Raw genomic sequence first — 57,671 nt, 5'->3', positions numbered from 1 at the left:
GGATTTGCCGCACAAAAAGGTGGCGCGCTGGCCGGCGCTGGTGGCGATATAGTCGGTCATGGCGTGGGAGAGCAACAGGAAAAATGGATCATCGCATGGAACGCGGCGGCGCCGTTCATTTTTTCAAGCTCATCGCTTCAACCCTTCCTGCAGCATGCCCAGCATGTCATTGGCCGACATGCGCGCGGCCGCATCGCTGCCTTCCAACAGACTGTCGGCCAGGTCGCGCTTGTGCTGGTGCAATTCGACGATGCCTTCCTCGATCGTATGTTTCGCCACCAGGCGGTAGATGGTGACGGGGCGCAATTGCCCCATGCGGTGAGCGCGGTCCGAGGCCTGGTCTTCCACGGCCGGATTCCACCACGGATCCATGTGGATCACGTAATCGGCCGCCGTCAAATTGATGCCCATGCCGCCCGCCTTCAGACTGATGAGGAAAACATCGCCGTCGCCCGCCTGGAAGGCGTCGACGCGGCGCTTGCGCTCCTGCATCGGCGTACTGCCGTCGAGATACTGGTAGCGCACGCCATGCTGTTCCAGATGCTGGCGGATCAGGGTCAAATGGTCGACGAACTGGCTGAAGACGAGCACCTTGTGGCGGTTTTCCAGCAAGCCCGACAGCAGTTGGGCGAACGCCGCCAGCTTGCTGCTGGCCAGGCCCAGTTCGGGCGCCACCAGCTGCGGATTGCAGCAGGCGCGGCGCAGCTTCATGATCTCGGCCAGGATCTGGATGGCTTTCTTGGACGCCGGCCCTTCCACCATGGCCAGCTTTTCCAGCGCTTCGCGGCGCAACGATTCGTACAGCGCCGTTTCCTGCGGCGACAATTCCACTTCCAGCACGATTTCCGTGCGCGACGGCAATTCCGACAGCACTTGCGTTTTTGTCCGGCGCAGGATGAACGGCGCGATCAGGCGGCGCAAGCGCAGGCGCGCGCCGGCCGCCGCCCGCTTGTCCTGATCCTTCTCGATGGGCCCCGCGAAGCGCAGGTTGAACTGGTCGAGGGTGCCCAGCAAGCCGGGGTTGATGAAGCGGAACAGGTTCCACAATTCGCCCAGGTGGTTTTCCAGCGGCGTGCCGCTGGCCACCATGCGGAAGTCGCCTTGCAGGGCCATCACTGCTTGCGAGCGCTTGGTCGCGCCATTCTTGATCGCCTGCGCTTCGTCGAGCACGATCGTATGCCAGTGCACGCCGGCAAACATGGCCGCTTCCTGCTGCAGCAAGCCATAGCTGGCCACCACCACGTCGAACGGCTGCAATGTATCGAGCATGTCGGCGCGGTCGCCGCTGCCGAACAGTTTGATGTTCAAGGTGGGCGCGAAGCGCTGCGCTTCGCTGATCCAGTTCATGCAGACGGACGTGGGGGCGACGACGAGGGTGGGGCCGTTCGGCGCGCGCGCCAGGATCAGGGCCAGCGCCTGTAACGTCTTGCCGAGGCCCATGTCGTCGGCCAGGCAGGCGCCCACGCCCCAGTGCGCCAGGCGCGCCAGCCATTCGTAACCGGCCAGCTGGTAGTCGCGCAAGTCCGCCTGCAGTGTGCTGGGCAGTTGCGGTTGATAGTCGTCAAGGGCGCGCAGGCGCAGCAAGTGTTCGCGCCACAATTTGTCGGCGTTCACGCCGCCCGCATCGTTGGCCAGCTCTTCCAGCGCGAAGGCGGCCAGCGGGTGGATGTGCACGCCGTCGGCATGCGCCTCGCCATACGCGGCCAGTTCCGACAGTCGCCGGTGCAGCTCGTCGCTGAGGGCCAGGAACTGGTTGTCGCCCAAGGCCACGAAGCGGCTTTTATTGTTCTGCATCAAGTCGAGCAGGGCGCGCAAATCCATCACCTTGTCTTCATCGATCTGCACTTCGCCGCTGGCGGCAAACCAGTCTTTTTCACTCTTGATATTCAGGCGCATCTGGCCGCTGTCGATGCGTTTCGACACGCGCATGGTTTCGCCCTCGGGCCAGGCCAATACCATGCCATTCGGGTCGAGCGCTTGCAGCTCGACCAGCAATTGCAGGCCCAAGGCAGGCTGGCCCAGCAGCCATTCGCCATGCTCTTCTTCCGCCTCTTCCAGCACCAGGCATTTCCCGATCAGCTGGCGCTGCGCTTCGCGTTCCGCGTTCAGGTCGCGCCGCGCTTGCACGGCCCGGCCTGCCACATCGGCAAACACGCTTTCGGCGCCGCTGCCGGGCGCATAGTAGGCGCCGTTGTCGAGCAGTGGGCGGACTAAAATCTGCATTTTCAGGCCCTGCTGGTAGGGCAGCAAATGCACATGCAGGCGGTGGTCGGCCGTGATCGCTTCCGCGTCGCCGGCGCCGCCGCCGATGTCCGATTGTACGGTGACCATGGACGAGATGGCGCCGATGGCCTGCATCACCTGTTTTTCCGCATGCAGGGGCACGGACAGGCCCAGGCCCACGATGGCGCCGATGCGCCGGTGCTCGTCGAGGATGTGCACGACGCGCAAGCGCGTCGGCGTCTCGCGCTGTACCACGACATTGCTGCCGCTGTCGGGCAGCGGCGGCTGCATGCCCAGCCACAGTTGCCCCTCGTGCGACTTGATCAGCAGTTCGGGCGCGCCGGCGATCAGTTCCACGCGCGTGTCGGGGTTGTCGAGCCAGAAGACGAGCGGGTGGCCGACGAGCAGGACGGCGGCCTTGTCGAGCTCGACTTCATAGCGCGGCGCCGATGAATAGTATTGTTTGAACGGCGCGATGCTGCCGGCCGCGCGCGCGTCTTGCGGCGTGAGGAAATCGATGTCGCCCGCTTCCTCGGCCAGGCGTTTCAGGCCCATGGCGCGGCCCTTGCTCCAGCCGCCGCGCGCGTCGCGTTTCTGCTCGCGCACTTCCACTGCCGTGAGACCAAAGCGCGGATCGAACGCCACCAGCCATACGAGCCGCGACACGCCGCCCAGCGCTTCGGCGGGCGCGTTCTGCTGCAGGTTGATGAGCGCGCTCAGCTGGCGCTGCCACGCTTCCTGGCGTTCGAACCACGGCGCCATGTCCGTCAATCCATGTTGCGCCCGCTTGGCCGTGGCATAGCGCTCCTGCTGCGGCTCGCCCATCAAGCCCAGCAAGCCGGCCGCCTGCGCGGCGATCAAATCGTAGCCGGCGGCGTCCGCTTGCTGCACCAGGGCTCGCAGCTGGTCCTTGCGTTCGGCCAGTTGTGGTAGCGCCAGCCAGTAGTACAGCAAGGCCTGGAACAGCTGCGGCTGCAGTCCCGTTTCCCAACTGCGCGTGGAAATGCTTTCCGCCTGCTGCACGCCGGCGCGCACCAGGCGCAAGGTGTTCAGTTGCTGGTAGACGATGCTGTCGTGGTTCGGCTGCGCGTGCAGCGCGATATCGAGATAGTTTTCCGCGTTTTTCAGCAGCTTGGCATCGTTGCCGCGCAGCAGGGCCAACACATACAGGTGGCCGCCGATGCCCGTGAAGCACAGCTTGCGCTTGCCCGCCTCCTTGCGCAGCCCTTTCAAGGCCGTTTCAAAGCCGGCCACGGCGTGCGCATGTTCGCCGCGCAACAGGGCGATGCTGCTGTCGACAAACAGCGCCTGCGGCCCCTGCTGGCCTGCCAGGTAGCGGGCGGCCGCGTCGAGTTCGCCGCACAGCAGGGCATCTTCGGCCAGGGCCAGCGGCAGGGCGGCGCCGATATGGTCGCCGGCGGCCGCCTGGCGCGCATGGTGGGCGCGCGCATACGTGCGGATGGCGTGCGCCGTGGCCGGCTCGCGCGGAGCGTTGCCCAGCAGCACGGCGAGTATGTCATCCTGCAATTGCGGCATGACGAAAGACAGCATTTCCGGCTCGAACGGGCGGCCGAAAATCTCGATCAGCGGATGCAGCTGCTGCGCTTCGTAGCACGCCATGCAGGCGGCCAGGATGGCGGCCACGTGGCGCACCTCGTCGTTGCGCAGCAGGGCGATGCGCAAACGCGCCACGCCTTGCCGGTAGCTGCGCAATTCCACATAGCCATCCCAGTTGCGGCGCACGGGGTTGATCAGCTCGATGGCCTGGCACAGGTCGCGAAACACCAGGTGCTCGATGGCGGCGCGCATGGCGGGCCAGCGCAATTTCGCTTCGCAGGCAAAGCCCCGTCCCACCACTTCGGACGCCAGCGCGTGCCGCGTCAAATGCTGCAGCATGTTCGTGACGGTGAGCAGGGCGAACGGCGTGCCATCCGGCTCGACGACATTGGCGCGCTGCAAGTGTTCATACACGGCATGCTTGCCCACCGGTTCGCCCGCGATGGCCAGCAGGGCCAGGATCATCTGCTCGTGCTGCTCCAGGGCGGCAAATTCGTCAAGCAAGAGCTGGTCTGTCATGCGGACAAATTGGCGATGTGGACGGGCGGTTCGCCGGCCGCCACTGGCAGGCCGAACACGCGCTGGTAGAAATACAGTTCCGCGTCCAGCGTGCGCACGATGTTTTCCGCCTTGCGGAAGCCGTGCCCCTCGCCTTCGAGCGGCACATAGGCGACGGGCACGCCGCGCGCCTGCAGGGCGTCGACCATCAGCTGCGACTGCTGCGGCGGCACGACCTTGTCGTCGAGGCCCTGGAAGAAGATCATCGGGCGCGACAGTTTATCCGTGTGGTGGATGGGCGAGCGCTCGCGGTACAGGGCCTCGGCTTGCGGCTGCGAAGCGATCAGGTAATCGGTGTAGCGCGATTCGAACTTGTGCGAATCGTCGTCCAGGCCCTTCAGGTCGGATACGCCATAGTAGCTGGCGCCGGCCTTGAAGACGTCGTGGAACGTCAGTGCGCACAGGGTCGTCAGGCCGCCCGCGCTGCCGCCGCGGATGATCAGGCGTTCCGGATCGGCCAGGCCGTTGGCGGCCAGGTAGCGCGCGCCGGCGATGCAGTCTTCCACGTCGACGATGCCCCATTGCCCGCGCAGCGCGTCGCGGTATTCGCGGCCGAAGCCGCTGCTGCCGCCATAGTTGACGTCGAGCACGCCGATGCCGCGGCTGGTCCAGTATTGCGTCGCCAGTTTCAAGGTATTGCTGGCCATGCTGGTGGGGCCGCCATGGCTGATGACGATGACGGGCGGTAACGTTCCCGCCGGCGCCTGCACGTCGCCATTGGTGGGCGCATAAAAGAAGGCGTAAGCCGTGCGGCCATTGCTGCTTGGAAAACTCAAGCTGCGCGGCACGGACAAATACTCGAGCGCGGGCAATTGTGCGATCGACTGCGCCAGTACTTCCAGCTCATGGTTGGACAAATCGATGCGCGCCAGTTCCAGCGCGATGGTCGGGCTGCCGCCCAAGAGCGCGACGAAGCCGGGGCCCACGCGCAGTTCGCGGATTTCCTGGTAGGGATGCGGTATCGGCTCGAGCTTGGCCGCCGCCACGTTCAATTGCGCCAGGTAGCTGACGCCGGCCTGGATATATGTGCAGACGATCTCGTCGTCGGAAAGAAAACCGTACATGCTGCCGCCGAAGGTCCAGTGCGGCGTGGCAAATTCCGCTTCCATCGGGCACAGCGCTTCGATGTCGGCGCCATGCAGGCGGTACAGATTCCACCAGCCGCTGCTGTCGGAAACGAAGTGCAGCAAGCCGTTCGGCGACCATTCCGGCTGGCAAATCGACTCGCGCGCGCCGCCGGCGATCAGGCGCGGCGAACCGAGGCTGCCGTCCGCCTGCACGTCGGCCAGCCACAGTTCCGTGCCTTGCCACGGCAGGCGCGGGTGGTCCCAGCTGATCCAGGCCAGCTGGCTGCCGTCCGGCGACAAACGCGGCGCCGCATAGAAATCGTGGCCCCGTGCCAGCACCGTTTCACGCCCGTCGAAGCCGACGGCCGCCAGGCTGTTTTCCGGATGCGCATGGCCTTCCGCCGGGTGCTGTTCGCGCACGGCGATCAGGCGGGAACGGGCCGCATCGACAACGAAGTCCGCGTGGCGCGTGTTGCCGCCCGTGGTGAACGCTTCGGGCGCGCCGTCGCCGCTCACGCGGTACAGGCAATTGTCGGCAAAATGCGAGAAATACACGGTATCGCCGGCCACGGCATACGCGCCGCCGCCGTATTCATGCACGCGGGTGCGCACATTGGACGGCGCCGGCGTCAGTTCATCGACACGCGCACCGCGCTGGCGCAGCAAGGTATTGCGGCCCGCCTCGCTGGCGCGCCCGGCCAGCCAGAACACGTCGGCCCCATCCGCACCGCCCAGGGCCAGCTGCGTCAGCGGCGAAGCGCCGGCGGCGACGATGGCCGCGCTGATCGGCGATGGCCAAATGCCATAAGGGGTGCTGGATGCGGTCGAGGTCATGCGGGCTCCGTGTAGTGAGGGGATCAAGGGCCGCCAGGCAGGGTCAGGGCGCGCGGCGGCGTGCATCATCATAATGGAAGGGCAGGCACAACGAAAGTCATCGCTGTGCGTGGCAAATGCTGCAAAGCGGCACCGGAATCAATGAAATGGCAGCGATTGGATGCGATAATACCGCTTCTCCAAGCTCGATTGCCTGCCATGCCACAATTTGCTCCGCTCCAGAATGATACTTTCCTGCGCGCCCTGCTGCGCCAGCCAACTGAGCACACCCCTGTCTGGCTGATGCGCCAGGCGGGCCGCTACCTGCCCGAATACCGCGCCACGCGCGAGCGGGCCGGCTCCTTCCTGGGTCTGGCAAAGAATCCCGATTACGCGACCGAAGTGACCTTGCAGCCCCTCGAGCGCTTCCCGCTCGACGCGGCGATCCTGTTTTCCGACATCCTGACGGTGCCTGACGCCATGGGCCTGGGCCTGTACTTTGCCGATGGCGAAGGCCCGAAGTTCGAGCGTCCGCTGCGCACGGAACAGGACGTGAAGGCGCTGCAAGTGCCGGACCTGGAGTCGCTCGACTACGTTTTCAATGCCGTCACGCAAATCCGCACGGAACTCAATGGCCGCGTGCCGCTGATCGGTTTTTCCGGCAGCCCGTGGACCCTGGCGTGCTACATGGTGGAAGGCGGCGGCTCGAAAGAATTCCACACCATCAAGAAGATGCTGTACAACCGCCCGGACCTGATGCATCACATCCTGGCCATCAACGCCACTTCCGTGGCGCAATACCTGAATGCGCAAATCGATGCCGGCGCGCAAGCCGTGATGATTTTCGACTCGTGGGGCGGTGCGCTAGCCGACGGCGCCTACCAGGAATTCTCGCTGGCCTACATGCAGCAAGTGGTGGCACAGCTGAAACGCGACAAGGATGGCGTCAAGATTCCCGCCATCGTGTTTACCAAGGGCGGCGGCCAGTGGATCGAGCAGATCGCCGACATCGGCGCCGATGCCGTGGGCCTGGACTGGACCGTCAACCTGACGCGCGCGCGCCAGCTGGTCGGCCATAAAGTGGGCTTGCAGGGCAATCTCGACCCGGCCATCCTGTTCGCCAGCCCCGAGCAGATCCGCGCCGAAGTGGCGAAAGTGCTCAACGCGTTTGGCGCGCCATCGGCAGGCACGGGTCACGTATTCAACCTGGGCCATGGTATTTCCCAGTTCACGCCGCCGGAATCCGTGGAAGCCATGGTGGAAGCCGTGCACAGCATGAGCCGCGCCATGCGCAGCGGCCAGTAAGTATTCGCTTCCCCCTGGTTCAGGGGCAAGAAAAGGCAGGCTTTCCAGCGGAAGCCTGCCTTTTTCTTTGCTGCGCCTTAGCAAGAAATACCGACTTATGCACAATTTTTTTTGCTGCGGAAATAAGAGGCACCGTAAAAGCCATGCCCGGGGATGCTCTGCAAGTGCTTGATTATTAAGACATAAAAAATCCATTGTTCGGCGGACTTTGTTGCTATTGATAAGGTTATTCTTTCGTTCGCTTGCCTTATTCCTTCATTGTCCACAAAGTTATCAACAGATTCTGTGGATAAAATTGAAAAGTATTTTGTTAACCGATACTTAGCGCCGATGTTCAGGTTTCACCTGAAGTGCATGTTGCAGTGCATGATAATTGAACAATGTTTCGCCGCTCGTCAGCTAAAAACGAACGCTTGCCCGGCAATTGTCAACTTTGCTTCATTCCTCCCGTATTTTTGCGGATCGCATGCATCAAAACGGTGCTGATTTCTGTATAAATACATTACAAATGGTTCAGTTATGCACAGCGGCGGAAATGCCCTGTGGATTTATGGCTTCCCGGGCATCAATTTTTAAGCCATTGATTTTAAAAGGGTAATTTTTCTTGCGTGCCGCTCTTGACGGCGATCGAAATTTTCTGTCCACATTTTTCTGAAAGTTAATTTTGCTTTGTCCACAAAGTTATCCACAGAATTTTCTTCAGGCACGATGACACGCGGTCCTGCCTGCCGTTAGGTGTTTGATGGACGAAACAAGTATCATGGCCCGCTGGCTTGATGCCGGACATCCCGCGCGCCACCGACCCTGCGGCGCGCTTTTTTATTGAGATAGGCCCACCTTCCATGTCGCAGTGCATTTTGACGTCGTGCATCCTGAAAATCGCGCTCGACACGCCCTTGAACGCCCTGTTCGACTACCGCTGGAACGCGGCGGCCGATGCCGGTGCGGACGCTGCCGCACCGCTGCCGCAAGTGGGGCAGCTGGCGCTGGTGCCGTTCGGCCGGCGCGAAGTGATGGGGTTGATCGTCGGCGTGTCCGACAGCACCGACGTGCCCGCCGCGAAATTGAAGGACGTGCTGGCCGTGCGCAGCCAGCTGGCGCCGCTGTCGGAACAGTGGCTGGCGCTGGCCGCCTTTGCCGCCGACTACTACCAGCGCCCGCTGGGCGAAGTGGCGCTGCCCGGTTTGCCGAAGAATTTGCGCGTGCTCACCACCGTGGCGCTGGACCGCGCCATCAAGAAGCTGGGCAAGTTGGCCGACGCACACGACGGCACGCCGCTGAACATGCCGGCCCTGAATCCCGCCCAGCAGGAAGCGGCAGACGCCATCGGCGGCGCCCAGGGTTTTAAGCCGACCCTGCTGTACGGCGTGACGGGCAGCGGCAAGACGGAAGTGTATCTGCAAGCCTGCGCCCAGGTGCTGGCGCGCGAGGACGATGCGCAAATCCTGATTCTGGTGCCGGAAATTAACCTCACGCCCCAGCTGGAAGGCAATATCCGTGCGCGCTTTCCCGGCGTCATGCTGGCTACCTTGCACAGCAGCCTGTCCGAGGGCGAGCGCATGCTGCACTGGTTGGCCGCCCACCAAGGCCAGGCGCGCATCGTGCTTGGCACGCGGCTGGCCATCCTGGCGTCGTTGCCGAAGCTCAAGCTCATCGTCATCGACGAGGAACACGATCCTTCCTACAAGCAGCAGGAAGGCTTGCGCTATTCGGCGCGCGACCTGGCCGTGTGGCGCGCCTGGCAATTGCAGATTCCCATCGTGCTCGGTTCGGCCACGCCCTCGCTGGAAAGCTGGCACCACGCACAGACGGGGCGCTACCGCAAGCTGGAATTGCGCGAGCGGGCCGTCAGGAATGCGGTGTTGCCACGCGTCAAGATTCTGGACATGGAGCGCGACAAGCCGAAAGATGGCCTGACTTCGCATCTGGTAGCCGCACTAAAACTGCGCATGGAGCGCGGGGAGCAGTCGCTGCTGTTCCTGAACCGGCGAGGCTATTCGCCCGTCATCTGCTGCGAATCGTGCGGCTGGATCAGCAATTGCACGCGCTGCACCTCGTTCATGGTGCTGCACAAGCCCGAACATCGCTTGCGCTGCCACCATTGCAGCCTGGAGTTGCGCATCCCCCGCCATTGCCCCACGTGCGGCAACGTCGACTTGCAGCCGCTGGGCCGCGGTACGCAAAGGGTGGAAGAGGGCTTGCAGCAATTGTTTCCCGAGGCGCGGATTTTGCGCATCGACGCCGATTCCACGCGCAAGAAAGGCAGCGCGCAGGAAGCGTTCGACACCGTGCACCGGGGCGAAGTCGATATTCTGATCGGCACGCAGATGGTGGCCAAGGGCCACGATTTCAAAAAGCTGACCCTGGTCGGCATTTTGAATCCGGACACGGCCCTGTTTTCGCAGGATTACCGGGCCAGCGAACGGCTGTTCGCGCAATTGATGCAGGTGGCGGGCCGGGCCGGGCGGGCCGCGCAGACGGAAGGGGGCAGCGTCAGTGAAGTGCTGATCCAGACGCGCTATGCGCGCCATCCGCTGTACGACGCCGTCGTCAACCACGATTACGACCATTTCGCCACGACCTTGCTGGAAGAGCGGGCGCAGGCGGCGCTGCCGCCGTATCTGTTCCAGGCCCTGCTGCGCGCCGAGGCGCCCGAGCTGGCCACGGCCATCGAATTCCTGCAGGCGGCGAAAGAGTGCATGGAACACCCGCAGGTGACCATCAATGACCCGATTCCCATGAGCATGACGCGCGTCTACAACGTGGACCGCGCCCAGCTGCTGCTCGAGTCCGCCTCGCGGCCCGCGCTGCAGGCGTTCTTGAAGGAATGGTTAGCCGAGCTGCGCGCCATGAAAACGCGCGTGAAATGGTCGCTGGAAGTGGACCCGCTCGATATTTGATTACTGCAGGTAGTTGCGGGCCGACTTGACGATCTGTTCCGACAGCAGCTTGGTAAACGGCGTGTCCAGGGTCCAGGCATGCCAGCTCAGTGCCACGTCCAGGGTGCTGCCCGGCATCAGGTCCACGAGACGGCCCGCCGCCAGCGCTGGCGCGGCCAGGCGCTGCGGCATCAGGCCGTAGGCCAGGCCATCCTGGACGCAGCCGCGGCGCGCCGCTTCCACCGGCAAGGTGTGGTGGGGGAATGGTTCACGCATGCTCAATTGTTCAGCGAGGAAACGCGCCAGCAAGCTGTGCTGGCCTACGACGGCCGGTGCCAGTTGCACCGCCTCGGCAATAAAACCATCGCCGAACCAGTGCCCGGCAAACACGGGCGTGGCCACGCAGACATAGCGCAAGGTACCCAGCGGCGTGACGCTGGTGGCCGCCGCCGCGTCGATCGCTGTGCCGGACTCGGCTGCCACGCAGCCAAACACGGAGCCGTCGCGCACCATTTGCAAGGCGCTGTCGCTGTCGGCCAGGCGCACGTCGAGCTGGCAGCGCGGCGGCGCCAGCAGGGCGGACAAGGTGTCGGGGAACCACGTGGCCAGGCTGTCGGCATCGATGGCGATGGCGATTTCCGGCATGCTGACGCTGTTGCCCAAGTCGATGTCGAGCGACGCTTCCATCAGCTTGACGTTGCGGTGATGCACGATCAGGCGCTGGCCCAGGCCCGTCGGTACGGCTGGCTGGCCACGGATGATCAGCAATCGCCCGCTGGCGTCTTCCAGCGCCTTGATCCGCTGCGAGACGGCCGACTGGGTGATGCCCAGCGCCAGGGCGGCCTTGTCGAAACTGCCATGGCTGGCCACGGCGTCCAGCACGGCCAGCGCGCGATAATCGAGTGATCCCATTAGCTCAGCTTATAAATTTTAAAAATGATTAGTTATACTAATGCATATATTGCTGCAAAGTAAAACCTTATTTTCGGCAAACGGGTAGTATCGAACGCTGTGAGCAACCTCAGTGGATGGATAGCACCATGAAGACGATACAAGTGGATGTGGCCGTGATCGGCAGCGGCACGGCCGGCATGACGGCGCACAGGGCGGCGCGCATGCAGGACAAGCGCGTGCTGATGATAGAAAGCGGACCGTACGGCACGACCTGCGCCAGGGTGGGCTGCATGCCCAGCAAACTCCTGATCGCGGCGGCTGAGGCGGCCCATGCCGTGGCTGCCGCGCCCGCTTTCGGCGTGCATCCGGGTCCCGTGCGCATCGATGGCCGGCAAGTGATGGCCAGGGTGCGTAGCGAACGCGACCGCTTTGTCGGCTTCGTGCTCGACGGCGTCAATGCGATTCCCGAGGAAGAAAAACTGCGCGGCCATGCGCGCTTCATCGGCCCAGGCAAGCTGCAGGTGGATGATCATACGATCGTCGAGGCCGCCAGTGTGGTGATCGCCACCGGTTCCACGCCCATCGTGCCGCCCGAGTGGCAGGCGGCGGGCGAGCGTGTCATCACCAGCGACGCCGTGTTCGAGTGGACGGATTTGCCCAGCTCGGTGGCCGTGGTCGGCAGCGGCGTCATCGGCCTGGAACTGGGCCAGGCGTTGGCACGCTTGGGCGTGCGCGTGACCTTGTTCGCGCGTGGCAATAAAGTCGCGCAGCTGACGGACCCGCTGGTGTTGCGCGAGGCGGACGCCGTGCTGGCGCGCGAACTCGATATCCGTTTCATGACCAAGGTCGCGCATATGGCAAAAACGCCGGACGGCAGCGGCATACTGCTGACCAGTCGCGATGACGCCGGCGTGGAAAAAACCGAGCAGTTCGAGTATGTGCTGGCCGCCATCGGCCGCGCGCCGAACGTGGACAAGATCGGCCTGGAAACGGCGCAAATCGAGCTCGACCGTCACGGCATTCCCCTGCATGACCGGCACACCATGCAGTGCGGTAAGAGCGCCATCTTCATCGCTGGCGACGCCGACAACGAACTACCGTTGCTGCCCGAAGCGGCCGACGAGGGCCGCATCGCGGGCGACAACGCGGCGCACTTTCCCAATGTGAAGCCGGGCTTGCGCCGCACGCCGTTGACGATCGCCTTCACGGAACCGCAGATCGCCACCTTGGGTGCCACGTACCAGCAATTGTGCGTGAGCCACGCGGGCCGCTTTGCCGTCGGCGCCGTGTCGTTCGGCAACCAGGGCCGCAGTCGCGTGATGCTGCAAAACCAGGGCTTGCTGCGCGTGTATGCGGAATTCGGCAGCAAGCGCTTTCTCGGCGCCGAGCTGATCGGCCCAAGGGCGGAACACCTGGGTCATCTGTTGGCCTGGGCTTGCCAGGCCCAGCTGACGGTGCCGGTCATGCTCGAGATGCCGTTCTATCACCCCGTCATCGAGGAAGGCGTGCGCACGGCCTTGCGTGAACTGGCGCTGCACCTGGAAAAAGACCCGGAACACGCGCCCGGCTGCGCCGATTGCACTCCCGGACCTTGAGTGCAACTTTATGATTTACATAATTTTGTAGACAAGCTCACATGATTGCGCGATCATCGCTTCCACATTGAAATATTGATTAAAAGCAAAAAACATTTCAATTGGTATATGCCGCCCATGCCGCAATGGTAAAAAGGGGAGCGGCTGGCGATGACACGGAGACGATGTGAAAATTCGGCGCATTTATGCGGGAGAACTCGCACTGGGCGTGGCCCTGCCTTGGGACGTGCACAGCGAGACGGGCGGCTTGCTGGCCAGGCTGGGCCATGTCATCAGCAGCGAGAACCAGATCGCATTGTTGCTGGCGCGCGGCGTCATCGCCGATACCAGCGCCGACGTGCCGCGCACGGCCACGGAAGCACCGTCGGCCCTGCGCATGCTCAACCTCGTCACGGCTGGCCTGGCCCTCGTCTTGCCGGCCATTGCCGCCGGGCAGGAGGACAGCCATTTATCCCTCGCGGCGCTGGCGCAGCTAGTGGAAGAGGCTGTTGTTCTGGACGCCGACGTGGCGCTGGCCTGCATCCTGCACAACCAGGGCGCGGGCGACTTTGCCGTGCGCCACAGCGTCGACACGGCCGTCATCACGGCCTTGCTGGCGCGCGCCCTGAAACTCGATGACGGCGTGATCCGCAGCGTGGTGCTGGCCGCGCTGAGCATGAATGTGGGCATGCTGGAACGCCACGCCCATTTCCAGCACAAGGCGGGGCCGCTGGACGCGCAGGAACGCGCCTATTTGCGCGCCCATCCGCAAGCCGGTGTCGACTTGCTGCGCGCGGCTGGCGTGACGGATGCCGTCTGGCTGCAGGCCGTGCTGCAGCACCATGAAAATATCGATGGCAGCGGCTATCCGCTGGGCACGCAAGGCGAGGCGATCGGGATCGGCGCGCGCCTGATCATGCTGGCCGACCGCTATTGCGCGCGCGTATCGAAGCGCAGCTACCGCCAGCCTTTGCTGCCGAACGTGGCCCTGCGCGAAATGCTGATGGCCGACAAGGCCACCCTTGATGCGCCGCTGGCCTCGCTGCTGGTGCGCGAGCTGGGCATTTATCCGGTCGGCACCTTCGTCAAATTGCTCAATGGGGAAATCGGCGTCGTCACGCGCAAGGGCTTGAATGCGACCACGCCGCACGTGCAGTCGCTGGTCGGCCCGCGTGGCGCACGCCTGGACGTGCCGCTGCGGCGCGATACGCGCGTGGACTTGCATGCGATTCGCGAAGTGCTGAGCGCCGAGCAGGCGGGACTCCAGTTTCGCCCCGATCAGTTGTGGGGCCGCAGCGCGCGGGTTTGATTTAGTTCAGCAAGCCTGCATCGAGCCGTCCCTCGAGCGCCAGTTCGCGCATGATGCGCACCGTGTCGATATCGGACTCCTTGTAGGCCGAGCGGCGGAAGTCGTCGTACAGGGCGTTGGCCGCGTCGGTGGCCGCGTCGTGGCCGTCGTCGTACTGGAAGCGTACCCACATGCTCGCTTCATCGGGCATTTCGATGGTCATCACCAGCGAGGACGCGCTGATATCCTGTTGCGCCGGCACTTCGTAGCGCACCTGCAGTTGCGGTATCAGCACCACCTTGTCGTTGATGACCAGCTCGCCATAGCGCAGGCTGCGCGCGAAACCGGCATCGCTGCGCTCGCTGATCTGGCACTCGTCGAGGTGCGGCACGAACAGCTTGGGCGACTCGGCGCGCAAGACGAGGCCGCGCCAGACCTGTTCCAGTGTCAAGGTGTCGATCAGCGGGTTCAAGGGATCGTTGATTTCAATCAGGTGTTCAAATTTCATGGGACTGCCATTCGGTAAGTGGGCGCGCACGGGCGATATAGGCGGAATGGTACTCCAGGCGTGGCATCGCCGCACGCATTGAATCGGCCAAGATGGCGGCATATGGCGATATATCAATGACTATGCCTGTTTTTCAGGCAGGGTCCGCCATGCAAATAGCCCACGCGACGCTGTTACAATGGGCTGCTGTTCCCTGCGGAAATACCCTGATGTCCAAAGCACCACAGTTCGGTCTGAATGCGCCCCAAAGCGAAGCGGTTACCTACCTCGACGGCCCTTGCCTCGTGCTGGCGGGCGCCGGTTCGGGCAAGACGCGCGTGATCACGCAAAAGATCGCCCACCTGATCGAAGACCGGGGCTATGACCCGCGCACCATCGCCGCGTTGACCTTCACCAACAAGGCGGCGCTGGAAATGCAGGAACGTATCGCCAAGTTATTAAAACAGCCGCGCCAGGCCAAGCAGTTGACGGTGTCAACTTTCCACTCGCTGGGTGTGAAAATCCTGCGTCAGGAAGCCAATGGCGTGGGCTTGAAGGACCGCTTTTCCATCATGGATAGCGACGATTGTTTTTCTCTCGTGCAAGACCTCGCCATTACCACCGATAAACAGGTCATTCGCGGCATCCAGAATGCCATGTCCCTGTGGAAAAATGGCCTGATCGATCCGGACATGGCGCTGGCGCAAGCCAAGGATGAAGACGAAGCCAACGCGGCGCGCATCTACCGCAGCTATGTAGCGACCTTGTCCGCCTACCAGGCCGTCGATTTCGACGATCTGATCCGTTTACCGGTGGAACTGTTCCGCAACAACGGCCCCGTGCGCGACAAGTGGCAGCGCCGCCTGCGCTATCTGCTCGTCGATGAATACCAGGATACGAACACCTGCCAGTACGAACTGGTGAAACTGATGGTGACGGGCATCGGCAAGAAGCCGATGTTTACGGCCGTGGGCGACGACGACCAGGCGATTTATGCCTGGCGCGGCGCCACCGTGGAAAACCTGAAGACGCTGGAAACGGATTTCCCCGATCTGCGCGTGATCAAACTGGAGCAGAATTACCGTTCCACCATGCGCGTGCTCAACGCGGCCAATGCCGTCATCGGCAATAACCCGAAACTGTTTGAAAAGTCGCTGTGGTCCGAGCACGGCCTGGGTGAGCCGATCAAGGTGCTGGGCATGCAGACGGACGAGCAGGAGGCGGAGCAGGTCGCCATCATGATCTCGGCCGACCATTTTGAGCGGAAGAACAAATTTTCCGACTACGCGATTTTGTACCGCGGCAATCACCAGGCGCGCATCATCGAGCAGTGTTTGCGCAAGGAACGCATCCCGTACACGATTTCGGGCGGCCAGAGTTTCTTCGACAAGGCCGAGATCAAGGACATCATCAGCTATCTGCGTTTGCTGGCCAACGAGGACGACGATCCGGCTTTCATCCGCGCCGTGACGACGCCGCGCCGTGGCGTGGGGCAATCGACGCTGGAGGTGCTGGGCGCGTTTTCGGGGCAGTGGCAGTGCTCGCTGTTCCAGGCCGTTTTTAAAGGCGGCATCGAGGCCAAGCTGACAGACCGCCAGCTGGGGCCGCTGCGCGACTTCTGCAACTTCATCAACGACCTCGAATCGCGCGCCAGCCGTCCCGGCGCGGCCGGCAGCGGCGACAACGCGGCCGAAGTGCTGGACGACATGATGAAGGAAATCCACTACGAATCGTATCTGTACGATGCTTTCGAGGAACGCCAAGCGCAAAGCAAGTGGCAGAACGTGCTGGAATTCGTCAACTGGCTCAAGGAACGGGGCCGGGGCGGCAAGGACCGCGACGGCGAAGAAAAGAACGTGCTGGAATTGACGCAGATGGTGGCCCTGATGACCATGCTCGAGGGCAAGGACGAGGAGCAGGACGCCGTGCGCATGTCGACCCTGCACGCGTCGAAAGGTCTCGAGTTTCCGCACGTGTTTCTGGTGGGTGTGGAAGAGGGCATCTTGCCGCACAAGGGCGACCCTGACGCGCCGGCCGAAACCATCGCCGCGCGCATCCAGGAAGAGCGGCGGCTGATGTACGTGGGCATCACGCGGGCCCAGCGCACCTTGCACATCACGTGGTGCAAGAAGCGCAAGCGTGCCGGCGAGCAAGTCCATTGCGACCCGTCGCGCTTCATCAAGGAAATGGAACTCGACGTGGGCGACGCCGTGCCGACGGAGGCGGAAGTGATTTCGCCCAAGGAGAGATTGGCGCGCATGAAGGCCTTGCTGGCCGCGCCGAAGGGCTAAGCGGCGTTCACGCTTCCACGGCGCCGTCTGGCGTGGTTTTCGGCACGATGGCCAGCTGCATGCCCAGCGCATCGAGCATCTTTAAAATGGTTTCAAAGCGCGGCTTGCTGCCTTCGCGCAAGGCTTTATACGCGCCTTCACGCGTGATGTCGGCCCTGGCCGCCACCTTGCCCATACCGTAGGCGCGCACCACGTCGTTCATGGCGGACTGGAATAGTTCGGCGTTGCCGGTGGCGACGATTTCGCTCATGTAGGCAGCCACGGCTTCCTTGCTGGTCAGGTGTTGCGTGGGATCAAATTTGCTCAGGCCTAATGCGTCCAGGTCGTCGAGGTCAAAGCCGTCAGCGTCAGTATGGTCGTTCATTTTTTTCGTGCTCCTGTCGATGGGCTGGCCACCGCTTTTTGTTTCCGGATGGCCGCCTGTTGGGCCTTCAATGTTTGCAGTATCGCTTGCGCGTGCTTGATGTCGCGCCGCTGGCTCGACTTGTCGCCACCGAGCAGCAGCAAGATCAGGGTGCCCAGGTTGGTCTCGTGAAAATACACGCGCCAGCCCGGTCCTGTCTGTAAAAAACGCAGCTCGCACACGCCTTCGCCCACAGGCCGCCAGTCGCCCTTTTTACCGTGCTGAAAATGCTTGATGCGCGCATCGATGGCGGCGGCCGCCACGTCGTGCAGACACTCTTCCCAGCGGCGGTATTCAGCCGTCTTGCGCGTGTCGATCAGCAGTGGTTCGGGTGGCGTCGGTGCATCCATTGTAATCGTTTGTTCTCATTCGTCAAGCGGTTTGATTCAGCCATACGGAGAGAATAGGCAGAAATCGGCACCGCTACAGGAAGAATGCCGCTTGTTTGTCCTGGCTCACGCCGCGACGGCGGTAGAATGCCGCTTTCAGTGAGAAATGATCGTGAGCACCATGGACAATGCAGAACAGATGGAAGTACGTTTCGTCGATATCGAAATCAAGCTGGCGCAGCAGGAAGACCTGGTCGAATCGCTGAACCAGATGGTGTACCAGCAGGGCAAGCGCATCGACCAGCTCGAGGCGATGCTGCACAAGCTGGGCGAACACGTGCGCGACGGCGCGCAGCAGGCAAATGGCGGGCTGGTCAACGAGCGTCCGCCGCATTACTAAATCGGCATCGTGACGCGGGACACGTGAAAACCGTTCATCACTGGCGGGCGCGCTACCATCGGTAGTTGCTGGTGACGCAAGTGTTTCAGGCTGTTATTATTTCAGGCTGGCCCGCGACACAATCGCGGCTCTCTTGCGTTTCTTGAAAGAAGACATGACCCGTCCAACAATGCTCGTCATCGCCGCCAGCCTGATGCTGGCGCCAGCCGCCGCCGTTTTTGCCGCCACCGCGGTGCCAACCACCACCGCTACCGCGGCGGTAGCCTTGCCTGCCTCGAACCCGTTTGCGCAAGCGAGCAGCCTGCCATTCAACTATCCGCCGTTCGACAAGGTGCAGGACGCCGACTACGCGCCCGCCTTTACGGCAGGCATGGCCGCCAACCTGGCGGAAATCAGTGCGATTGCGAACAACAAGAAACCTGCCACGTTCGACAACACCATCGTGGCCATGGAGCGCTCGGGCCAGTTGCTGAGCCGTGTGCGTACCGTGTTTTCCGTAATGTCCGGCTCGAATACGAATGACACGATCCAGGGCCTGGAACGCGAACTGGCGCCGAAAATGGCGGCCCACAGCGACGCGATCATGCTCAATGACAAATTGTTCAAGCGCATCGATACCCTGTACGCCAAGCGCGACAAGCTGGGCCTCGATGCCGAATCGAAACGCTTGCTCGAGCGCTATCACACGGACTTTGTGCGCGCCGGCGCCAAGCTGTCGGTGGCTGACAAGGAAAAGCTGCGCGCCTACAACGGCCAGCTCGCTGCCCTGTCGACCAAGTTCGCGCAGAACGTGCTGAAGGAATTGAACGCGTCGGCCGTCGTCGTCGACACGCGCGAGGAACTGGACGGCCTGTCGCCGGCCGCCATCGAAGTGGCTGCCGGCCTGGCCAAGAAGCGCGGCCTGGACGGCAAATACGTGATCGCCCTCGTCAACACGACGGGCCAGGCGCCGCTGTCGCTGCTGACCAACCGTGCCTTGCGCGAACGCATCATGGCCGCCTCGCAAGCGCGCGGCAGCCGTGGCGGCGAGTTCGACAATACCCAGGAAGTGCTGGAACTGGCGAAACTGCGCGCCGAACGTGCCGCGCTGATGGGCTACCCTAACTACGCGGCGTATTCGCTGGAAGACCAGACGGCGCACGACACGACCGCCGTGAACGCCCTGCTGGGCGAGCTGGCGAAGCCGGCCGTCGTCAATGCGCGCCGTGAAGCGGACGATATCCAGAAGGTCATCGATGCAGGAAAAGGCGGCTTCAAGGTGGGTGCCGCCGACTGGGCCTTCTATAGCGACAAGGTGCGCGCCGAACGCTACAACTTCGACGAGACGCAGTTGAAACCGTACTTTGAAATGCACAGCGTGCTGACCAAGGGCGTGTTCTTTGCCGCCGGTAAGTTGTACGGTCTCACGTTCAAGCAGCGCACCGACTTGCCCGTCTACACGTCCGACATGCTGGTCTACGACGTCTTCAATGAAGACGGTACGCAGCTGGCCATCTTTACGCTTGACCCTTACGCGCGCAGCAACAAGCGCGGCGGCGCTTGGGCGAATGCCTACGTGGGCCAGTCGACCTTGCTGGGCCGTAAGCCGGTGATCGCGAATAACCTGAACATTCCGAAGCCGGAAGCGGGCCAGCCGACCCTGATGACGTTTGACGAAGTCAACACCATGTTCCACGAATTCGGCCATGCGCTGCATGGCATGTTTTCGAACGTAACATACCCGCGCTTTGCCGGCACCAGCGTGCCGCGCGACTTCGTCGAATACCCGTCGCAAGTCAATGAAATGTGGGCGCTGTGGCCGGAAGTGCTGCAAAACTATGCCAAGCACTATCAGACGGGCGCGGCGATTCCTGCCGAGCTGCTGGCGAAAGTGACGGCGGCCGACAATTTCAACCAGGGCTATAAAACCACGGAATACCTGGCGTCGGCCCTGCTGGACCAGCGCTGGCACCAGCTGACCCCGGCACAGATCCCGACCGACGTGCTGGCCTTTGAAAAGGCCGCCTTGACGGATGCGGGCGTCGATTTCGCCCCGGCGCCGCCGCGCTACCGCACCACGTATTTCTCGCACGCGTTCGCGGGCGGTTACTCGGCCGGCTACTACGCGTATCTGTGGTCGGAAAAGCTCGACGCCGACACGGTCGAGTGGTTCAAGGAAAACGGCGGCCTGACGCGCAAGAACGGCGACTGGTTCCGCAATAAACTGCTGTCGCGCGGCGGCAGCGCCGACGCGCTCGACATCTACCGCAACTTCCGCGGCCGCGATGCGAAGATCGAGCCGCTGCTGCAACGCCGTGGCTTGAACGGCAAGTAATCCTCGTACCCGTCACCGGCCTGGCCGGTGATGAACATCAGTGGCCGCCATGTAATGGGTGGCCATTTTTATTTGGCGAATCACCACACAAACCGTGGTAAACCGCGCAGTTGGCGCGATGCACCACAGGATCGCCCATGTTGGATGACGCCTGTGTGACAGGCTGCTATGATCTGCCACTGGCCCGCGACGCGATCGCGGCTCTTCCCCGCGCTTTCTGAAAGATGTCATGATCCGTCCACAACTGCTCGTCATCGCCGCCAGCGTCATGCTGGCCCACGCCGCTCCATCCGCCATGGCTGCCGCCACTGCAAAATCCGCGCCCGCCGCCGCCGTCAGCGCCCAGAACCCCCTGCTGAAAGCCAGTCCGCTGCCATTCCAGATGCCGCAATTCGGCCTGATCAAGGATGCGCACTACGCGCCGGCGTTTGCCGAAGGCATGAAACGCCAGCTGGCCGAAGTCAACGCCATTGCGAACAATCGCCAGGCGCCCACGTTCGAGAACACCATCGTGGCGCTCGAGCGCACGGGGCAGTTGCTGCACCGCGTGCAAAGCATCTTCAGCAACATGACGTCGACCAACACGAATAGCGTGCTGGAAGCGGTGGAAGTGGACGTGTCGCCGAAACTGGCCGCGCATGGCGATGCGATTACCCTGAATCCAAAACTGTTTATCCGCATCGACACCCTGTACGCCAAGCGCGACAAGCTGGGCCTCGATGCCGAATCCTTGCGCTTGCTGGAACGCTATCACACGGACTTCGTGCGCGCCGGCGCCAAGCTGTCCGATGCGGACAAGGAAAAATTGAAAGCCTACAACGCCGAGCAGGCTGGCCTGGAAACGGCCTTCGCGCAAAACGTGCTGAAGGAAACGAATGCCAAGAGCATCGTCGTCGACACGCGTCTTGAGCTGGCCGGCATGACGGACAGCGATATCGATACGGCCGCCGCAGCCGCCAAGGAGCGGGGCTTGAGCGGCAAGTTCCTCATCGCCCTGGTCAACACCAGCGGCCAGCCGCCATTGGCCGTATTGACGGATCGCAAGACGCGTCAGCGCCTGATGGATGCGTCGCTGAACCGGGGCAGCCAGGGCGGCGAGTTCGACAACCGCGCCATCGTCTTGAAACTGGCGAAACTGCGCGCCGAACGGGCTACCTTGCTCGGTTACGCCAACTACGCCGCGTATTCGCTGGAAGACCAGACGGCCAAGACCACGATGGCCGTCAACACCTTGCTGTCGGAACTGGCGAAACCGGCCGTTGCCAACGCGCGCCGCGAAGCGGCCGACCTGCAGCAAGTGGTCGATGCGGAAAAAGGCGGTTTCCAGGTAGCGGCGGCCGATTGGGCCATCTACACGGACAAGCTGCGCAAGCAACGTTTCAATTTCGATGAAAACGAACTGAAACCGTATCTGGAACTCAACAGCGTGCTGAACAACGGCGTGTTCTTTGCCGCGAATAAACTGTATGGCATCAGCTTCAAGGAGCGTAAGGACTTGCCGGTGTACAACCCGGACGTGCGCGTCTACGACGTGACGGACGCCAACGGCAAGCCGCTGGCCTTGTTCATCGCCGACTTCTATGCGCGCGGCAACAAGCATGGCGGCGCGTGGATGAATGAATACGTGTCGCAATCGTCTTTGATGGGCACGCATCCGGTGGTGGCCAACCAGTTGAACATTCCGAAACCGCCCGCCGGCCAGCCGACGCTCTTGACGTTCGATGAAGTGACGACCATGTTCCACGAATTCGGCCATGCGTTGCACGGCATGTTTTCGAACGTGAAATATCCGCGCTTTGCCGGCACCAGCGTGCCGAGCGACTTCGTCGAGTATCCATCGCAAGTCAATGAAATGTGGGCCGTCTGGCCGGAAGTGCTGCAAAACTATGCCAAGCACTACCAGAGCGGCGCGGCCATGCCGCAGGAATTGCTCGACAAGGTGACGGCGGCGAAGAAATTCAACCAGGGTTTCATGACGACGGAATACCTGTCGGCAGCGTTGCTGGACCAGCGCTGGCACCAGCTGGCGCCAAGCCAGATCCCAACCGACGTGCTGGCCTTTGAAGCGGAGTCGCTGAAAGACGCTGGCGTCGATTACGCGCCCGTGCCGCCGCGCTACCGTACCAGCTACTTCTCGCACAGCTTCTCGGGCGGCTATTCGGCCGCGTATTACGCTTACCTGTGGTCGGAAAAGCTGGACGCAGAATCGGTCAACTGGTTCAAGGAAAACGGCGGCCTGACACGCAAGAACGGCGACTGGTTCCGCAGCAAATTGCTGTCGCGCGGCGGCAGCGTCGATGCGCTGCAACTGTTCCGTGACTTCCGTGGCCGCGACGCCACCGTGGAACCGCTGCTGGAACGCCGCGGCTTGAACGCGAAGTAAGACGTCCTCGTCAGAAGCTTGCGTTGCGTTGACATGGCGCACGCAAGCTTTCCGTGCCGGCGGCGTAGAATTGAGTAAGATGTAAACAAGAAGGCAGTCGAAAGAGTATATGAGTCAGCAAGATTTGAATGGCATCACCCTGGAAGGTATCGTGACGCGCCTGCACGCCCACTACGGCTGGGACGGCCTGGCCAAGCACATCGATATCAATTGCTTCATCAGCGATCCCAGCATCAAGTCGAGCCTGAAGTTTTTGCGCAAGACCCCGTGGGCCAGGAGCAAGGTGGAACAATTGTTCCTGGACACGCAATTTACTGACTGACAGGAAAAAACATGGATAGCAAACTCAAGGAATCGCTGCAACAACTGCATTCGACACTGGAAACCAGCGGCCCCGTCGATGAAGAACTGCATGGTTTGCTGCAAAAACTCGATGTCGACATCAAGTTGCTGATGGAAAAGCGCGCCGCGCAAGAGCAGGAAGAAGAGTCGACCACCTATGGCCTGGCCGAGCGCAGCCAGGAATTGTCGGCCAAGTTTGCCGTCAAGCACCCGAAATTGGAGCCGGCGTTGCGGGAACTTGGTGAGATTCTGGCGAATATGGGGATTTGATCGGGGTCCGACCCGCCGGGTCGTACCCCAGCAGTCAAAAATTCTGGGGTCAGACCCAACGGGTCTGACCCCAAGTGATTGAAAAATAAACGTTTTTTGTACTGAAATCCAACAGTAAAAAGCAGGCCGTCAGGTTGGAAATGGCCAATTCCGGTACAATCCGTACCCTATGAGCTCCCCTACCAATTTATTTGCGACCGTTCCCAAGCGGTCTGCCCGCGCTGCCGTGGCGCCTTTCCTGCCGATGTCGCGTGCCGAGATGGACGCGCTGGGCTGGGACCAGTGCGACGTCATCCTCGTCACGGGCGACGCCTACATCGACCATCCGAGTTTCGGCATGGCCCTCGTTGGCCGCCTGCTCGAAGCGCAAGGCTACCGCGTCGGCATCATCAGCCAGCCGGACTGGCTGTCGGCCGACGCGTTCCGCATCCTCGGCAAGCCGCGTTTGTACTACGGCATTACCGCCGGCAACATGGATTCCATGGTCAACCAGTATACGGCCGACCGCAAGATCCGCTCCGACGATGCCTACACGGCGAATGCGGAACCGAACAAGCGCCCGGACCGCGCCGTCACCGTGTACGCGCAGCGCGCGCGCGAAGCGTATCCCGACGTGCCCATCGTCATCGGCAGCATCGAAGCATCGTTGCGCCGCATCGCCCATTACGATTACTGGTCGGACAAGGTCCGCCGTTCCGTCTTGCCCGATTCCAAGGCCGATCTGCTAATCTTCGGCAATGCCGAGCGGGCGCTGGTCGATCTGACCCACCGCCTGGCCGCCGGCGAACACATCAAGGATATCCGCAACTTGCGCGGCACGGCCTTCATGGTGCCATCCGGCTGGCTGCCCGGCGACGACTGGGGTGTGCACAACTCCACCCGCGTCGACGTGCCCGGCAAGATCGATCCGCACTACAGCCCGTATGAGATGGTGCAGGAAGACAAGACCGCCTGCGCCACGGAAAATGCGTCGAAATCGGCCGAAGTCATCAAGCCGATCCGCATCATGAGCCGTGAAGAGCGCCTGGCCATGGCCAAGGAAAAGCATGACAAGACGGTCGTGCGCCTGCCCGCCTACGACGTCGTCAAGGATGACCCCGTCATGTATGCGCACGCGTCGCGCGTGTTCCACCTGGAATCGAATCCCGGCAATGCGCGCGCCATGGTGCAGGCGCATGGCGAACGCGACGTGTGGCTCAACCCGCCGCCGCTGCCGCTGGCCATGGACGAGATGGATGGCGTGTACGACATGAATTACGCGCGCGCCCCGCACCCGAGCTATGGCAAGGCGCATATTCCCGCCTGGGAAATGATCCGCTTTTCCGTCAACATCATGCGCGGCTGCTTCGGCGGCTGCACCTTCTGCTCGATTACCGAGCATGAAGGCCGCATCATCCAGAGCCGTTCGGAGCCGTCGATTCTGCGTGAAATCGAGCATATCCGCGATAAAACCAAAGGCTTTACAGGCACCATTTCCGATATGGGTGGCCCGACGGCGAATATGTACCGCCTGGCCTGCAAGGAAAAAGAGATCGAAGTGTCGTGCCGCCGCCTGTCGTGCGTGTACCCGTCCATCTGCGTGAACCTGGGCACGGACCACAGCAAGCTCATCTCGCTGTACCGCAAGGCGCGCGCCATTCCCGGCATCAAGAAAGTGCTGATCAGCTCAGGTCTGCGCTACGACCTGGCCGTACGTTCGCCTGAATACGTCAAGGAACTGGTCACGCACCACGTCGGCGGCCTCTTGAAAATTGCGCCCGAGCACACGGAAGAGGGGACTTTGTCGAAGATGATGAAGCCCGGCATCGGCGCGTACGACGAATTCAAGGAAATGTTCGACCGTTTCTCGCTGGAAGCAGGCAAAAAGCAGTATCTGATCCCGTATTTCATCGCCGCCCATCCGGGCACGACGGACGTGGACATGCTGAACCTGGCCCTGTGGCTGAAGAAGAACAATTTCAAGCTGGACCAGGTGCAAACCTTCATGCCCACGCCGATGGCCATGGCCACGACGATGTATCACACGCGCAAGAATCCTTTGCGCAAGGTGACGGCGGACTCGGAAGTGGTCGAAACGGCCCGCAGCGGCAAGATCCGCCGCACGCACAAAGCCTTCCTGCGCTATCAGGATCCGGCCAACTGGCCGATCCTGCGCGAAGCGCTGGTCAACATGGGCCGTGGCGACTTGATCGGCAATGGCGACAAGCATTTGATTCCGGCCTGGACCTCGTCCGAGTCGGGCGGACTGGCCGCAGGCGAACGCAGCCGCCAGACGCATGGCGCCGGCACGCCGGACAAGTTCAAGGTCACGCCGGGCAAGAACCGCATCGCCCTGGGCGGCACGGCCGCCGCGCCGAAGGCGACAGCCGTCGAATCGAAAGTGCGTCCATCGATCCTGTCGACCATCAAGACCAAGGCCAAGCCGGCCGCCGTGCCGATGGGCCGTGGCGGCAAGCCGCCATCCAAGGGCGCTCATGCCGCACCGGCACGGGGCGGACGCAAGTAAGCCAGCGTCACTGTCACCGGCATCGACTGAGAACCCGGCAACGCATACAGCGTTGCCGGGTTTTTTGCCATCTGCGCACCAACATGGGGCGCAGCACGCCATGCTGGCAGGATTTTTACCAATATTTAAAAATTGAATAGAGCAAAAGGCAATTTTCCCTTGTGGCAACTTGGTATTTGAAAATATACTCGTTGAACATTTAGCCGTACGTCAACAATACTGCCATTCTGGCAAGCGCCGGCGTACGCGGCTCCCAGCGTTGATATGAAAAGAGATGCCAATTGAAATGCCTTTCCTGCCAGGCCGAGAATAAGCCGGGCGCCAAATTCTGTTCTTCCTGCGGCACGACGTTTGCCGTTGCCACGACCGTTGCCGCCCCGGTGCCGGGAAAATCCTGTGGCCAGTGCGGCCATGACTGCAAGCCGGACGCCCGGTTCTGCCCCAAGTGCGCGTTCAGCTTTGCCGTGGCGCCGGTGGCCGCAGCGATGCCGCCGCCGCTGCCAGAGCCGGTCATCGCGCCGGAGATTGCGCCCGTCATTGAACCTGTCATTGAACCCGTGTCCGTGCCTGAGCCTGCCCCGGCACCGGTGGCGGAACCGGTCGCGCCACCTGCGCCACCGCCCGTGCTGGAAAAGCGCCGTGCCGATCCTGTCCCTGCGCCCGCCCCCGCACGGGAACCAGAAGCCGCTCCCGCAGCAGTGACAGACGGCGCTCCCGACACGCCTGCTGACAGCCCACCGGCTGGCAAGCGCATGAAACTGATCGCCGCGGCCGTCGCAGCGGTGGTGCTTCTGGGCGGTGCGGGCGCTTACTATTTCTTGTCAGGCAAGCCGCCTGTCGCCGTGCCTGAACCGGAGGCAACCTTGCCGGTGCAGGAAGACCCTGCGCCGGCCGCCGAGCAGCCGCTGGCCATCGATGACGCTGCGCTCGATGGCGGCACGGCGGGCGACCTTGCCGCGACACCAGCTGCCGAGCCCGAGCCTGAGCCAGCGGCAGCGCCTGCTCCGGCACCCGAGCCGGCTCCAGCAGCGGCCCCGGCCCCTGTCGTGGAAAAACCGGCCAAGCCCGTCAAGGTGACCCCGCCACCGGCGCCTGTCAAACAGACGACGGGCCTGGAAAGCGTGATCACGGACAGCCTGTCGGAAGCGAGCCACTGCATGAGCCAGCGCAAATACGACTGTGCCATTGCCAATGCGAATGCCGTGTTGCGCATGGACAAGGGCAACCGCCATGCGCAGGACATCAAGCGCAAGGCGAAGGAAGCGCAAGACAAGGCCTTGTCGCAAATCCAGATCGAGTAAGCCGTGCTGCTTGCCTTCCATTCCTATTTTGTTCCTTCCGGAGAATAACGTGAAAAACTTGAAACAAATGGCCAAGCCCATGGTGGCGATGCTGGTCGTGTCGTCGATGCTGGCCGGCTGCGCCGCCCCGGGCGGGCCTGGCGCCACGGGCAATACCACCACCGCAGGCACGGAAGCGGCCAGTGGCGAATGCAATACGGCCATGCTGGCCGGCATCGGCGCCGTCGTGGGCGGCTTGCTGGGCGGCGGCAACAACACCGTGCGCGGTGCGGCCCTGGGCGCCAGCCTGGGCGCGCTCGCCTGCGTGGCCTTGAATTATCAAAGCCAGCAAGTCAAGACGTCGCAGCAGGTGCAGGCCGATTACAAGGTGGCCAACAAGGGCAAGCTGCCCGAGCAGTCGACCCTGGTGAAATACGAGACGGGCTTTACGCCGTCGTCCGTGCGTCCGGGCCAGAAGGCGCAGACCAATTCGTACATCGAAGTGGCGGCCGGCACGCGCGATCCGAACCCGCTGGTGGAAGAAGAATTGAGCCTGTACAAGCCCAATGGCGAGCTGATCAAAACCGTGCGCAAGGTGGTCAGCAGCAATAACGGCAGCGGCGCCTACAAGGGCGGCTTCTCGATTCCCATGCCTGAAGGCGTGCCGCAGGGCATTTACCCGGTACGCACGGCCCTGTACCTGAATAGCAAGCGCGTCGGTGGCCAGGACGTCAAGCTGCAGATCGTCCAGCGCCAGGCGCCTGCGAGCGAGCTGCAACTGGCGCTGGCCTACTGACACAGTATGACCATGGGACGGCCAGGCAGGCCGTCCCCTCCCGATTCATCCCTTCCAGGCCAGACATGACCATTTCCACACAAACACATCAACCTCTTCCCTTTTCCTCCGCCGTGGGTTCGCTGATCGAAGCGACCGACGCCATCAGGAACTTTCGCGCGATTGCGCTGCTGGCCCTGACCTTCATCAGCGCCGTGCTCGTCGGTGGCGTGCTGACGATGCTTGCCGGCGGCATGAGCAGTCCGCTGCTGGTCTTTGTCGCTGGCCTGATGGCCTTCCTTGTGATGTTTTACGGTTCCAACGCCGTCGGCATCATGCTGATGCGCGATGCGCAAGGCCAGCCTGGCATGAGCCTGGTTGATGCCATGCTCGTTTCGCTGTACACGAGCCACCGCCTGATCGCGGTCGTCTTCCTTGAATTTTTGATCGTGCTGGCGGCCATGATCACCATCGCCATCATCTTGTTTGTCTGCAAGATTCCCGTGCTCGGCCCCGTGCTGTACACGGTCGTCTTCCCGCTGTCGGCCATCGTGCTGGGCGTGCTGGTGTTTGCGCTGTTCTACGTGATGCTGCCGCTGGCCGGCCCTGCCGCCTGGTCGGGCGCCACCGTGTTCCAGATCATTGCCCGCCTGAACCTGATCGTGCGCACCAAGCTGGTGTCCGTGATCTTGCTGGAAGTGCTGTTGTTCCTGATCACCTCGTTTGTCGCGCTGCTGATCTTTGGCGTGGTCGGTACCGGCGTGTCGCTGACCAGCGGCATGTCGGCCGGCATCCTGGGCCTGGGCGGCCAGATGAATATGTACACCCTGGCTTCGGGTCTGAATGGCGGTTCCGGCTACATCATCGCAGCGGGCCTGGGCGGCGGCTTGCTGTTGGCGGCCGCGGCCGTGGTACCGGGCCTGATCTTCACCAAGGGCGTGTGCATCATCTACCTGAACGCTACGCGCAATGTCGATTTCAGCGCCTCGGAAGCGAGCCTGAACGACGGCCTGGCCACGGTCAAGAAAAAAGCCGAGGAAGCGCGTGAACGCGCGCGTGCCCTGGCCGAACAGGCGGCTGCACCGGCCGCACCGGCCACGCCGGCTGCCGCGCCCGTTGACAGCCTGCATTGCCCGAGCTGCAAGGCACCGGTCGCGTCCGATGACGTGTTCTGCGGCGAATGCGCGCATAAACTCAAGTAAGGCACACCATGGCTCACTTCTGCACCAAATGCGGCACAGCCCATGCCCCCGGGGCGCGCTTCTGCGATGAATGCGGCAAGGCTGTCAACGCCGCACCGGCGCCCGCGTCCGCTCCTGTACCGGCATCTGCACCAGCCGCGACGCCGGCGCTGTCCGGCGTGAAGCGGCGCCACGTCATGATCGCCGGCGGCGTGCTGGCGGCGGTCATCGTGGCCGGTGGCGCGCTGGCGTGGCTGCTGGCGCCCGAGGCGGCCTCGGCCAGCAGTTTCAGCCGCGCCATCGATGCCCACCTGGCGGCCGACGAGGCGGCGCGCGACAAGCTGCTGTGCCTCACCAACTTGCCGTACCAGAAGGAAGAGATCCGCGTGGCGTCGTACGACAGTTCCACTCGGCAATGGCTCGATATCCTCGTGCGTAGCGGGCTGTACAACGCTCCCGTCGAACAAGGCAGCGGTGGTTGGGTTGCGCAATCGCAATTTGTCTACGCGCTGGCCGCGCCGGGCAAGGCGGCCTTGCGTGGCGACAAGCTGTGCGTGGCCAAGGGCGTGAAAGTGGCCAAGGTCAGCGGCTACGATCAGGTGCGCGACCTGGGCGTACAGCAAGTGGCGATGGCCAAGGCCACCCTGACGCTGACCGATGAGGCGGCGTGGTTCGCCAAATCGCCGGACCGCGCGCTGATCCTGCAGCGCTTGCCGGACGGCGATCTGCAAGTGCGACTGCCGATGGCGCTGGTTGACAAGCAATGGCAAGTCATCGATGAAGCGCAGATGAACCAGGCGGCCATGACCGGTGCGATAGGCAAATCGTCGGCCGCGCAGGGTGCGGGCATGCTGGACAAGCTGAAAAGCGTGTTCAGCTTTGGCGGCCACCCGGCGGTGGGGAAATGGCAGGCGGCGATGGGCAACGTCCTGGAATTTACAAGTGACAGCGTGATCAATAACGGCACCTCGACCAAGGCCACCTTCACCACCAAGGGCAATACCGTGACGATCGCGCCGGAAGGCGCGGGCGAAGCGGCCATGGATATTATCGTCAGCGACGATGGCAGCACGGCGCAGATCAGCATGGGCGGCATGCGGGTAACGACCCTGCGGCGCGTGCGCGATTAAATCTGTCAGGCGGCGCGGCTTGCCGCCTGATCTGCTTCCCGAAGCCCGGCCATGCCGGGCTTTTTTACGTTCGCAGGCAGTGGTGCGCACGCCCATTTGTCTTGACATCAAGATAGTTCGCGTCCACACTCCATTTTTATCTTCATGTCGAGATAATCCATGCCTGCCTCTCCAGTCCGCCCCGCCTGGGGCGATATTCTGCTCACGGCGCTGGCGCCCCTGATCTGGGGTTCCACGTATATCGTCACGTCCGAACTGCTGCCGCCCGACCGGCCTTTCACTGCGGCCCTGATCCGCGTGCTGCCGGCCGGCTTGCTGTTGCTGCTGGTCATGCGGCGCCTGCCCGCGCGGCGTGACTGGATGCGCGTGCTGATCCTGTCCGCGTTGAATATCGGCGTGTTCCAGGCGTTGCTGTTCGTGGCCGCCTACCGCTTGCCCGGCGGCCTGGCGGCCGTGGTGGGCGCCATCCAGCCGCTGCTGGTCATGGGCCTGGCCTGGGGCGTGGAAGGGCGCCGTCCGGCCCGGTTGGCCTTGGGTGCCAGCGTACTGGGCGTGGCCGGCATGGGAATTTTGTTGTTGTCGCCGCGCACCGTGTGGGAACCGGTCGGCATCGCCGCCGCGCTGGGCGGCACGGCTTGCATGGCGGCCGGTACCTACCTGACGCGGCGCTGGAAGCCGGACTTGCCCGTGCTGGCGCTGACGGGCTGGCAATTGCTGCTGGGCGGCCTGATGCTGGCGCCCGTCGCCTGGCTGGCCGATGCACCGCTGCCGGCCTTGTCCTTGCCGCAAATATTGGCCTACGCCTACCTGTGCCTGGCCGGCGCCCTGCTGGCGTACGCGCTGTGGTTTCGCGGCATCGCCAGGCTGTCGCCCGTGGCCGTCTCCTCCTTGGGCCTGCTCAGTCCCCTGATGGCAGTCGTGCTGGGCTGGGCCTTGCTGGGCCAGGCCATGACGGGCTGGTCGATGCTGGGCTTGCTGCTGGTGCTGGCCAGCGTGCTGGCCGTGCAGTGGGCCAGCGCCCGTCCCGCAACAAACGTCTGATTTCTACGCATTTCTCCTCGGCAGGCCGATCGCGTCGGCCTGCCTGTTTCCCTCTGGGCGCTCCCTTTTTGCTGCACCGCACATACAGTTTTGCTTGCACTGTAATAGGGCATTGAGGCACTATTCGCTTCGCGCAAACGTTTGCGCGCCGTAAAATTTCATAAAAGCATGGTGTAGACGTGCTTGACCAACAACTCTGGAGACGCTCATGACATCCCGTATTCGCCTGAAAATGATTGCCGCCGCTGTCCTGGTGTGTGCCTTGCCCGCCGTGCCGGCGATGGCGCAGACACCTGCCAAACCGAAGGTGGCGCTGGTGATGAAGTCGCTCGCCAATGAATTTTTCCTGACCATGGAAAATGGCGCCAAGGCGCATCAGAAGGCCAATGCCGCCAAGTACGACCTGCTGTCGAACGGCATCAAGGATGAGACGGATACGTCGAGCCAGATCAAGCTGGTCGAGCAAATGATCGTCTCGCGCGTCAACGCGCTGGTGATCGCCCCTGCCGACTCGAAAGCGCTGGTGCCGGTGCTGAAGAAAGCCATCGATGCGGGCATCATCGTCGTCAATATCGACAACAAGCTCGACGAAGGCGCCCTGAAAGAGAAGGGCATCAGCGTGCCGTTCGTCGGCCCGGACAACCGCAAGGGCGCCAAGGTGGTCGGCGACTTCCTGGCCAAGCAGATCAAGAAGGGCGACCCGGTCGGCATCATCGAAGGCGTATCGACGACCTACAACGCGCAGCAGCGCACCCTGGGTTTCCAGGACGCGATGAACGCGGCCGGCGCGAAAGTTGTCAGCGTGCAGTCGGGCCAGTGGGAAATCGCCCCGGCCAATACGGTGGCGGCCGCCATGCTGAACGCCAACCCGAACATCAAGGCTTTGCTGTGCGGTAACGACAACATGGCCATCGGCGCCGTGTCCGCCATCAAGGCGGCTGGTAAAACGGGCAAAGTCATCGTCGTCGGCTACGACAACATCAACGCCATCAAGCCGATGCTGGCCGATGGCCGCGTGCTGGCTACCGCCGACCAGTTCGGTTCGCAGCAAGCCGTGTTCGGCATCGAGACCGTGCTGAAAGCCCTGGCGCAGAAGAAGAAACAGGCCGAGCTGGGTGGCGTCATCGAAACCAAGGTCGAACTGGTCGCCAAGGGCGCCAAGTCCTGATCGTTTGATCCCGCCGGGGCTAGCGCCATAGCAATCTTGCTGGCGCCGGCCCCGCCGTCTTTTTCCGCGGAGTTTTATCATGCCTACCGACATCCCCCCGGCGCCATCAGCCGCTCATCCTCTATTGACCCTGGATAACATCGGCAAGTCCTATGTCGGCCCCGTCCTGGGCGGCGTGGGCTTGCGCTTTGCCCCCGGCCAGGTGCTGGCGCTGACGGGCGAAAACGGTGCTGGTAAAAGCACCTTGTCGAAGATCATCTGCGGTCTGGAGCAAGCCACCACGGGCACGATGCTGCTCGACGGCAAGCCTTACCAGCCCGCTTCGCGCGGCGCCGCCGAAGCGCTGGGCATTCGCATGGTGATGCAGGAACTCAATTTGATTCCTACCCTGTCGATCGCGGAAAACCTGTACCTGAAAAATCTGCCGCAACGCTTCGGCTTCATCGACCGTACGCGCCTCGAGCGCGACGCACGCGAACAGATGGAAAAAGTGGGCTTGGGCGGCCTCGACCCGTGGACCCTCGTGGGCGAACTGGGCATCGGCCACCAGCAAATGATCGAAATCGCACGCAACCTGATTGGCGCCTGCCGCCTGCTGGTGCTCGACGAGCCGACGGCCATGCTGACGCACCGCGAAGTGGAATTGTTGTTCCTGCAAATCGAGCGCCTGAAAGCCGAAGGCGTGTGCATCATCTATATTTCTCACCGCCTGGAAGAACTCAAGCGCGTGGCCGACCGCATCGCCGTGCTGCGCGACGGCCAGCTCGTGTGCGACGACGATATCGCGGGCCACTCGGCCGCCGATCTGGTCAGCCTGATGGTGGGCCGCTCGGCCGATGACGCCGTCGACCTGAGCGGGCGCACATTAGGGGCGCCGTTGCTGCGCGTGCGCGGCCTGGCGCGCGGCAAGGTCGTCAACCCGACCTCGTTCGACTTGCGCGCCGGTGAAATCCTCGGCATCGCCGGCCTGATCGGCTCGGGCCGCACGGAATTGCTGCGCCTGATCTTCGGCGCCGACCGTGCCGACGCCGGTGACGTGTTCCTTGGCGACAGCGAAACACCGGCCGCCCTGGCCTCGCCGCAGGCAGCGGTGAAAGCGGGCATCGCCATGATCACGGAAGACCGCAAGGGACAAGGCTTGTTGTTACGCCAGTCCATCGCCGTCAACACGACCCTGGCCTCGCTCGACACCGTCAGCGGCGCCGGCTGGCTCAACGACGCGTCCGAAGCGTCGGTGGCCGACGACTACATCGAGCGCCTGGGCATCCGCTCGCGCAACAGCGCGCAAACGGTGGCGGAACTGTCTGGCGGCAACCAGCAAAAGGTGGTGATCGCACGCTGGCTGTACCGCGACTGCCCCGTGATGCTGTTCGACGAGCCCACGCGCGGCATCGATATCGGCGCCAAGTTTGATATTTATCAGGTGCTGGCCGAACAGGCGCGCCAGGGCAAGGGCCTCGTCATTGTATCGAGCGACTTGCGCGAACTGATGCTGATCTGCGACCGCATCGCCGTCATGAGCGCGGGCAGCATCGTCGAGACCTTCGAGCGCGGCGCCTGGAGCCAGGACGCGCTGCTGTCGGCCGCCTTCTCCGGCTATTTGACCCCCACTTCCACTCCAGCTGCGGCCTGATCCGCCGGAAAGATTCCCATGACCACCAATTCCTCTCCTTCGTATCTGCAGCGCAGCCTGGCCGACCTGAAAAACTATGCGGGCCTGATCGGCGCCCTGGTCGCCATGTGCGTACTGTTCTCGTTCGCCAGCGAAAACTTCTTCACCCTGGCCACCTTGAGCACCCTGTCGAACAATATCCCGACCCTCGTCGTGATGGCTGTCGGCATGACGTTCGTGCTGATCATCGGCGGCATCGATCTGTCGGTCGGTTCCGTGATGGCGCTGGCCGCTTCCGTGCTGTCGCTGGCCGTCGTGCACTGGGGCTGGCCCGTATGGAGCGCGGCCCTGCTGGGCATGTTCGTCGCCGCCCTGTGTGGCGCCACCACGGGCCTGATTTCCGTCGGCTGGCGCATTCCCTCGTTCATCGTTTCCTTGGGCGTGCTGGAAATGGCGCGCGGCATGGCGTATCAGGTGACGAACTCGCGCACGGAATACATCGGCAGCGCCGTTGACGGCATCAGCTCGCCGATCGCGTTCGGCCTGTCGCCCGCTTTCATCGCCTCGATTGCCATCGTTGTCATCGGTCACCTCGTGCTCACGCGCACGGTGCTGGGCCGCCACTGGATCGGCATCGGCACGAATGAAGAAGCCGTGCGTTTGTCCGGCATCAACACGAAGCCGTCGAAAGTATTGGTCTTCGCCTTGATGGGTTTCCTCGCCGGCGTGGGCGCGCTGTTCCAGGTGTCGCGCCTGGAAGCGGCCGACCCGAACGGCGGCGTGGGCATGGAATTGCAAGTGATCGCAGCCGTCGTGATCGGCGGCACGAGCCTGATGGGTGGACGCGGTTCCGTCATCAGCACGTTTATCGGCGTGTTGATCATTTCCGTGCTGGAAGCGGGCCTGGCGCAAGTGGGCGTGTCCGAACCCGTGAAACGCATCGTCACGGGCCTGGTGATCGTTGCGGCCGTGGTGCTCGATACCTACCGCCGCCGTGGCGAGCGTTCATAATACTGGCCCATGGCAACCATCAAACAAGTGGCGCAGGCGGCGGGGGTGTCGTTTACCACCGTGTCGCACGTCCTCAACAATACCCGCCCCGTCAGCGACGAGGCGCGCCGCGCCGTGCTGGCGGCCGTGGAACAATTGCATTACGTCCCCAGCGCACTGGCGCGGTCCTTGCGCAGCCGCAGCACGGGCACCATCGGCCTGATCATCCCCAACAATACGAATCCGTATTTTTCGGAAGTGGCGCGCGGTATCGAGGACAGCTGCTACGCGGCCGGCTACAGCGTGATTTTATGTAATTCCGACGACGACCCCGTCAAGCAGCGCGACTATCTGAACGTGCTGCTGACCAAGCGCTGCGACGGTCTGATTCTGTCCGCGCTGGCCGACAGCGATGGCGAATTGCTGCGCAAGATGAAGGTGCCGGCCGTGCTGCTCGACCGCGCGCCCAGCGACCTGTCCATCGATGCCGTGGCCGTCGATAACCGCGCCGGCGGTGCCTTGGCCGCGCGCCATCTGCTGGGTCTGGGGCGCCGGCGTTTCGCCTGCATCGCCGGTCCCCGCGAAGTGAGCATTTCCAACGAGCGCATCGACGGCGTGCGTAGCGCCATGGCGGACGCGGGCGTGGCCCTGGACGACGCGCTGTGCCGCCATGGCGATTTTACGAGCGCGGGCGGCTATGCGGCCGCGCTGGATCTGCTGGCGCTGCCGCCAGGCCAGCGCCCCGACGCCTTGTTCTGCTGCAATGACTTGATGGCCTTTGGCGCCCTGCGCGCCGCCGCCGAGCGGGGCATTGCCGTGCCGGGCGAACTGGCCGTCGTCGGCTTCGACGATATCGACCTGGCCAGCTTCGTCCATCCGGCCTTGACCAGCGTGGCGCAAAATACGCGCGAGCTGGGCCACATCACGGCCGCCTGCTTGCTGGCGCGCATCGCCGACCCCGCCTTGCCGCGCCAGCAGCGCAGCATCGCGCCGGCACTGCACGTGCGCGGCTCCAGTGCCGCCGCAGTGCCTTCTTCTGTACCTACTTCTTTACCTGCAACTGAACTGATGGGAATGACATCATGATCGTGGTTATCGGCAGCATCAATATGGACCTGGTCTTGCGCGTGCCGCGCATGCCCCTCCCCGGCGAAACCCTGACGGGCGGCGCGTTTAGAACCATTCCTGGCGGCAAGGGCGCCAACCAGGCCGTGGCCTGCGCGCGCCTGAGCGGCAAAGTGGCCGGTGCCCAGCAAGTGGCCATGGTCGCTTGCGTGGGCGACGATGCGTTTGGCGCGACCCTGCGTGCGGCGCTCGTCGGCGACGGCATCATCGACAGCCACATCACGATCTTGCCCGGTGTCGCGTCCGGCATCGCCTCGATCCTTGTCGACGACAACGGCCAGAACAGCATCGTGATCGCCGGCGGCGCCAACGATTTATTGAGCCCCGCGCACATCGACGCGGCGCAAGGGTTAATTGAGCAGGCCGACATCGTCGTGCTGCAGCTGGAAACCCCGATGGCCACCGTCGTGCACGCGATCAAATTGGCCCGTTCGCTGGGCAAGACCGTGGTGCTGAACCCGGCCCCGGCCGCCAGCTTGCCGGAAGGCGTGCTGGAGCTGGTCGATTACCTGATTCCCAATGAAATCGAAGCGGCCATGCTGGCCGGCGTCAGCCCGGAAGGCGCGGACGTCAAGGCGCTGGCCGCCGCGCTGCAAAAGCTGGGCAGCGACAACGTCATCATCACCTTGGGTTCCAAGGGCGTGCACGCGGCCCTGTACGGGGGCGATTACACGTTCCCGGCCGAAGCCGTGAAAGCCGTCGACACGACGGCCGCGGGCGATACGTTTATCGGCGGTTTTGTGGCGGGCCTGGCGTCCGGCATGGACGAGGCGGAAGCGATCCAGCAAGGCCAGCGTGCGGCCGCCTGGAGCGTCACCAAACCCGGCGCGCAAACGTCGATCCCCCACTTGCACGAGCTGTTCTGAGACCATGAAAAAATCACCGCTGCTTAATATCGCACTGTCGCAACTGATCGCGTCGCTGGGCCATGGCGACATGCTCGTCATCGGCGACGCGGGCTTGCCGTCGCAGCCGGGCGTGCCCCTGATCGACCTGGCCCTGACGCGCGGCATCCCCGGCTTCATCGATACAGTCAACACCGTGCTGAGCGAAATGCAGGTGGAATACCATTTGCTCGCCAGCGAGTTGCCGCAGCATAATCCGGCCATGGCGGCGCAGGTGGCGGCCCTGGCCTTGCCCGATGCGCGCCAGGTGACGCACGACGAGTTCAAGCAATTGTCCAAGGGCGCGCGCGCCATCGTGCGCACGGGTGAGTGCAGTCCGTACGCCAACATCATTTTGGTGGCTGGCGTCGTGTTCTAACGCAAACAATGGCGCGATTGTTTGCCAAAAACATCAACGCTATTGTCCGCACTGAAATAATTATCCATCGGCAAAAGGGACGGCTACAATAGCCTTACCCCTGCCAACGCGGCAGCTTCCTGTGGTGTCCCGCCATGCCGATGAAAGCCTCCGACGCTTTCCGCTGCTGTTTCATTCTGCTGCTGTGCCTGGCCACGCCCGTCCGGGCGCTGGAAGCCGTCTCCCTGCACCTCAATTTCACGCACCAGTTCCAGTTCGCCGGCTATTACGCGGCCATCGAGCAGGGCTATTACCGCGAGGCGGGGCTCGAGGTGACATTGGTCGAAGGCAGCGGCGTGCCGCCTGCCGAGGCGGCCGTGTTGTCGGGCCAGGCCGAGTATGGCGTGGGCAACAGCACCTTGTTGCTCAGCCGCCTGGCGGGCAAGCCCGTGGTGGTGCTGGCCGTGGTGTTCCAGCATTCGCCCAGCGTGCTGCTGATGCGCCAGCAGGGCGGCGCGCCCGACGTGCGCAAGCTGGTGGGGGCGCCCGTGATGATCGGCGCGGCCGTCAATGTGGCGGCCGCCTCCGATGAAGTGTCGCTATTCCTGGGGAAAATGGGCGTCGCGCCGCAGCAGATGCGCCACTTGCCGCCCAGCTACCGGATCGAGGATTTGATCGATGGCAAGGTGGACGCGATTGCCGCGTACTCCACCAACGAACCGGACTACCTGGACCGGGCGGGATTTTCCTATTACCAGTTTACGCCGCGTACGGCCGGCATCGATTTCTACGGCGACAACCTGTTTACCAGCGAGCAGGAACTGCGCCGCCATCCCGAGCGTGTCAAAGCGTTCCGCGCGGCCAGCCTGCGCGGCTGGCAATACGCGATGGCGCACCGCGAGGAAATGGCGCAACTGATCCACGTCAAATACAGCCAGCGCCACGACCGCGCGCACCTGCTGTACGAGGCGCAGCAGATGGAATTGCTGCTGCAGCCCGTGCTGGTGGAGCTCGGCTACATGAATCCCCAGCGCTGGCAGCATATTGCCGACACGTATGCTGCCATGGGCGTGCTGCCGCCCAAGGCCACGGACAGCCGCGCCTACAAGGGCTTCCTGTACCGCCCCGTGCCGGGCGCCGACCTGGGCTGGCTGTATTTGTCGCTGGGCCTGGCGGGCAGTTTGCTGGCCGTGTCGGCCGGCTTCCACTTCAACAACCTGGCGCGCGAGCGCCGCCGCACGGAGGAAACCATCCGCCAGGGGGAATTGCGCTTTCGCACCATGTTCGAGGAAGCGCCCATGGGTATCGCCCTGATCGATACCGTGAGCGGACAGTTTCTCGATATCAATCCGCGCTATCTGGCCATCGCCGGACGCACCCTGGAGCACATGAAGCAGACGAGCTGGATGGAGATCAGCCATCCCGACGATGTGGCCGGCGAGCAGGCGCACGTGGCGCAGCTGCTGGCGCGGCGCCTGCAGGGCTTTCGCCACGCCAAGCGCATCGTGCGTCCCGATGGCGGCGTGGTGTGGGTCGATGCTTCGGTGACGGCCATCGCCACGGCGCGCCATGGCGGACCGCACCATTTGTGCATGCTGGAAGACGTGACGGACAAGCGGCAAACGGAAGCGCTGATCTGGCAGCAAGCCAATTTCGATACCTTGACGCAATTGCCGAACCGCCGCATGTTTCACGAGCGTTTGCGCCAGGCGCTGGCGCAGGGACGGCGCGATGCGAGCCGCGTGGCCATCCTGTTCATCGATCTCGACCATTTCAAGGAAGTCAACGACACCCTGGGCCACCACCAGGGCGATATCTTGCTGATCGAGGCGGCGCGGCGCATCCGCGTGGGCGTGCGCGAGACGGATACGGTGGCGCGCCTGGGCGGCGATGAATTCACGGTGATCCTGTCCGATATCGACGATCTGCAGCAAGTCGACCGCATCGCGCGGCAGATACTCGACGGCTTGCTGGCGCCGTTCCTGCTGGGACAGGAGCAGGCCTTCGTCTCGGCCTCGATCGGCATCACCCTGTATCCCGATGACGCGGGCACGATCGAGGATTTGCTCAAGCAGGCGGACCAGGCCATGTATGTGTCGAAAGGCGCGGGGCGCAACCGCTACAGCTACTTTACGCCCGCCATGCAGGTGGCGGCCGTCAACCGCATGCGCATGGGAGCGGACTTGCGCACGGCCTTGCGCGAACAGCAGATGCAGCTGTATTACCAGCCCATCGTCGAACTGCATAGCGGCAATATTGTCAAGGCGGAAGCCTTGCTGCGCTGGCAGCATCCGCAGCGAGGCATCGTGTATCCACCCGATTTCCTCGCGCTGGCCGAAAGCAGCGGCCTGATCGTGGAGATCGGCGACTGGGTGCTGCGCACGGCGGCCACGCAACTGCTGCACTGGCGCGCGCAAGGCCAGGTTATCGGCTTGTCGGGACTGCAACTGTGCCTGAACCAGTCGCCGCTGGAATTGCAGCGCGAAGTGGAGGCGCCCGGTACCTGGCTGCGCCAGCTGATGGCGCTCGATGTGCCGGCCTCGGCCATTGTGCTCGACATGCGCGAAGATGTACTTTTACCCAACGGCAATAGCATGGCGCCACGCCTGCAGCACTTGCGCGAAGCGGGCTTGCAGATCGCCCTCGACGACTTCGGCAGCGGCCATGCCTCGCTGACGCAGCTGCAGCAATGCGGTATCGACTACCTGAAGCTCGACGGCGTGCTGGTGCGCAAGCTGGCGGCCGGCGCCAGCGAACTGGTGCTGTGCGAAGCCATCGTCACCATGGCCCACAAGCTGGGCTTGCAGGTCATCGCCGAAGGGGTGGAGACCGAAGAGCAGCGCGCCCGGCTGCTGGAGATCGGCTGCGATTTCGCGCAAGGCGAGCTGTTTGCGCCGCCGCTGGCCATCGAAGCGTTCGACGCGCTGCTGCACGCCCGGCGGCCCTTGCGCCCTTGAAACAGGCCCAGCCTGCCACCAGATTTCATCTAGGCCTGCGGGACGGGGCTCCCGGCTTGAACGGGCTTATACTCGATGGGCTGGCGCCTGCGCCCGGCTTTGCTGTCACCGGTACCTACACCGGGTGCGCAGGCAAACTTCTTCCATTCACTCAACTCGAGGTGACCTCATGGGCATTTTCAGCAATATCTACAACAAGATCTTCCACCATTCGTCCGACGCCGCACCGGCTGCCACGCCGGCCGCCGCCACGACAGCACCTGCTGCAGCACCGGCCGCTCCTGCTGCCGCTCCGGCCGCTGCGGCGCCCGTGGTGGACGTGGAAGTGGTGCTGGTCGACCTGGCCAGCAAGAACGCGGAAAAACTCAATTGGCGCACGTCCATCGTCGACCTGATGAAACTGCTTCAACTCGACAGCAGCCTGGCCGCGCGCAAGGAACTGGCGCAAGAGCTGCACTTCACGGGCGACACCAACGATTCGGCCAGCATGAATATCTGGCTGCACCGCCAGGTGATGATCAAGCTGGCGGAAAACGGCGGCAAGGTACCGGAAGAACTGAAGAACTAAACACCTGGCGGCGGCAGGGGTATCCACTGTCACCGCTATCCAATCCTGTGGGAACTGCCTATCATGGAGTTCCCATAGTGTCATGATAGCTAAAACCAATTGAAACTATTGTGACAATCAATTTTGCATATGGGTTAAAACCCCTTACACTAGAGTCTTACTGATTCACCACACGAGAGGAAATGAAATGTCGCTGATCAATACCCAAGTTAAACCATTCAAGGCAACCGCATACCACAATGGCAAATTCGTCGACCTGACGGAAGCGTCGCTGAAAGGCAAATGGTCGGTATTCGTCTTCTACCCAGCCGACTTCACCTTCGTTTGCCCAACCGAACTGGAAGATCTGGCCGATCACCACGCTGAATTCCAGAAACTGGGCGTCGATGTCTACGGCATCTCGACCGATTCGCACTTCGCGCACAAAGCATGGCACGACACCTCGGACGCGATCAAGAAAGTGCAATACGCACTGATCGGCGACCCAACCGGTACCCTGTCGCGCAATTTCGAAGTCATGATCGAAGAAGAAGGCATGGCGCTGCGCGGTACCTTCGTCATCAATCCAGACGGCTTCATCAAAGTGCTGGAAGTGCATGACAACGGCATCGGCCGTGACGCATCGGAACTGTTGCGCAAAGTTAAGGCAGCTCAATACGTTGCCGCTCACCCAGGCGAAGTTTGCCCAGCCAAATGGACGGAAGGCGCAGCAACCCTGACCCCATCGCTGGACCTGGTTGGCAAGATCTAAGTCTCGATGCAACACGTAGCAAACAAGTAGTTACCGCGATGCCGGACCGGGCGTCCGGCCCGGCATTCGCCTAAATATTTGTAAAGGAAGAAAAAATCATGTTAGACGCAACCCTCAAAACCCAACTGAAATCCTACCTGGAAAAAGTGGTGTATCCGCTTGAGCTGGTCGCTTCTCTCGATGACAGCGCAAAAGCCCGCGAGATGAAGGAATTGCTCCAGGAGATAGTCCTGTTGAGCGACAAGATCACGCTGGTCGAGCGCCTTGACGCTGGCGTACGCGCCCCGTCGTTCAGCATCAACCGTGCAGGCTCCGACATCGGCGTGCGTTTCGCCGGTGTGCCGCTGGGCCACGAATTTACCTCCTTGGTGCTGGCGCTGCTGCAAGTGGGCGGCCACACCATCAAGTTCGACGAGGCCGTGATCGAGCAGATCCGCAACCTCGACGGCGACTACGAATTTGAAACGTTTATTTCGCTCTCCTGCCATAACTGCCCGGAAGTGGTGCAGGCCTTGAATGCCATGGCGGTGATCAACCCGCGCATCAAGGTCACCACCATCGATGGCGGCGTGTTCCCGAAAGAAGTGGAAGAGCGCCAGATCATGGCCGTACCGATGATGTTCCTCAATGGTCAGCATTTTGGCCAGGGCCGCACGAATGTCGAGGAAATCCTCGCCAAGCTCGACACCAACGCCGGCGCACGCCAGGCGGCAGCGTTGTCGAAAAAAGACGTGTTTGATGTGCTGATCGTCGGCGGCGGCCCTGCCGGCGCGGCAGCGGCCATCTACGCTGCCCGCAAAGGCATCAGGACGGGCGTGCTGGCCGAGCGTTTCGGCGGCCAGGTGCTCGACACCCTCGCCATCGAAAACTTTATTTCGGTCAAGGAAACCGATGGTCCGAAGTTCGCCATGGCGCTGGAACAGCACGTCAAGGAATACGAAGTCGACATCATGAACACCCAGCGCGCCGCGAAACTGACGCCGGGCAAGTTGGTGCAGATTGAAACGGCCAATGGCGCCGTGTTGAAAGCCAAGACCGTCATCCTGGCCACCGGTGCCCGCTGGCGCGAAATCAACGTGCCGGGCGAGAAGGAATACCGCAACCACGGTGTCGCCTACTGCCCGCACTGCGATGGCCCGCTGTTCAAGGGCAAGCGCGTGGCCGTGATCGGCGGCGGCAACTCGGGCGTGGAAGCGGCGATCGACCTGGCCGGTCTCGTGAAACACGTGACCCTGATCGAGTTCGGCGCGGAATTGCGTGCCGATGCGGTGCTGCAACGCAAACTGCACAGCCTGCCTAACGTGACCGTGATCACGTCGGCGCAAACGACCGAGATCCACGGCGACGGCAAGATCGTCAATGGCCTGAGCTACACGGACCGGGTCAGCGGCGAATCGAAAAAGGTCGAACTGGAAGGCGTCTTCGTGCAAATCGGCCTGGTGCCGAACACGGAGTGGCTCAAAGGCACGGTGGCACTGTCGCGCCACGGTGAAATCGAAGTCGATGCCCGCGGCCAGACCTCGATCCCCGGCGTGTTCGCGGCCGGCGACGTCACCACGGTGCCGTACAAGCAGATCATCATCGCCACCGGCGAAGGCGCCAAGGCAGCTTTGTCCGCCTTTGACCACCTGATCCGCTCGGACGACGAGGAAGTGGTGGAAGAGTCCGCATCGAAAGAAGCATTGACGGCGTAAATCTTTACGCTGCAAAAAAACCGGAACGGCCGCGAGGTGGTTCCGGTTTTTTTATGCGTAGAAGAAACTTAGCTGCCCGCGTACAGGGGATTGGCGGCCACATACACTTGCACGCCGTCGACGGGCATGTCCTTCGGCGCGATCTCTGCCAGGGCGAAGACGGTCTTGTTGTTGAAGGTTTGCACGTGCCAGGTAAAACGCTGGCCGGCGCGCGCGATGGTGACGGTTTCGCCGCGCGTGACGTTGATGTGGCGGGTATCGGGTTGCAGCTCGATGCTGCGCTGGGCGGCCGCGTGCGGGGCGCTGCTGCCATAGTCGGCGGCCGTGCCCGTGGGGCCGGCCGCGATGGCCGAGGTGGCAAGGACGGCGCACAAAATCGCCAGGGCGCTGCGGTGGGTGTTCAACATAATTTCTCCAAGAATAAGCCTGGCGCAGCGAGTAGCCGCGCCATATTGTCGTTGTGGCTGCACCGGGATCGCCGGTTTTTGCAACACGGCATCCTAAGCGTTTCTTGTCGGATCTGCAAAGTCCTATTTCACAATTGCACCGTCGCTGCCAAGGGCACGAGCAAGGCCAGGGCCTGATCGCTGCCCAGATACAGGGCCAGGCTGGGGCAAATTGCAGCAAAGCATGATGGGCCAGAGGACGAGGTAGGGGGAAAAGCTGCGGGGCAGGGGCGGAGCCGGGGTAGCGCTGATTCTAGAGCATTTGCGGTCCCACAATGGGAAAAGCCCTTCGGTTCAGAGAACCAAAGGGCTTTTCTTTTATTGGCGGAGCGGACGGGACTCGAACCCGCGACCCCCGACGTGACAGGCCGGTATTCTAACCAACTGAACTACCACTCCAAGCTCGTATGATCTGTGTTGCTGATCCATGAAGCACTGGATAATTTTCTGTATTGGTGGTGGGTGCTGAGAGGCTCGAACTCCCGACCTACGCCTTGTAAGGGCGCCGCTCTACCAACTGAGCTAAGCACCCGCATACCCAGAAAACTATCCCGACGTTTGTCACCACGTCTGGAAGAGGCACTATTATAGGGGGCGCTTTCGTGCTTGTGCAACTATTCTTGAGGGTGAACAGCAGTTTTTTTGCTGAAAAGCGCAAAAATAGTCAGGGAAGGGGGAACTGACGTGTTTTCTGCTTCTGAAATGGGAAAAGCCCTTCGGTTCAGAGAACCAAAGGGCTTTTCTTTTATTGGCGGAGCGGACGGGACTCGAACCCGCGACCCCCGACGTGACAGGCCGGTATTCTAACCAACTGAACTACCACTCCAAGCTCGTATGATCTGTATTGCTGATCCATGAAGCACTGGACAGTTTTCTGATTTGGTGGGTGCTGAGAGGCTCGAACTCCCGACCTACGCCTTGTAAGGGCGCCGCTCTACCAACTGAGCTAAGCACCCGTTGCTTGTCTCAGAAAACCATCCCGACGTTTGTCACCACGTCTGGAAGAGGCGCTATTATAGGACGGACAAAATCCTTCTGCAAGCGCTTTTTTCACATTATTCCGTGATATTCCACTGCGACAGCATCCATGCCATATTGAATGCGTTCTCGGCGATGGCGTTGTAACGGCCCGAGGCGCCGCCATGGCCGGCGCCCATATTCGTTTTCAGCAGCAGGGGATTGCCGTCCGTCTTGTACGCGCGCAGCTTGGCCACGTATTTCGCCGGTTCCCAGTACATGACCTGGCTGTCGTTCAGGCCCGTCGTCACCAGCATGGCCGGGTAATTCTTGCGCGCAATGTTGTCGTATGGCGAGTAGCTGAGCATGTAGTCGTAGGCCGCCTTCTGGTTCGGGTCGCCCCATTCCAGGTACTCGCCCGTCGTCAGCGGCAGGCTGGCGTCCATCATCGTGTTCATCACGTCGACGAAGGGCACGGCCGCGTGCACGGCGTGGAACAGCTCGGGGCGCATGTTGACGACGGCGCCCATCAGCAAGCCGCCGGCGCTGCCGCCCTGGATGATCAGGCGGCTCGGGCTCGTCCATTTTTCACGCACCAGGTAGTCGGCGCTGTCGATGAAGTCATTGAAAGTGTTTTTCTTCTTCATCAGCATGCCGTCTTCATGCCACGCTTCGCCCATGTCTGTGCCGCCGCGGATATGCGCTTGCGCATAGATGACGCCACGGTCCAGCAGGCTGATGCGGCTGATGGAAAAACTGGCTTCCGTCGAGATGCCATACGAACCATACGAATATAGCAGCAGCGGCGCGGAACCGTCGAGCTTGACGCCTTTCTTGTAGACGACCCACAGCGGCACTTGCACGCCATCGCGCGCTGTCACCCACAGGCGCTGCGTCGTGTAGCGGCTGCCATCAAAGCCGCCGACGATTTCCTGCTGCTTGAGCACCGTGCGCTTGCCGTCTTGCATGCTCACGTCGATGACGGTGGGCGGCGTGACGGGCGACTGGTAGGACATGCGGAATTGCGTGGCGGAAAACTCCGGCGTACCGGCCGCCGTGGCCAGGTAGACGGGGTCGTCGAACTGCACCGTTTTCCAGTTCTTCCGCGCGAAATCATGGATGCGGGCGCGGTTCAGGGCGCGGGCTTTTTCCATCACCACCAGATAGCCCTGGAAGACGTCGATGGACTGGATCACGGCATCCTTGTTGTGCGGCACGACGCTCTTCCAGTTCTTCGGCTGCGGGGCGGTCACCGGCGCGCTGACGACGCGGAAATTCTTCGCCTCTTTGTTGGTCAGAATAAACAGCTGGCCGTCGCGGTGCTCGATGCCGTAGCGATGGCCTTTTTCACGTTTCAGCACGCTCTGGAAACTGCCTTCGGGCTTGCTCGTTGGCAGCAGCAGCACTTCGCTCGTATCCGTGCTGCGCGCAGTGAGCACGAAGTAGCGATGGTCGCGGGTGCGGCTCACGCCGATGGCGAACTGTTCCACTGGCTCGTGGTAGACCTGCTGCAAGGTGCCGCCCAAGGCCAGGCGGAACAATCGGTCCGAGCGCTTGGTGGTGACGTCTTCCTGCGCCAGCATCAGGGTGGCGTTATCGGCCGCCCACGCCAGCGAGGTCACGCGCGGCATGGTGTCGTCCAGCAGCTTGCCCGTCTTCAAATTCTTGACATGCAATTCGTACTGGCGGAAACCCGTCGTGTCGGTGGTGTAGGCCAGCAGTTGTTCATTCGGGCTGATGCTGAATGCGCGCACGGCAAAGAATTTGTGGCCTTCGGCCAATTGGTTCTGGTCCAGCAGGATTTCTTCAAGCGCCTGCGCATCGTAGGCGCCGTTCTTGCCGACAGGACGGCGGCAGTGAATCGGGTATTGCTTGCCCGCTTCCGTGCGCGTGTAATAGTAGAAATTGCCTTGGCGCGCAGGCACGGACAGGTCTACTTCCTGCATGCGTCCCTTCACTTCCGCAGTCACCTTGTCGGCCAGCGGCTGGATCGGGGCCGTGACGGCGGCCGTGTAGGCGTTTTCCGCATTCAGGTAGTCGATCACGGCAGGATCGGTCTTCTTTTGCAGCCAGCGGTAGTCGTCCGTGACGACCGTGCCGTGGCGCGTTTCCTGCCAGGCTGTCTTGGCGGCAACGGGCGCCGACATGGTGGCGACGGTAGCGGTGGCGGCGTCGGCGGCCAGCGCGGATGGCGCCAGCGAGGACAGCAGCAGGGCCGGCAGGATGGATAACCAGGCGGACCGGCGGCGCGCAGCGTGATGGGCGATAGACAAGGCGACTCCTTTGAATAGTTGTGTCAGGATTGTAATCTTGCTATTGAGAAAAGCAACCGCCTTGCGCGTGCGTTTCAACTTGCATCCATGGGCATTTCCAGCGATACTGTATATAACTACAGTATCCCGCCGCGAGGTGTCCTTGACCACATCTGCCTCCCCCCTTCCCGAGCCACCCGCAGCCCGCCGCTGGATAGCGCATCTGGACATGGACGCCTTCTTTGCCTCCGTGGAACTGTTGAAATATCCGGAATTGCGCGGCGAAGCCGTCGTCATCGGCGGCGGGCGCTTGCAGCAGCCCGTGCTGCAGCAAGACGGCACGCGGCAGTTTGCGCGCATGCGCGACTACGTGGGGCGCGGCGTCGTCACCACATCGACCTATGCGGCGCGCGTGTTCGGCGTGTTTTCCGCCATGGGCATCATGAAGGCGGCCAAGCTGGCGCCCGACAGCATCTTGTTGCCGGCCGATTTCGAGGCTTACCGCGACTATTCGGCCCGCTTCAAGCAGGCCGTGGCCCAGTTGTGCCCCATCATCCAGAACGTGGGCATCGATGAAATCTATGTCGACCTGACCGAATACGGCGAGCAGGCGCCGGCCATGGCGGCGCGCCTGAAGGCGGCCGTGTTCGAAGCCACGGGCCTGTCGTGCTCGATCGGCCTGGCACCCAACAAATTGCTGGCGAAAATCTGTTCCGACCTGGAAAAACCGGACGGCCTGACCATCCTGAACCCGGAGGATATTGAAACGCGCGTGTGGCCCTTGCCGGCGAAAAAGATCAACGGCATCGGTCCGAAAGCCACGGCCAAGCTGGAAGCGCTGGGCATTGTCACCATCGGCGAGCTGGCCCGGGCCGACATGGCCATGCTGCGCACGCAGTTCGGCGACCTGTACACGGGCTGGCTGCGCCAGGCGGCGCTGGGCATCGATGATAGGCCCGTGCAGACGAGCCGGGAAACCAAGTCCGTCAGCCGCGAAACGACGTTCGAGCGCGACTTGCAGGTGGTGCGCGACCGCGCCACCCTGTCGGAAAAGCTGGAAAGCCTGTGCACGCGCGTGGCGGGCGACTTGGATAAACAATCGCTGGCGGGGCGCACGGTGGGCATCAAGCTGCGCTTCGAGGATTTCAGCACCGTCACGCGCGACATCACCTTGCCCAGCGCCACGGCGGACGCGGCCGCTATCCTGCGCGCCAGCCGCGATTGCTTGCGGCGCGTGCCATTTGACAAGAAAATCCGCCTGCTGGGCGTGCGCATCTCGACCTTGTCGGACCCGGCCCTCGTGACGCGGCAGGCGCCGGCCCAGGCGGAGCTTTTTCCCGCCCTGTAGCGGCATTCCCCACGCAGCAACAACACCGCGCCAGTCCGCGCTTTTGACGGCATTCCCGTGTCGAAAGTGTAGAATGGCGTTCCCCTGGCACTACTGAAACAAACGGAAGACAAAAACTATGTGGTTCAAGAATCTTCAGATTTACCGCCTGCCCGCACCGTGGGCTTACACGCCAGAACAACTGGAAGAGGCGCTGTCCTCGAACAAATTTACGCCGGCGACCAGCATGGATCTGATGCGCCAGGGCTGGGATACGCCACGCCCGAACGGCGGCCTGGTCCACGTGGTCAACAAACAGATGCTGATCTTGCTGGGCACGGAAAAGAAACTGCTGCCAGCGACCGTCATCAATCAGGTGGCCAAGGCCCGCGCCGCCGAGATGGAAGAAGCGCAAGGCTTTGCGCCTGGTAAAAAGGCCATGAAGGAATTGAAGGAACGCGTGGCCGACGAGCTGCTGCCGCGCGCCTTCAGCATCCGCAGCAACGTCTGGACGTGGATCGACCCCGTCAATGGCTGGCTGGTGGTCGATGCGGCCAGCCCGGCGAAAGCCGATGAAGTCATCAAGCTGCTGTTGAAAGCCGTCGACAAACTGCCGCTGGAAAGCCTGCGCGTGCAGCGCTCGCCCGTGGCGGTGATGACGGAATGGCTGCAAGCCGACGATGCGCCTGCCGGCTTCACGGTCGACATGGATACGGAATTGCGCGCCACGGGCGAAAGCAAGGCCACCGTGCGCTACGTGCGCCACACCCTGGAAGCGGACGACGTGCGCCGCCACATCGCGGCCGGCAAGCAGTGCACGCGCCTGGCCATGACGTGGAACGACAAGATCTCATTCGTGCTGACGGAGTCGCTGGCCATCAAGAGCGTCAAGCCGCTCGACGTGATCAAGGAAACGGAATCGAGCACGAAGAACGACGAAGAGCGTTTCGACGGCGACGTGATGCTGATGACGGGCGAGCTGAGCAAGCTGATGGCCGACGTGGTCGAAGCCTTGGGCGGCGAAGCGACGGCGTAACAGCCGTCATGCCGGTACAAAAAAGGAGCTGCGGCTCCTTTTTTTCGTCTGCGCAATATGTCGCGCCATAAAAAAAGCGCCTTGCACGGTGAAGTGCAAGGCGCTTTCGGACAAGCTAATTCACAACGTCACATTAGAACTTGTAGTTGCCGGTGATGTAGAACGAACGCATCATTGGATCGGCGTAGCGTGGGTCGAAACCAACCTGGTGGCCCGACGAAGCGCGCAGCGACAGCGGTGGTGCACGGTCGAACAGGTTTTTGATGCCTGCGCGGATCGTGGTTTGCTTGTCAAAGGCGAAACGTGCTTGCCAGTCGAACGTGGTGTACGACGGTACTTGCAGGCGGAAGTTTTTCTCTTCCTGCTGGGTCGCCAGGTTGTACACGGTAGCGGCTGCATCGGTGTAGCCGTTACGGTAGTTGACCGTTACCGTGTTGCTCAGGCGGCCCGTATCCAGGGTCGTCGTCAGCTTCATCAGGTTGCGGAACGTGACTTCGTTGGTGTCGCCGAAGAAGTTCATGTTGCTGGTGTAGATATTATCGCTACCGGCTTTGGTGTAGTTGGCGTGCAACATGTGCGTACCGCTCAATTGGGCGGTCAGCTTACCGAAGGAGAACTTGTGGTTGGCCGACAGATCCCAGTCGATACCACGGTATTCCTTCTTGCCGATGTTGACCGACAGTTTCTTGAACGAGTAGTAGGTGATACCGGTCGATGGCTCGGTGTATTCGCCGAAGCTCGACGCATACTTGATCGGATCGGCAAATGCTTGCTCTTCGGAAACTTCCGACACGGCATTGCGCAGTTTCACATCCCACAGGTCGGCGCCGAACGAGAAGGCCGAGCTAGGTTCGACACGGAAGCCCAGGGTGAACTGTTTCGACTTTTCCGATTGCAGATCCGGATTGCCTTGCGACACGGCGTTGTATTGCGTTGCTTCCGCGCGGCACAGTGCGTTGCCTGGGTATGGGCAATCAAATTTCTTGGCGGTAAAGCCGGCGTTGACCAGTGGCTGAGCAATTTCCAGCATGCTTGGCGCCTTGAAGCCCGTGCCGTAGGAACCGCGGATCAGCACGGTCTGTACTGGCTGCCAGCGTGCCGATACCTTGTAGGTATTGGCGCTGTCTTTTTTGCCGACAGTTTTGTTGTTCAGCTTGTCATCGATCGCCTTGACGGCGTCGTGACGGCCACCAACGGTCATTTCGAACGACTTGGTCAACGGTGCCAGCAACTCGACGAATGCGCCGTAGGTGTCGCGGCTCATGTCGTAGGCGGCCTTGGTGTTGAAGTTGTAGATATCGTCGCCGGTGGCATTGCTGCCTGGCGATTGCTCATAGGTATAGGTGCGGTAGTCGCCACCGATACCGAGGCTGGCTTTGCCGCCTGGCAGGCTGAACAATTCACGCGAGCCGTGCGTATCGACGCCGCGCATCGTGGTCGATGCGGTACGCACGGAGCCAACGAACTGCGCACCAGCGATTTGCGCTTGCACCGATGGTTTTTGCGTCACTGCGAACGGGTTGAAGTCCGGATTGGCGAGGATGTTCTTGAACTCCTGGCTCTTCTGGTAACCGCCCGTGTAGCGCTCGTCGATCGAGTTTTGCGACCAGGTCAGGCCGCTTTCGAAGTTCCACGCGCCCAGTTCGCCTTCCACACCAACGACCATGTGTTTGGTTTCGGTGATGGTGTTGCTGGCGCGCAGACCGAAGTCGGTGCTGCGGTAGTTGGCGGTGATCGACTTGACGTCGGCACGTTGCGCTGGCGTCAGGTACGGCGATACATAGGTGTTGTACAGCGGGCTGCCCTTGGCGATCGAAATCGGGATCGGATTGGCGGCGATACGCGCCGTCAGGTCGTAGCGCGAGTAGGCCAGTTCGGCGAACGCGTTCAGGTTGTCGTTCAGCTTGTACGTAGCTTTGGAGAACAGGCTGTCACGTTTCGATTGCGGTACGACTTCCACGGTGGAGCCCGTGTCGAAGCCACAAGCGCGTGCATTGCTGGTCGTCTTGTAGGAGTCTTCAGGGCACTTGCCATTCATCGCCAGGTAAGGCGTAAAGGCTGTCGATTTAGCACCGCTATTGTAGGCAACAGTGGCGCCTGCTGGCGAAGCCGAGGTGCTGGTGCGGTCCCATACATAGTTGTTGCCGTTGCGGCTGAATGGCACATACGAGGTGGCGGCGAAATCGCGGTCGGTGGCGCGCAGTTTCGATTGCTCATCGTGGCGGTACGACAGCAGCACGTTGAAGCGGTCTTCGTCCAGGTCGCCGAAACCGTAGGTGACGCTGGTATTCCAGGCGTTGCCGCCTTTGTCTTCCGGACCGCCATAGGTGGCTTCCAGAGTAGCGCCTTGCTGGTTTTTCTTCAGGATGAAGTTCAGTACGCCGGCGATGGCGTCCGAGCCGTACAGGGCCGAAGCGCCGTCGGTCAGGATCTCGACACGCTCAACGGCGCTCATTGGGATGGCGTTCAGGTTGACCGTGGTGCCGGAGCCTTGTGGCGCGATGCGGCGGCCGTTCAGCAGTACCAGGGTGTAGGACTCGCCGATACCGTGCAGCGATGCACTGGTATTGCCGCCCGAGTCGGAACCGGCAGCAACTGCGCCGATGGTGAAGCCTTGCATGGCTGGCAGGGCCTGGATCAGGTCGGCTACCGAAGTGGCGCCCGATTTGGCGATCGCTTCTTGCGACAGGCGCTGTACAGGCAGTGCGCCTTCGACAGCGATACGCTTGATACTCGAACCGGTAATTTCAACTTTTTGAATTGCTTCGTCCGCCATGGATTGGCCGGAGAACAAGACGCTGCCTGCCAGGACGGTCAGGGCCAGGCGTACGCTGCGTACGCCAATTTTTTCTTTGAATGCCATTGTAACAATTACTCCGTAGTAGTTTTAATAACGACAAGCGGCACACGAGCACCGATATAGCCATCGGGTAGATGGTCTGCGGTGCTCGTGTACGGTAGGCGGAACCACGTCGGTGGGAGGTGGAAGACTACTTGGTGCAATATTGTTATAAATGCACTTTTGACTTGTCGAGGCAAACATTATGTCGTCTCAGCAAGAAAAAATGCACCTCAACCGTGTCGGATTTGGCAATAAATTCGAGATACTGAAGAATATTTGATTTAAATGTTAAATGTAGATTTTATATTTATAAATATCTACATTTTTAAAAATTATCAATGGCGTTTTTTTGCAACATAAAATTATTGTATTGGCAATTCGATGTTTTGCCAGCAATAATTAGACGAAAAATGTTGTATTGCGGAATTTATGCAAAGTAAAAAAACGTAAAAAAGCCCGCTGAAAGCGGGCTGGTCGAATTGTGACAGAGTGTCAGTCAGAGCGTTGGCCGTTCTGCTTGTGCGCCCTGTCCCGCCATCGGCTTACAAAGGCTGGAACACGCCGGCGGCGCGGTTCTTTTGCACATTGTCCCAGGCGAAGATCTGGCCGTTCATGGCCACATACACGCCGGCTGGCAAGGTTTGCGCCACGCCGCAGGCAAAGCCCAGGTTGAACAGGGCATCGGAGTTGTCGATCTCGTAGGGAATCATGGCGCCCGTCAAAATCACCGTTTGCTGCAGGTTCGCCGCGCCCAGCACTTGCGCCGTTTCGCGCATGGTGTCGGTGCCGTGGATGATGACGATGGCTTTCTCGTGCGCCGCGCGGCACGAAGCGAGCACGCGCTGGCGGTCCGCATCCTGCATGTCGAGCGAGTCGAGCAGTGGCAATTGCTCCAGCGCCACGGGCGCCGTCATGCGCGCGCGGGCGATCGCTGCCGGCAAATGACTGTCGGAAAAGCCCAGGGTACCGTTCAATTCGTTGTAGTGCTTGTCGAAAGTGCCGCCGGTGGCGAGTATGCGCAATGTCATGATGTGGTCACGATGTCAGTGGAGAATGACGCGCATGATATCGTGGATTGATGCCCTTGCGTGAATGGCGCTGCGGATGGGGCAGCGTGCTTGCCGCCTGCGCTTGCGCCGCATCTGGAAAAATTGGCCATCTGTGAGTACACTGGTTTCTTTGTTTGCCTGCCCCCCGACTCCGTATGAAAGCGCTCGCTCCCGGCACCGTCATTTTTCACCGCCACCGCGGTTACGGGGTGATCACGTCCGTCAATTTGCTGACGGGCTGGATCGCCGCCCGTTTCGGCAGCGAAGCGCGGACCCTGGACCTGAACCTGTCGACCGATGACGTGCAGTTTGCCGATGGCGAAGCGATCCTGTTTCGCCGCGCGCCGCCGGACCGCATGCCGCACGCGCGTCTGATGGCCATGGTGCGCGAGCTGCACCAGGCCGGCTATCAAAAGCTGTATCTGTATGCCTGGCCCAAGCCGTCCGGCTTGCACTGGCGCTGGCATTTGTTTACGGGGCCGCGCGACTGGATGCAGCGGCCCTGGCGCGAAGGCTGGTATGGCTCGGGCGCCGATTACAACGTCAACCCCGTGATGGGCTGGGGCGATTCCCCGGGCGCCACCACTGGCGAGCTGATCGATGCCCTGGCCCGCTTCGACCCGCAGGGGCTGGCGCAGGCGCTGGGCCGCGACGACGACCATAGCGACTGGTTTGGCCGCGTCTGCGACGCTTTATTGCCCAATTACATGTACAGCCTGGATATGCAGCGCACCGCAGGCGAGCCCCTGCAAGACATGCCGCCCGTGCCGGTCGTGGCCGTGCGCGCTGGCGTGGCGCCGTACAGTGGGCCGGACATCGCCTGGCCGCCCGGCTGGGCCGGCCTGTGGCGGGGCCGGCACGTGCTGCCCGCGCCCGCCATCGGCATCACGGGCGAGCCGGACTTGCTGAAGGGTTTTCAGCGTTCCTGAGGGCTTTGCCGCGCATGTTGCAACACCTCGGGATTGAGCAGGCGCGTGCATTGGCCCTGCGTAAAATCGACGATGTTTTGCAAGGCGTAGCGAAAATACAGTTCATAGCTGTCACGCTCGACGTAGCCCAGGTGCGGCGTGGCCAGCACGTTCGGTAGCAGCAGCAATGGCGAGCCTGGCGGCAGCGGCTCGTCCGTAAACACGTCCAGCGCGGCGGCGCCCGGGCGCCCCATCTGAAGCGCCGCTTCCAGCGCGCCATCGGCCACCAGCTCGGCACGGCTGGTGTTGACGAACAGCGAAGCCGGCTTCATGCGCGCCAGGTCCTCGCTCGTTACCAGGCCGCGCGTCTTGTCGGACAGGCGCAAGTGCAAGCTCAGCACGTCGGCCTGCTCGAAGAAGGCCTCGCGCGACTCTGCCGCCGTATCGCCGGCCGCCACTGCCGCCACGCGGCTCGCTTCGCTGCCCCACACGAGGATGCTCATACCGAAAGCGCGGCCGTAGCCGGCGATCAATTGCCCGATCTTGCCGTAGCCCCAGATCGCCAGGGTGCGCCCTTTCAATACCGTACCGAGCGTGTTGCGTGCCGGTTCCAGCGACGACGTCTGCCACAGTCCTTCTTGTAAATGTTGCGCGTACGGCACGATCTTGCGCTGCGCCGCCATGATCAACGCCCATGTCAGCTCGGCCGGCGCCGTAGGCGAGCCGATGCCTTCCGCGATGGCGATGCCCAGCTCGGTGGCGGCCGCCACATCGATGTGGCCGCTGACCTTGCCCGTTTGCGAAATCAGTTTCAGATTCGGCAGTTTCGACAGCAAGGCCCGGTTGAAACTGCTGCGTTCCCGGATCAGTACCAGCGCGTCGAACGAGGCCAGGCGGATCGCCAGCTGGCCCAGGCCCCGCGCCGTATTGCTGAACACTTTGACCTCGTGGCCGGCAAGCAACTGGAAGCAATCGAGGCCGCGCACGGCATCCTGGTAATCATCGAGTATGGCAATTTTCATGGTGGATGGCCGATTTTAGTGAGGATTTGGTAGGGAAATAACAGGATATGGGAAATGCTGAATAGCCTACTACATTAGTCAGGCTATTCTCCTACATTTTTGCGAGAATAGCTGTTACACGGGTGTACAATCGCCGGCACTTTTGAAGCTTCCTGATTATAGTGATAGCGCAAACTGTTCCTGCAGCCCGGGAGCATGATCCAGGTAAATGCCGCCGGCGCGAGCGCCGCGGTGGACACGACACCAGAGCCCTGCCCGCGTGAACACGCCGCCCGCAGTGAGCCGCAGCCACCTCTCAACGATGCTGCCTGTCTTGCCGGAACGACCAGAATTTCTTTTATTGGTATTGGAGGTAATATGAATCAGCCCGTCATGGGTGGCGTCGCCGCACTCAACGTCCCAGCTTATATTAAACAACAGAAACTGATCAACTGGGTGGCAGACATTGCCGCGCTGACCAAGCCAGACCGCATTTACTGGTGCGATGGTTCGCAAGAAGAGTACGAGCGCCTGTGCGCCGAAATGGTTGCCAGCGGCACCATGAAAAAACTCAATGCCGAAAAGCGCCCGAATTCCTACCTGGCCTGCTCCGACCCGAGCGACGTGGCCCGCGTCGAAGACCGCACGTATATTTGCTCGGCAACGAAAGAAGCGGCCGGCCCGACGAATAACTGGACCGAGCCTGGCGAAATGCGCCACACCCTGAACGGCCTGTTCGATGGCTGCATGCGCGGCCGCACCATGTATGTCGTGCCATTCTCGATGGGCCCGCTGGGCTCGCCAATCGCGCACATCGGCGTGGAACTGTCCGATTCGCCGTATGTCGCCGTCAACATGAAGATCATGACCCGCATGGGCCGTGCCGTGTACGACGTGCTGGGTACCGATGGCGCATTCGTGCCGTGCGTGCATAGCGTGGGCGCACCGCTGGCTGCGGGCCAGGCCGACGTGAAATGGCCGTGCAACAGCACCAAGTACATCGTGCATTTCCCGGAAACCCGTGAAATCTGGTCCTTCGGTTCCGGCTACGGCGGCAACGCCTTGCTGGGCAAGAAATGTTTCGCCCTGCGTATCGCCTCGAACATGGGCTACCAGGAAGCCCAAGCATCGGACAACAATCCGGGCTGGCTGGCCGAACACATGCTGATCCTCGGCGTGGAATCGCCGGAAGGCAAGAAGCATTATGTCGCGGCAGCGTTCCCATCGGCTTGCGGCAAGACCAACTTCGCCATGCTGATCCCGCCGGCGAGTTTTAACGGCTGGAAAGTGACCACCATCGGCGACGATATCGCCTGGATCAAGCCAGGTGCCGATGGCCGTTTGTATGCGATCAACCCGGAAGCGGGCTACTTCGGCGTGGCGCCAGGCACCAATGAAAAAACCAATTACAACTGCATGGCATCCATGCGCGACAACACGATTTTCACCAACGTGGCGTTGACGGACGACGGCGATGTTTGGTGGGAAGGCTTGACCAAGGAAGCACCTAGCCATTTGATCGACTGGCAGGGCAAGGACTGGACGCCGGCGTCCGGTACCAAGGCGGCGCACCCGAACGCCCGCTTCACGGTGGCGGCAACGCAAAACCCCGTGATCGACTCGGCCTGGGACGATCCGGCCGGCGTGCCGATCTCGGCCTTCATCTTCGGCGGCCGCCGCTCGACCACCGTGCCACTCGTTACCGAAGCGCGCAACTGGGTCGAAGGCGTCTACATGGCAGCCACCATGGGCTCGGAAACGACGGCGGCGGCTGTGGGCCAGATGGGCGTCGTGCGCCGCGATCCATTTGCCATGTTGCCGTTTATCGGCTATAACATGAGCGATTACTTCCAGCACTGGCTGGACATGGGCGTCAAGGTGGGCAAGGTCAACCCGGCTGCCCTGCCGAAAATCTACTGCGTCAACTGGTTCCGTACGGATGACGCTGGCAAGTTCGTCTGGCCTGGCTTTGGCGACAACATGCGCGTGCTCAAATGGATGTTGGAGCGTATCGAAGGCAAGGCGGGCGGTGTGGAAAACCTGTTCGGCACGACACCGCAGTATGGCGACCTGAACTGGGATGGCCTGCCATTCACGCAAGAACAGTTCGACACCATCACCTCGATCGACAAGGCCGCGTGGGTGGAAGAGTTGAAATTGCATACGCAGTTGTTTGAAAAACTCGCGTATCATCTGCCGCAGGAATTGGCAGATAACAAGGCTGCGCTGGAAAAGCGGCTGAGTGCATAACTAAGTTAGCGTAAAGCGGCATCTGACAAGCGTAGCGAGCGGCAGTGATTTGTGGCTAAGAAGCGCAACCGTGCTGAAGCACGGTGAGCATCGCAGGCCGCAAAGCGCGCCGCGCAGTAGCTTGTCAGGTGTTGAGAGTTGTAGTGGGGGAGAAACACGCCAGCAAAGACTGGCGTGAGATAAATGACACGCCGGCAATGACTGGG

42 protein-coding genes, 4 tRNA genes and 1 pseudogene (1 of these 47 only partly in view) are annotated in these 57,671 nt (G+C 62.0%); 31 read left to right on the top strand and 16 right to left on the bottom strand.

Annotated features, from left to right (window positions below):
* The 3 genes from OPV09_RS00470 to OPV09_RS00460 all read right to left on the bottom strand — a co-directional run.
* Positions 1–60: the start of a hypothetical protein gene (locus tag OPV09_RS00470; RefSeq protein ID WP_338680141.1), read on the bottom strand. The gene continues 429 nt to the left of window position 1, outside the view; only the first 60 of its 489 coding nucleotides appear in the window; the start codon lies at positions 58–60; the stop codon falls past the left edge of the window.
* A 69-nt stretch (positions 61–129) separates the two neighbouring features.
* Positions 130–4,299, bottom strand: coding sequence for a DEAD/DEAH box helicase (locus tag OPV09_RS00465; RefSeq protein WP_338680140.1), 4,170 nt, complete (start codon positions 4,297–4,299; stop codon positions 130–132).
* Positions 4,296–6,239: a S9 family peptidase gene (locus OPV09_RS00460; protein ID WP_338680139.1), complete on the bottom strand. Its 1,944-nt coding sequence runs from the start codon at positions 6,237–6,239 to the stop codon at positions 4,296–4,298. Before OPV09_RS00460 ends, OPV09_RS00465 begins: the two co-directional genes overlap by 4 nt.
* A 198-nt stretch (positions 6,240–6,437) precedes the next feature.
* On the opposite strand from OPV09_RS00460, the gene hemE reads away from it, so the two are divergent.
* Together hemE and OPV09_RS00450 are read left to right on the top strand one after the other, a co-directional pair.
* The gene (gene hemE / locus OPV09_RS00455) at positions 6,438–7,523 is read left to right on the top strand and encodes a uroporphyrinogen decarboxylase (protein ID WP_034753867.1); all 1,086 of its coding nucleotides are present in this window, start codon (positions 6,438–6,440) and stop codon (positions 7,521–7,523) included.
* An 842-nt stretch (positions 7,524–8,365) separates the two neighbouring features.
* Positions 8,366–10,423 carry a primosomal protein N' gene (locus tag OPV09_RS00450; protein WP_338680138.1) on the top strand — a complete coding sequence of 686 codons (2,058 nt, stop codon included), beginning with the start codon at positions 8,366–8,368 and terminating at the stop codon, positions 10,421–10,423.
* On the opposite strand, the gene OPV09_RS00445 is transcribed toward OPV09_RS00450, so the two are convergent.
* The gene (locus OPV09_RS00445) at positions 10,424–11,314 is read right to left on the bottom strand and encodes an ArgP/LysG family DNA-binding transcriptional regulator (protein ID WP_338680137.1); all 891 of its coding nucleotides are present in this window, start codon (positions 11,312–11,314) and stop codon (positions 10,424–10,426) included.
* Between the two features lie 128 nt (positions 11,315–11,442).
* Here OPV09_RS00445 and OPV09_RS00440 point away from each other — a divergent pair, with 128 nt between their 5' ends.
* Together OPV09_RS00440 and OPV09_RS00435 are read left to right on the top strand one after the other, a co-directional pair.
* A complete protein-coding gene (locus OPV09_RS00440) occupies positions 11,443–12,891 on the top strand; it encodes a dihydrolipoyl dehydrogenase (protein ID WP_338680136.1) in 1,449 nt (482 codons plus the stop codon).
* Between the two features lie 166 nt (positions 12,892–13,057).
* Positions 13,058–14,179 (top strand): HD-GYP domain-containing protein, encoded by a 1,122-nt coding sequence (locus tag OPV09_RS00435; protein ID WP_338680135.1) that lies wholly within the window; start codon positions 13,058–13,060, stop codon positions 14,177–14,179.
* A gap of 1 nt (position 14,180) precedes the next feature.
* Here OPV09_RS00435 and OPV09_RS00430 read toward each other — a convergent pair whose 3' ends face one another.
* Positions 14,181–14,666, bottom strand: coding sequence for an SRPBCC family protein (locus OPV09_RS00430; protein WP_046683204.1), 486 nt, complete (start codon positions 14,664–14,666; stop codon positions 14,181–14,183).
* Between the two features lie 209 nt (positions 14,667–14,875).
* On the opposite strand from OPV09_RS00430, the gene OPV09_RS00425 reads away from it, so the two are divergent.
* The gene (locus OPV09_RS00425) at positions 14,876–16,936 is read left to right on the top strand and encodes a UvrD-helicase domain-containing protein (protein ID WP_051991465.1); all 2,061 of its coding nucleotides are present in this window, start codon (positions 14,876–14,878) and stop codon (positions 16,934–16,936) included.
* A gap of 7 nt (positions 16,937–16,943) precedes the next feature.
* On the opposite strand, the gene OPV09_RS00420 is transcribed toward OPV09_RS00425, so the two are convergent.
* Together OPV09_RS00420 and OPV09_RS00415 are read right to left on the bottom strand one after the other, a co-directional pair.
* Positions 16,944–17,300, bottom strand: a complete 357-nt coding sequence (locus tag OPV09_RS00420; protein ID WP_051991466.1) for an addiction module antidote protein — start codon at positions 17,298–17,300, stop codon at positions 16,944–16,946.
* A complete protein-coding gene (locus OPV09_RS00415) occupies positions 17,297–17,689 on the bottom strand; it encodes a type II toxin-antitoxin system RelE/ParE family toxin (RefSeq protein WP_338680134.1) in 393 nt (130 codons plus the stop codon). Before OPV09_RS00415 ends, OPV09_RS00420 begins: the two co-directional genes overlap by 4 nt.
* 160 nt (positions 17,690–17,849) lie before the next feature.
* On the opposite strand from OPV09_RS00415, the gene OPV09_RS00410 reads away from it, so the two are divergent.
* The 22 genes and pseudogenes from OPV09_RS00410 to ahpF all read left to right on the top strand — a co-directional run bounded on the left by OPV09_RS00410 (position 17,850) and on the right by ahpF (position 43,397).
* Positions 17,850–18,068 carry a SlyX family protein gene (locus OPV09_RS00410; RefSeq protein ID WP_034753936.1) on the top strand — a complete coding sequence of 73 codons (219 nt, stop codon included), beginning with the start codon at positions 17,850–17,852 and terminating at the stop codon, positions 18,066–18,068.
* Positions 18,069–18,222: 154 nt separating this feature from the next.
* A complete protein-coding gene (locus OPV09_RS00405; RefSeq protein ID WP_338680133.1) occupies positions 18,223–20,382 on the top strand; it encodes a M3 family metallopeptidase in 2,160 nt (719 codons plus the stop codon).
* Between the two features lie 229 nt (positions 20,383–20,611).
* Positions 20,612–22,765: a M3 family metallopeptidase gene (locus OPV09_RS00400; protein WP_338680132.1), complete on the top strand. Its 2,154-nt coding sequence runs from the start codon at positions 20,612–20,614 to the stop codon at positions 22,763–22,765.
* Positions 22,766–22,874: 109 nt separating this feature from the next.
* Positions 22,875–23,087 carry a VF530 family DNA-binding protein gene (locus tag OPV09_RS00395; RefSeq protein WP_070219603.1) on the top strand — a complete coding sequence of 71 codons (213 nt, stop codon included), beginning with the start codon at positions 22,875–22,877 and terminating at the stop codon, positions 23,085–23,087.
* A gap of 11 nt (positions 23,088–23,098) precedes the next feature.
* Entirely contained in the window at positions 23,099–23,377 is a 279-nt protein-coding gene (locus tag OPV09_RS00390; protein WP_034753883.1) for a DUF4404 family protein, read from the top strand.
* Between the two features lie 244 nt (positions 23,378–23,621).
* Positions 23,622–25,883, top strand: a complete 2,262-nt coding sequence (locus OPV09_RS00385) for a YgiQ family radical SAM protein (protein ID WP_338682410.1) — start codon at positions 23,622–23,624, stop codon at positions 25,881–25,883.
* A gap of 281 nt (positions 25,884–26,164) precedes the next feature.
* Positions 26,165–26,272: pseudogene (locus tag OPV09_RS28390) on the top strand (zinc-ribbon domain-containing protein); the annotation flags it as partial.
* Positions 26,273–26,446: 174 nt separating this feature from the next.
* Positions 26,447–27,184 carry a hypothetical protein gene (locus OPV09_RS00375; RefSeq protein ID WP_338680126.1) on the top strand — a complete coding sequence of 246 codons (738 nt, stop codon included), beginning with the start codon at positions 26,447–26,449 and terminating at the stop codon, positions 27,182–27,184.
* A gap of 49 nt (positions 27,185–27,233) precedes the next feature.
* Positions 27,234–27,959: a hypothetical protein gene (locus OPV09_RS00370; RefSeq protein WP_338680125.1), complete on the top strand. Its 726-nt coding sequence runs from the start codon at positions 27,234–27,236 to the stop codon at positions 27,957–27,959.
* A gap of 65 nt (positions 27,960–28,024) precedes the next feature.
* Positions 28,025–29,140: a zinc ribbon domain-containing protein gene (locus OPV09_RS00365; protein WP_338680124.1), complete on the top strand. Its 1,116-nt coding sequence runs from the start codon at positions 28,025–28,027 to the stop codon at positions 29,138–29,140.
* 8 nt (positions 29,141–29,148) lie between these two features.
* Entirely contained in the window at positions 29,149–30,249 is a 1,101-nt protein-coding gene (locus OPV09_RS00360) for a zinc ribbon domain-containing protein (protein ID WP_338680122.1), read from the top strand.
* Between the two features lie 159 nt (positions 30,250–30,408).
* Positions 30,409–31,290: an EamA family transporter gene (locus OPV09_RS00355; RefSeq protein WP_338680120.1), complete on the top strand. Its 882-nt coding sequence runs from the start codon at positions 30,409–30,411 to the stop codon at positions 31,288–31,290.
* A 208-nt stretch (positions 31,291–31,498) separates the two neighbouring features.
* Positions 31,499–32,458, top strand: a complete 960-nt coding sequence (locus tag OPV09_RS00350; RefSeq protein WP_425324016.1) for a sugar ABC transporter substrate-binding protein — start codon at positions 31,499–31,501, stop codon at positions 32,456–32,458.
* Positions 32,459–32,537: 79 nt separating this feature from the next.
* Positions 32,538–34,091, top strand: coding sequence for a sugar ABC transporter ATP-binding protein (locus OPV09_RS00345; RefSeq protein WP_338680119.1), 1,554 nt, complete (start codon positions 32,538–32,540; stop codon positions 34,089–34,091).
* Between the two features lie 18 nt (positions 34,092–34,109).
* The gene (locus OPV09_RS00340) at positions 34,110–35,081 is read left to right on the top strand and encodes an ABC transporter permease (protein ID WP_046683216.1); all 972 of its coding nucleotides are present in this window, start codon (positions 34,110–34,112) and stop codon (positions 35,079–35,081) included.
* Between the two features lie 9 nt (positions 35,082–35,090).
* A complete protein-coding gene (locus tag OPV09_RS00335) occupies positions 35,091–36,146 on the top strand; it encodes a LacI family DNA-binding transcriptional regulator (protein ID WP_219329327.1) in 1,056 nt (351 codons plus the stop codon).
* Entirely contained in the window at positions 36,143–37,051 is a 909-nt protein-coding gene (rbsK, locus tag OPV09_RS00330; RefSeq protein WP_338680117.1) for a ribokinase, read from the top strand. The genes OPV09_RS00335 and rbsK overlap by 4 nt, the downstream gene beginning before the upstream one ends.
* A gap of 4 nt (positions 37,052–37,055) precedes the next feature.
* Positions 37,056–37,448, top strand: coding sequence for a D-ribose pyranase (gene rbsD / locus OPV09_RS00325; protein ID WP_034753900.1), 393 nt, complete (start codon positions 37,056–37,058; stop codon positions 37,446–37,448).
* A 134-nt stretch (positions 37,449–37,582) separates the two neighbouring features.
* Entirely contained in the window at positions 37,583–40,384 is a 2,802-nt protein-coding gene (locus OPV09_RS00320) for an EAL domain-containing protein (protein ID WP_338680116.1), read from the top strand.
* A gap of 169 nt (positions 40,385–40,553) precedes the next feature.
* Positions 40,554–40,952 (top strand): DUF3597 domain-containing protein, encoded by a 399-nt coding sequence (locus OPV09_RS00315; protein ID WP_034753903.1) that lies wholly within the window; start codon positions 40,554–40,556, stop codon positions 40,950–40,952.
* Between the two features lie 187 nt (positions 40,953–41,139).
* Positions 41,140–41,703: an alkyl hydroperoxide reductase subunit C gene (gene ahpC / locus OPV09_RS00310; protein WP_034753905.1), complete on the top strand. Its 564-nt coding sequence runs from the start codon at positions 41,140–41,142 to the stop codon at positions 41,701–41,703.
* Positions 41,704–41,801: 98 nt separating this feature from the next.
* Entirely contained in the window at positions 41,802–43,397 is a 1,596-nt protein-coding gene (gene ahpF / locus OPV09_RS00305) for an alkyl hydroperoxide reductase subunit F (RefSeq protein ID WP_338680114.1), read from the top strand.
* Between the two features lie 68 nt (positions 43,398–43,465).
* Here the strand turns inward: ahpF and OPV09_RS00300 are convergent, their stop codons facing one another.
* The 6 genes from OPV09_RS00300 to OPV09_RS00275 form a co-directional block, all read right to left on the bottom strand.
* Positions 43,466–43,804, bottom strand: coding sequence for a CzcE family metal-binding protein (locus OPV09_RS00300; RefSeq protein WP_331778989.1), 339 nt, complete (start codon positions 43,802–43,804; stop codon positions 43,466–43,468).
* Positions 43,805–44,165: 361 nt separating this feature from the next.
* A tRNA-Asp gene (locus tag OPV09_RS00295) sits at positions 44,166–44,242 on the bottom strand.
* 57 nt (positions 44,243–44,299) lie between these two features.
* A tRNA-Val gene (locus tag OPV09_RS00290) sits at positions 44,300–44,375 on the bottom strand.
* Between the two features lie 217 nt (positions 44,376–44,592).
* Positions 44,593–44,669, bottom strand: a tRNA-Asp gene (locus OPV09_RS00285).
* Between the two features lie 54 nt (positions 44,670–44,723).
* Positions 44,724–44,799: transfer RNA gene (locus tag OPV09_RS00280), tRNA-Val, on the bottom strand.
* A gap of 99 nt (positions 44,800–44,898) precedes the next feature.
* Positions 44,899–47,073, bottom strand: coding sequence for a S9 family peptidase (locus OPV09_RS00275; RefSeq protein WP_338680113.1), 2,175 nt, complete (start codon positions 47,071–47,073; stop codon positions 44,899–44,901).
* A 142-nt stretch (positions 47,074–47,215) separates the two neighbouring features.
* Between OPV09_RS00275 and dinB the strand changes: the two genes are divergently transcribed.
* Together dinB and OPV09_RS00265 are read left to right on the top strand one after the other, a co-directional pair.
* Positions 47,216–48,400, top strand: a complete 1,185-nt coding sequence (dinB, locus tag OPV09_RS00270; RefSeq protein ID WP_338680112.1) for a DNA polymerase IV — start codon at positions 47,216–47,218, stop codon at positions 48,398–48,400.
* A 118-nt stretch (positions 48,401–48,518) separates the two neighbouring features.
* Entirely contained in the window at positions 48,519–49,415 is an 897-nt protein-coding gene (locus OPV09_RS00265; RefSeq protein ID WP_034754435.1) for a recombination-associated protein RdgC, read from the top strand.
* 133 nt (positions 49,416–49,548) lie between these two features.
* On the opposite strand, the gene OPV09_RS00260 is transcribed toward OPV09_RS00265, so the two are convergent.
* Both OPV09_RS00260 and OPV09_RS00255 read right to left on the bottom strand, forming a co-directional pair.
* A complete protein-coding gene (locus tag OPV09_RS00260) occupies positions 49,549–52,278 on the bottom strand; it encodes a TonB-dependent receptor (RefSeq protein ID WP_331778993.1) in 2,730 nt (909 codons plus the stop codon).
* Positions 52,279–52,799: 521 nt separating this feature from the next.
* A complete protein-coding gene (locus tag OPV09_RS00255) occupies positions 52,800–53,285 on the bottom strand; it encodes an asparaginase domain-containing protein (protein WP_034754431.1) in 486 nt (161 codons plus the stop codon).
* A 176-nt stretch (positions 53,286–53,461) separates the two neighbouring features.
* On the opposite strand from OPV09_RS00255, the gene OPV09_RS00250 reads away from it, so the two are divergent.
* Positions 53,462–54,235: a hypothetical protein gene (locus tag OPV09_RS00250; protein ID WP_034754429.1), complete on the top strand. Its 774-nt coding sequence runs from the start codon at positions 53,462–53,464 to the stop codon at positions 54,233–54,235.
* On the opposite strand, the gene OPV09_RS00245 is transcribed toward OPV09_RS00250, so the two are convergent.
* Entirely contained in the window at positions 54,223–55,236 is a 1,014-nt protein-coding gene (locus OPV09_RS00245) for a D-2-hydroxyacid dehydrogenase family protein (protein WP_338680107.1), read from the bottom strand. The genes OPV09_RS00250 and OPV09_RS00245 overlap by 13 nt on opposite strands.
* Positions 55,237–55,593: 357 nt before the next feature.
* On the opposite strand from OPV09_RS00245, the gene OPV09_RS00240 reads away from it, so the two are divergent.
* Entirely contained in the window at positions 55,594–57,465 is a 1,872-nt protein-coding gene (locus OPV09_RS00240) for a phosphoenolpyruvate carboxykinase (GTP) (protein ID WP_319993507.1), read from the top strand.
* The last annotated feature ends 206 nt before the right edge of the window (positions 57,466–57,671 follow it).

The organism is Janthinobacterium sp. TB1-E2, assembly GCF_036885605.1.
In the GTDB taxonomy this organism is placed as follows: Bacteria; Pseudomonadota; Gammaproteobacteria; order Burkholderiales; family Burkholderiaceae_D; genus Janthinobacterium; species Janthinobacterium aestuarii.
Note: the sequence above shows the minus strand (reverse complement) of the source record. Positions and strands in the feature narration are given on the sequence as shown.

What these genes read in the sequence shown, in the direction of transcription:
- OPV09_RS00340 (WP_046683216.1), top strand. Translation starts at nt 34,110, where the DNA reads ATGACCACCAATTCCTCTCCTTCGTATCTGCAGCGCAGCCTGGCCGAC.
- ahpC (WP_034753905.1), top strand. Translation starts at nt 41,140, where the DNA reads ATGTCGCTGATCAATACCCAAGTTAAACCATTCAAGGCAACCGCATAC.
- OPV09_RS00420 (WP_051991466.1), bottom strand. Translation starts at nt 17,300, where the DNA reads ATGAACGACCATACTGACGCTGACGGCTTTGACCTCGACGACCTGGAC.
- OPV09_RS00400 (WP_338680132.1), top strand. Translation starts at nt 20,612, where the DNA reads ATGATCCGTCCACAACTGCTCGTCATCGCCGCCAGCGTCATGCTGGCC.
- OPV09_RS00320 (WP_338680116.1), top strand. Translation starts at nt 37,583, where the DNA reads ATGCCGATGAAAGCCTCCGACGCTTTCCGCTGCTGTTTCATTCTGCTG.
- OPV09_RS00395 (WP_070219603.1), top strand. Translation starts at nt 22,875, where the DNA reads ATGAGTCAGCAAGATTTGAATGGCATCACCCTGGAAGGTATCGTGACG.
- OPV09_RS00410 (WP_034753936.1), top strand. Translation starts at nt 17,850, where the DNA reads ATGGACAATGCAGAACAGATGGAAGTACGTTTCGTCGATATCGAAATC.
- OPV09_RS00415 (WP_338680134.1), bottom strand. Translation starts at nt 17,689, where the DNA reads ATGGATGCACCGACGCCACCCGAACCACTGCTGATCGACACGCGCAAG.
- OPV09_RS00345 (WP_338680119.1), top strand. Translation starts at nt 32,538, where the DNA reads ATGCCTACCGACATCCCCCCGGCGCCATCAGCCGCTCATCCTCTATTG.
- OPV09_RS00260 (WP_331778993.1), bottom strand. Translation starts at nt 52,278, where the DNA reads ATGGCATTCAAAGAAAAAATTGGCGTACGCAGCGTACGCCTGGCCCTG.
- OPV09_RS00390 (WP_034753883.1), top strand. Translation starts at nt 23,099, where the DNA reads ATGGATAGCAAACTCAAGGAATCGCTGCAACAACTGCATTCGACACTG.
- OPV09_RS00360 (WP_338680122.1), top strand. Translation starts at nt 29,149, where the DNA reads ATGGCTCACTTCTGCACCAAATGCGGCACAGCCCATGCCCCCGGGGCG.
- OPV09_RS00255 (WP_034754431.1), bottom strand. Translation starts at nt 53,285, where the DNA reads ATGACATTGCGCATACTCGCCACCGGCGGCACTTTCGACAAGCACTAC.
- OPV09_RS00245 (WP_338680107.1), bottom strand. Translation starts at nt 55,236, where the DNA reads ATGAAAATTGCCATACTCGATGATTACCAGGATGCCGTGCGCGGCCTC.
- OPV09_RS00335 (WP_219329327.1), top strand. Translation starts at nt 35,091, where the DNA reads ATGGCAACCATCAAACAAGTGGCGCAGGCGGCGGGGGTGTCGTTTACC.
- OPV09_RS00355 (WP_338680120.1), top strand. Translation starts at nt 30,409, where the DNA reads ATGCCTGCCTCTCCAGTCCGCCCCGCCTGGGGCGATATTCTGCTCACG.
- OPV09_RS00315 (WP_034753903.1), top strand. Translation starts at nt 40,554, where the DNA reads ATGGGCATTTTCAGCAATATCTACAACAAGATCTTCCACCATTCGTCC.
- OPV09_RS00430 (WP_046683204.1), bottom strand. Translation starts at nt 14,666, where the DNA reads ATGAAATTTGAACACCTGATTGAAATCAACGATCCCTTGAACCCGCTG.
- hemE (WP_034753867.1), top strand. Translation starts at nt 6,438, where the DNA reads ATGCCACAATTTGCTCCGCTCCAGAATGATACTTTCCTGCGCGCCCTG.
- OPV09_RS00250 (WP_034754429.1), top strand. Translation starts at nt 53,462, where the DNA reads ATGAAAGCGCTCGCTCCCGGCACCGTCATTTTTCACCGCCACCGCGGT.
- OPV09_RS00425 (WP_051991465.1), top strand. Translation starts at nt 14,876, where the DNA reads ATGTCCAAAGCACCACAGTTCGGTCTGAATGCGCCCCAAAGCGAAGCG.
- OPV09_RS00300 (WP_331778989.1), bottom strand. Translation starts at nt 43,804, where the DNA reads ATGTTGAACACCCACCGCAGCGCCCTGGCGATTTTGTGCGCCGTCCTT.
- OPV09_RS00265 (WP_034754435.1), top strand. Translation starts at nt 48,519, where the DNA reads ATGTGGTTCAAGAATCTTCAGATTTACCGCCTGCCCGCACCGTGGGCT.
- rbsD (WP_034753900.1), top strand. Translation starts at nt 37,056, where the DNA reads ATGAAAAAATCACCGCTGCTTAATATCGCACTGTCGCAACTGATCGCG.
- OPV09_RS00365 (WP_338680124.1), top strand. Translation starts at nt 28,025, where the DNA reads ATGACCATTTCCACACAAACACATCAACCTCTTCCCTTTTCCTCCGCC.
- OPV09_RS00350 (WP_425324016.1), top strand. Translation starts at nt 31,499, where the DNA reads ATGACATCCCGTATTCGCCTGAAAATGATTGCCGCCGCTGTCCTGGTG.
- OPV09_RS00385 (WP_338682410.1), top strand. Translation starts at nt 23,622, where the DNA reads ATGTCGCGTGCCGAGATGGACGCGCTGGGCTGGGACCAGTGCGACGTC.
- OPV09_RS00445 (WP_338680137.1), bottom strand. Translation starts at nt 11,314, where the DNA reads ATGGGATCACTCGATTATCGCGCGCTGGCCGTGCTGGACGCCGTGGCC.
- rbsK (WP_338680117.1), top strand. Translation starts at nt 36,143, where the DNA reads ATGATCGTGGTTATCGGCAGCATCAATATGGACCTGGTCTTGCGCGTG.
- OPV09_RS00405 (WP_338680133.1), top strand. Translation starts at nt 18,223, where the DNA reads ATGACCCGTCCAACAATGCTCGTCATCGCCGCCAGCCTGATGCTGGCG.
- OPV09_RS00450 (WP_338680138.1), top strand. Translation starts at nt 8,366, where the DNA reads ATGTCGCAGTGCATTTTGACGTCGTGCATCCTGAAAATCGCGCTCGAC.
- ahpF (WP_338680114.1), top strand. Translation starts at nt 41,802, where the DNA reads ATGTTAGACGCAACCCTCAAAACCCAACTGAAATCCTACCTGGAAAAA.
- OPV09_RS00460 (WP_338680139.1), bottom strand. Translation starts at nt 6,239, where the DNA reads ATGACCTCGACCGCATCCAGCACCCCTTATGGCATTTGGCCATCGCCG.
- OPV09_RS00440 (WP_338680136.1), top strand. Translation starts at nt 11,443, where the DNA reads ATGAAGACGATACAAGTGGATGTGGCCGTGATCGGCAGCGGCACGGCC.
- OPV09_RS00465 (WP_338680140.1), bottom strand. Translation starts at nt 4,299, where the DNA reads ATGACAGACCAGCTCTTGCTTGACGAATTTGCCGCCCTGGAGCAGCAC.
- OPV09_RS00240 (WP_319993507.1), top strand. Translation starts at nt 55,594, where the DNA reads ATGAATCAGCCCGTCATGGGTGGCGTCGCCGCACTCAACGTCCCAGCT.